Annotated in this window: 49 protein-coding genes and 1 tRNA gene (1 of these 50 running past the window's edge); 33 read left to right on the top strand and 17 right to left on the bottom strand. The window is 64.9% G+C overall.

Annotated features, from left to right (window positions below; all coding sequences use genetic code 11):
* Nucleotides 1-53 carry the beginning of a DUF3068 domain-containing protein gene (locus H290_RS29290; RefSeq protein WP_231373757.1) on the bottom strand. The gene continues 1,120 nt to the left of window position 1, outside the view, so only the first 53 of its 1,173 coding nucleotides appear in the window; its start codon is at nucleotides 51-53; its stop codon lies beyond the left edge, outside the window.
* A gap of 186 nt (nucleotides 54-239) precedes the next feature.
* Here H290_RS29290 and H290_RS0119625 point away from each other — a divergent pair.
* From H290_RS0119625 to H290_RS0119615, 3 genes are all read left to right on the top strand, one after another.
* A tRNA-Arg gene (locus H290_RS0119625) sits at nucleotides 240-315 on the top strand.
* 26 nt (nucleotides 316-341) lie between these two features.
* Nucleotides 342-1,160: a maleylpyruvate isomerase family mycothiol-dependent enzyme gene (locus tag H290_RS0119620; protein ID WP_020108536.1), complete on the top strand. Its 819-nt coding sequence runs from the start codon at nucleotides 342-344 to the stop codon at nucleotides 1,158-1,160.
* A gap of 29 nt (nucleotides 1,161-1,189) precedes the next feature.
* A complete protein-coding gene (locus H290_RS0119615) occupies nucleotides 1,190-2,479 on the top strand; it encodes a family 1 glycosylhydrolase (RefSeq protein WP_028463418.1) in 1,290 nt (429 codons plus the stop codon).
* Here the strand turns inward: H290_RS0119615 and H290_RS29285 are convergent.
* Nucleotides 2,376-3,392 carry a hypothetical protein gene (locus tag H290_RS29285; protein ID WP_196809591.1) on the bottom strand — a complete coding sequence of 339 codons (1,017 nt, stop codon included), beginning with the start codon at nucleotides 3,390-3,392 and terminating at the stop codon, nucleotides 2,376-2,378. The two genes, H290_RS0119615 and H290_RS29285, sit on opposite strands and share 104 nt — an antisense overlap.
* A gap of 183 nt (nucleotides 3,393-3,575) precedes the next feature.
* On the opposite strand from H290_RS29285, the gene H290_RS0119605 reads away from it, so the two are divergent.
* Both H290_RS0119605 and cobF read left to right on the top strand, forming a co-directional pair.
* Complete coding sequence (locus H290_RS0119605) at nucleotides 3,576-4,382, top strand: SDR family oxidoreductase (RefSeq protein WP_020108533.1); 807 nt, start codon at nucleotides 3,576-3,578, stop codon at nucleotides 4,380-4,382.
* A 2-nt stretch (nucleotides 4,383-4,384) separates the two neighbouring features.
* The gene (gene cobF, locus H290_RS0119600; protein WP_020108532.1) at nucleotides 4,385-5,164 is read left to right on the top strand and encodes a precorrin-6A synthase (deacetylating); all 780 of its coding nucleotides are present in this window, start codon (nucleotides 4,385-4,387) and stop codon (nucleotides 5,162-5,164) included.
* Between the two features lie 97 nt (nucleotides 5,165-5,261).
* On the opposite strand, the gene H290_RS0119595 is transcribed toward cobF, so the two are convergent.
* A complete protein-coding gene (locus tag H290_RS0119595) occupies nucleotides 5,262-6,035 on the bottom strand; it encodes a 3'(2'),5'-bisphosphate nucleotidase CysQ (RefSeq protein ID WP_051122130.1) in 774 nt (257 codons plus the stop codon).
* Between H290_RS0119595 and H290_RS0119590 the strand changes: the two genes are divergently transcribed.
* Genes H290_RS0119590 through H290_RS0119580 form a run of 3 tightly spaced genes read left to right on the top strand, consistent with a single transcriptional unit; the run spans nucleotide 6,034 to nucleotide 8,714 of the window.
* On the top strand, nucleotides 6,034-6,909 hold the full coding sequence (locus H290_RS0119590) for an Fpg/Nei family DNA glycosylase (RefSeq protein WP_028463416.1): 876 nt from the start codon (nucleotides 6,034-6,036) through the stop codon (nucleotides 6,907-6,909). The two genes, H290_RS0119595 and H290_RS0119590, sit on opposite strands and share 2 nt — an antisense overlap.
* Nucleotides 6,906-7,964, top strand: coding sequence for a Ca2+-dependent phosphoinositide-specific phospholipase C (locus H290_RS0119585; RefSeq protein ID WP_020108529.1), 1,059 nt, complete (start codon nucleotides 6,906-6,908; stop codon nucleotides 7,962-7,964). Before H290_RS0119590 ends, H290_RS0119585 begins: the two co-directional genes overlap by 4 nt.
* A 9-nt stretch (nucleotides 7,965-7,973) precedes the next feature.
* On the top strand, nucleotides 7,974-8,714 hold the full coding sequence (locus H290_RS0119580; protein ID WP_020108528.1) for an SDR family oxidoreductase: 741 nt from the start codon (nucleotides 7,974-7,976) through the stop codon (nucleotides 8,712-8,714).
* On the opposite strand, the gene H290_RS0119575 is transcribed toward H290_RS0119580, so the two are convergent.
* Nucleotides 8,695-10,050: a cytochrome P450 gene (locus H290_RS0119575; protein ID WP_028463415.1), complete on the bottom strand. Its 1,356-nt coding sequence runs from the start codon at nucleotides 10,048-10,050 to the stop codon at nucleotides 8,695-8,697. The two genes, H290_RS0119580 and H290_RS0119575, sit on opposite strands and share 20 nt — an antisense overlap.
* 129 nt (nucleotides 10,051-10,179) lie before the next feature.
* Between H290_RS0119575 and H290_RS0119565 the strand changes: the two genes are divergently transcribed.
* Entirely contained in the window at nucleotides 10,180-10,851 is a 672-nt protein-coding gene (locus H290_RS0119565) for a response regulator transcription factor (RefSeq protein WP_020108525.1), read from the top strand.
* Here the strand turns inward: H290_RS0119565 and H290_RS0119560 are convergent.
* Nucleotides 10,804-12,231: a cell wall metabolism sensor histidine kinase WalK gene (locus tag H290_RS0119560; RefSeq protein WP_196809590.1), complete on the bottom strand. Its 1,428-nt coding sequence runs from the start codon at nucleotides 12,229-12,231 to the stop codon at nucleotides 10,804-10,806. The genes H290_RS0119565 and H290_RS0119560 overlap by 48 nt on opposite strands.
* Before the next feature lie 167 nt (nucleotides 12,232-12,398).
* Here H290_RS0119560 and H290_RS29280 point away from each other — a divergent pair, with 167 nt between their 5' ends.
* Genes H290_RS29280 through H290_RS0119540 form a run of 4 tightly spaced genes read left to right on the top strand, consistent with a single transcriptional unit; the run spans nucleotide 12,399 to nucleotide 16,754 of the window.
* Nucleotides 12,399-14,078, top strand: a complete 1,680-nt coding sequence (locus H290_RS29280) for a thiamine pyrophosphate-binding protein (protein ID WP_020108523.1) — start codon at nucleotides 12,399-12,401, stop codon at nucleotides 14,076-14,078.
* Nucleotides 14,075-14,740 carry a hypothetical protein gene (locus H290_RS0119550; RefSeq protein WP_020108522.1) on the top strand — a complete coding sequence of 222 codons (666 nt, stop codon included), beginning with the start codon at nucleotides 14,075-14,077 and terminating at the stop codon, nucleotides 14,738-14,740. The genes H290_RS29280 and H290_RS0119550 overlap by 4 nt, the downstream gene beginning before the upstream one ends.
* Entirely contained in the window at nucleotides 14,737-15,753 is a 1,017-nt protein-coding gene (locus H290_RS0119545; protein WP_028463414.1) for a 3-oxoacyl-ACP synthase III family protein, read from the top strand. Before H290_RS0119550 ends, H290_RS0119545 begins: the two co-directional genes overlap by 4 nt.
* Nucleotides 15,750-16,754: a histidinol-phosphate transaminase gene (locus tag H290_RS0119540; RefSeq protein WP_020108520.1), complete on the top strand. Its 1,005-nt coding sequence runs from the start codon at nucleotides 15,750-15,752 to the stop codon at nucleotides 16,752-16,754. The genes H290_RS0119545 and H290_RS0119540 overlap by 4 nt, the downstream gene beginning before the upstream one ends.
* Before the next feature lie 57 nt (nucleotides 16,755-16,811).
* On the opposite strand, the gene H290_RS0119535 is transcribed toward H290_RS0119540, so the two are convergent.
* From H290_RS0119535 to pgi, 4 genes are all read right to left on the bottom strand, one after another.
* Nucleotides 16,812-17,474: a hypothetical protein gene (locus H290_RS0119535; protein ID WP_020108519.1), complete on the bottom strand. Its 663-nt coding sequence runs from the start codon at nucleotides 17,472-17,474 to the stop codon at nucleotides 16,812-16,814.
* Nucleotides 17,475-17,534: 60 nt separating this feature from the next.
* Complete coding sequence (locus H290_RS0119530) at nucleotides 17,535-18,521, bottom strand: mechanosensitive ion channel family protein (protein WP_020108518.1); 987 nt, start codon at nucleotides 18,519-18,521, stop codon at nucleotides 17,535-17,537.
* Between the two features lie 62 nt (nucleotides 18,522-18,583).
* Entirely contained in the window at nucleotides 18,584-19,849 is a 1,266-nt protein-coding gene (locus H290_RS0119525; RefSeq protein ID WP_155976945.1) for a hypothetical protein, read from the bottom strand.
* A gap of 95 nt (nucleotides 19,850-19,944) precedes the next feature.
* Nucleotides 19,945-21,627, bottom strand: coding sequence for a glucose-6-phosphate isomerase (pgi, locus tag H290_RS0119520; RefSeq protein ID WP_028463410.1), 1,683 nt, complete (start codon nucleotides 21,625-21,627; stop codon nucleotides 19,945-19,947).
* 125 nt (nucleotides 21,628-21,752) lie between these two features.
* Between pgi and H290_RS0119515 the strand changes: the two genes are divergently transcribed.
* Nucleotides 21,753-22,709, top strand: a complete 957-nt coding sequence (locus tag H290_RS0119515; protein ID WP_020108515.1) for a formylglycine-generating enzyme family protein — start codon at nucleotides 21,753-21,755, stop codon at nucleotides 22,707-22,709.
* Here H290_RS0119515 and H290_RS0119510 read toward each other — a convergent pair.
* The 3 genes from H290_RS0119510 to H290_RS0119495 all read right to left on the bottom strand — a co-directional run bounded on the left by H290_RS0119510 (nucleotide 22,691) and on the right by H290_RS0119495 (nucleotide 24,614).
* Entirely contained in the window at nucleotides 22,691-23,419 is a 729-nt protein-coding gene (locus tag H290_RS0119510; RefSeq protein WP_020108514.1) for a hypothetical protein, read from the bottom strand. The two genes, H290_RS0119515 and H290_RS0119510, sit on opposite strands and share 19 nt — an antisense overlap.
* A 178-nt stretch (nucleotides 23,420-23,597) precedes the next feature.
* Nucleotides 23,598-23,816, bottom strand: a complete 219-nt coding sequence (locus H290_RS29275; protein ID WP_020108512.1) for a hypothetical protein — start codon at nucleotides 23,814-23,816, stop codon at nucleotides 23,598-23,600.
* Between the two features lie 120 nt (nucleotides 23,817-23,936).
* The gene (locus H290_RS0119495) at nucleotides 23,937-24,614 is read right to left on the bottom strand and encodes a TetR/AcrR family transcriptional regulator (RefSeq protein WP_196809589.1); all 678 of its coding nucleotides are present in this window, start codon (nucleotides 24,612-24,614) and stop codon (nucleotides 23,937-23,939) included.
* 98 nt (nucleotides 24,615-24,712) lie between these two features.
* Between H290_RS0119495 and H290_RS0119490 the strand changes: the two genes are divergently transcribed.
* Nucleotides 24,713-26,215, top strand: coding sequence for an MFS transporter (locus tag H290_RS0119490; RefSeq protein WP_020108510.1), 1,503 nt, complete (start codon nucleotides 24,713-24,715; stop codon nucleotides 26,213-26,215).
* An 11-nt stretch (nucleotides 26,216-26,226) separates the two neighbouring features.
* Here the strand turns inward: H290_RS0119490 and H290_RS0119485 are convergent, their stop codons facing one another.
* Nucleotides 26,227-27,627: a sulfatase gene (locus tag H290_RS0119485; RefSeq protein ID WP_020108509.1), complete on the bottom strand. Its 1,401-nt coding sequence runs from the start codon at nucleotides 27,625-27,627 to the stop codon at nucleotides 26,227-26,229.
* Between the two features lie 145 nt (nucleotides 27,628-27,772).
* Nucleotides 27,773-28,078, bottom strand: coding sequence for a chorismate mutase (locus tag H290_RS0119480; protein WP_231373756.1), 306 nt, complete (start codon nucleotides 28,076-28,078; stop codon nucleotides 27,773-27,775).
* A gap of 40 nt (nucleotides 28,079-28,118) precedes the next feature.
* On the opposite strand from H290_RS0119480, the gene H290_RS0119475 reads away from it, so the two are divergent.
* Nucleotides 28,119-29,996 carry a hypothetical protein gene (locus H290_RS0119475; RefSeq protein WP_231373755.1) on the top strand — a complete coding sequence of 626 codons (1,878 nt, stop codon included), beginning with the start codon at nucleotides 28,119-28,121 and terminating at the stop codon, nucleotides 29,994-29,996.
* 17 nt (nucleotides 29,997-30,013) lie between these two features.
* Here H290_RS0119475 and H290_RS0119470 read toward each other — a convergent pair whose 3' ends face one another.
* Nucleotides 30,014-31,555: a hypothetical protein gene (locus tag H290_RS0119470; RefSeq protein WP_028463408.1), complete on the bottom strand. Its 1,542-nt coding sequence runs from the start codon at nucleotides 31,553-31,555 to the stop codon at nucleotides 30,014-30,016.
* A 101-nt stretch (nucleotides 31,556-31,656) separates the two neighbouring features.
* On the opposite strand from H290_RS0119470, the gene H290_RS0119465 reads away from it, so the two are divergent.
* Complete coding sequence (locus H290_RS0119465; protein ID WP_028463407.1) at nucleotides 31,657-34,209, top strand: UvrD-helicase domain-containing protein; 2,553 nt, start codon at nucleotides 31,657-31,659, stop codon at nucleotides 34,207-34,209.
* 78 nt (nucleotides 34,210-34,287) lie between these two features.
* Here H290_RS0119465 and H290_RS0119460 read toward each other — a convergent pair whose 3' ends face one another.
* A complete protein-coding gene (locus tag H290_RS0119460; protein WP_020108505.1) occupies nucleotides 34,288-35,415 on the bottom strand; it encodes a M23 family metallopeptidase in 1,128 nt (375 codons plus the stop codon).
* A 368-nt stretch (nucleotides 35,416-35,783) separates the two neighbouring features.
* Here H290_RS0119460 and sucC point away from each other — a divergent pair, with 368 nt between their 5' ends.
* From sucC to H290_RS0119430, 6 genes are all read left to right on the top strand, one after another.
* Complete coding sequence (sucC, locus tag H290_RS0119455; RefSeq protein WP_020108504.1) at nucleotides 35,784-36,947, top strand: ADP-forming succinate--CoA ligase subunit beta; 1,164 nt, start codon at nucleotides 35,784-35,786, stop codon at nucleotides 36,945-36,947.
* 13 nt (nucleotides 36,948-36,960) lie between these two features.
* The gene (gene sucD, locus H290_RS0119450; RefSeq protein ID WP_020108503.1) at nucleotides 36,961-37,851 is read left to right on the top strand and encodes a succinate--CoA ligase subunit alpha; all 891 of its coding nucleotides are present in this window, start codon (nucleotides 36,961-36,963) and stop codon (nucleotides 37,849-37,851) included.
* A gap of 147 nt (nucleotides 37,852-37,998) precedes the next feature.
* Nucleotides 37,999-38,352: a cupin domain-containing protein gene (locus tag H290_RS0119445; protein ID WP_020108502.1), complete on the top strand. Its 354-nt coding sequence runs from the start codon at nucleotides 37,999-38,001 to the stop codon at nucleotides 38,350-38,352.
* A gap of 137 nt (nucleotides 38,353-38,489) precedes the next feature.
* The gene (locus tag H290_RS29270) at nucleotides 38,490-39,224 is read left to right on the top strand and encodes a hypothetical protein (protein WP_020108501.1); all 735 of its coding nucleotides are present in this window, start codon (nucleotides 38,490-38,492) and stop codon (nucleotides 39,222-39,224) included.
* A complete protein-coding gene (locus H290_RS0119435; protein ID WP_020108500.1) occupies nucleotides 39,221-39,703 on the top strand; it encodes an RDD family protein in 483 nt (160 codons plus the stop codon). The genes H290_RS29270 and H290_RS0119435 overlap by 4 nt, the downstream gene beginning before the upstream one ends.
* Before the next feature lie 42 nt (nucleotides 39,704-39,745).
* A complete protein-coding gene (locus H290_RS0119430; RefSeq protein ID WP_028463405.1) occupies nucleotides 39,746-40,363 on the top strand; it encodes a TetR/AcrR family transcriptional regulator in 618 nt (205 codons plus the stop codon).
* 100 nt (nucleotides 40,364-40,463) lie between these two features.
* Here the strand turns inward: H290_RS0119430 and H290_RS0119425 are convergent, their stop codons facing one another.
* Nucleotides 40,464-44,021 (bottom strand): indolepyruvate ferredoxin oxidoreductase family protein, encoded by a 3,558-nt coding sequence (locus H290_RS0119425; protein WP_020108498.1) that lies wholly within the window; start codon nucleotides 44,019-44,021, stop codon nucleotides 40,464-40,466.
* A gap of 597 nt (nucleotides 44,022-44,618) precedes the next feature.
* Between H290_RS0119425 and H290_RS0119415 the strand changes: the two genes are divergently transcribed.
* The 10 genes from H290_RS0119415 to purH form a co-directional block, all read left to right on the top strand.
* Nucleotides 44,619-46,142: a carboxyl transferase domain-containing protein gene (locus H290_RS0119415; RefSeq protein WP_231373781.1), complete on the top strand. Its 1,524-nt coding sequence runs from the start codon at nucleotides 44,619-44,621 to the stop codon at nucleotides 46,140-46,142.
* 11 nt (nucleotides 46,143-46,153) lie between these two features.
* Nucleotides 46,154-48,169, top strand: a complete 2,016-nt coding sequence (locus tag H290_RS0119410) for an acetyl/propionyl/methylcrotonyl-CoA carboxylase subunit alpha (RefSeq protein WP_020108495.1) — start codon at nucleotides 46,154-46,156, stop codon at nucleotides 48,167-48,169.
* The gene (locus tag H290_RS0119405) at nucleotides 48,166-49,338 is read left to right on the top strand and encodes an acyl-CoA dehydrogenase family protein (protein WP_020108494.1); all 1,173 of its coding nucleotides are present in this window, start codon (nucleotides 48,166-48,168) and stop codon (nucleotides 49,336-49,338) included. The genes H290_RS0119410 and H290_RS0119405 overlap by 4 nt, the downstream gene beginning before the upstream one ends.
* Complete coding sequence (locus H290_RS0119400) at nucleotides 49,335-49,853, top strand: MaoC family dehydratase (RefSeq protein WP_020108493.1); 519 nt, start codon at nucleotides 49,335-49,337, stop codon at nucleotides 49,851-49,853. The genes H290_RS0119405 and H290_RS0119400 overlap by 4 nt, the downstream gene beginning before the upstream one ends.
* Nucleotides 49,850-50,719 carry a CoA ester lyase gene (locus H290_RS0119395; RefSeq protein WP_020108492.1) on the top strand — a complete coding sequence of 290 codons (870 nt, stop codon included), beginning with the start codon at nucleotides 49,850-49,852 and terminating at the stop codon, nucleotides 50,717-50,719. The genes H290_RS0119400 and H290_RS0119395 overlap by 4 nt, the downstream gene beginning before the upstream one ends.
* Before the next feature lie 26 nt (nucleotides 50,720-50,745).
* Nucleotides 50,746-52,398 (top strand): AMP-binding protein, encoded by a 1,653-nt coding sequence (locus H290_RS0119385; RefSeq protein ID WP_020108491.1) that lies wholly within the window; start codon nucleotides 50,746-50,748, stop codon nucleotides 52,396-52,398.
* A gap of 351 nt (nucleotides 52,399-52,749) precedes the next feature.
* Nucleotides 52,750-53,934 carry a DUF5336 domain-containing protein gene (locus H290_RS31515; protein ID WP_020108490.1) on the top strand — a complete coding sequence of 395 codons (1,185 nt, stop codon included), beginning with the start codon at nucleotides 52,750-52,752 and terminating at the stop codon, nucleotides 53,932-53,934.
* A gap of 164 nt (nucleotides 53,935-54,098) precedes the next feature.
* Nucleotides 54,099-55,610 (top strand): DUF6350 family protein, encoded by a 1,512-nt coding sequence (locus H290_RS29260; protein ID WP_155976944.1) that lies wholly within the window; start codon nucleotides 54,099-54,101, stop codon nucleotides 55,608-55,610.
* Between the two features lie 74 nt (nucleotides 55,611-55,684).
* A complete protein-coding gene (gene purN / locus H290_RS0119370; RefSeq protein WP_020108488.1) occupies nucleotides 55,685-56,293 on the top strand; it encodes a phosphoribosylglycinamide formyltransferase in 609 nt (202 codons plus the stop codon).
* The coding region (purH, locus tag H290_RS0119365) for a bifunctional phosphoribosylaminoimidazolecarboxamide formyltransferase/IMP cyclohydrolase (RefSeq protein ID WP_020108487.1) at nucleotides 56,290-57,671 on the top strand (1,382 nt) is incomplete at its 3' end. The genes purN and purH, both read left to right, overlap by 4 nt.

The raw sequence follows: 57,671 nt of genomic DNA, 5'->3' as shown, positions 1-57,671 counted from the left end.
GCAATTGCAGCGGTCAGCAGGGCGATCCCGAAGAAGATCAACGCCGGTGCCAAAAACTTTTTGATGTCATACCCCTCTCGAACGGCGACAAGCGAGTTCAAGTATTGCAGTACGCACCCCGAAAGTTGCCGATGGCCGCGGATTTCCGCAGATCGCGCGTCCGGCACCGCACGAACAGGGCTTCTTCCATGCCCATACCCGGGTACCGTCGTCACGCAGGTAGAGTCTTCACCCGAAGCGCCTTAGTAGCTCAGGGGATAGAGCAACCCTCTCCTAAAGGGTAGGTCGCAGGTTCGAATCCTGCCTAGGGCACCACAGGTACCGAAGTATCGTCATCGCGTATGAGCCGAACCATCTTGCCGAAGGAACCACTCGTCGAAGCGTTGTCGGCAGTGTGGGCAGCTGTCGAAACCCTGGCCGCATCGATCACCGACGAACAGTGGCGCAGCGCATCGATTCTCCCCGGATGGTCGGTGGGCGACGTCGTGGCCCATGTCATGACCACCGAGCGCATGCTGCTCGGTGACCCGCTGCCCGAGGTTGCGGCCGACGTCGATGCGTTCGACCACGTCTGCAACGACATCGGCGTGATGAACGAGCGTTGGCTCGAGTTCTACCGCACGCAGGATCGTGCGACGGTGCTCGCCGATTATCGTGACGTCATCGCGCGCCGCACGGCATCACTGGCGGCGATGACCCAGGAGGAGTGGGACGCAGACTCGTTCACACCGGCCGGCCCCGACACCTACGGCAGGTTCATGCGGATCCGGGTCTTCGACTGCTGGATGCACCAATTGGACCTCTGCGACACGCTCGGTGTGGAGATGACCACCGACCGGATCCCCATCGTCGCGGCGATGTACGAGATCTTCGAGAGCATGCCGTACGTGGTGGGGAAGAAGGCCGGAGCCCCGGACGGCAGCCGAGTCCGGTTCGTCGTCGAAGGTCCGGTTCCGCGGACATTGAACATCGCAGTCGACGGGCGCGCGGGAATTGTTCGCGAGCTCGACCGAGATCCAGATCTGACTCTGACATTCGATTACACTGAGTTCGCCCGTCTGGCCGGCGGTCGCGCCACCGGTTCCCAAGGGGCCGTGGGCATCTCCGGTGACCGGGTGCTGGGCGAGAAGGTCCTGGCCAACCTGGCCTTCGTGATGTGATCGGTTTCGGCAATCCTGGGCAGGTCAAGATGCGACGACTGTTGGCGGTGGTGCTCCCACTACTGGTGTGCGTGATCATGATTCCGGCGGCACCGGCCTCGGCGCAGGATCAGGGCCTGGGACCGGATTTCCTCTGGGGCGTCGGCTCCGCGGGCTTCCAGTCGGAGGGTTCCTCGCCGGACAGCAATTGGCGGCGGTACTCGAACAGTGACCGGGTCGACGACCCGGTGGGCACATCGGTCGACTTCCGGAACCGCTACGTCGAGGACATCAACAACGCCCGCGACATGGGCGTCAAGGTGTACCGGATCAGCGTGGAATGGGCCAGGATCCAGCCGGCGCCGGGCGTCTGGGACCAGCGTGAGCTCGAATACTACGACCGGGTGGTGCACCACATCCTGCTGGCGGGGATGCGTCCGATGATCACCCTGGATCACTGGGTGTATCCGGGCTGGGTCGCCGATCGCGGTGGCTGGAACAACCCCGACATGGCCGAGAGTTGGCTGATCAACGCGCGCAAGGTGGTTGACCGCTACGCCCGGTTCGATCCCATCTGGGTCACCGTCAACGAACCGATCGTCTACACCTATCTCAAGGAATTGGCGTTCGGTGGTGTCGCCGCCCCCAACGTTCCGTTGATGCTCGATCAGCTGGTGCGGGTGCATCGCAGCATCTACGACCACATCCATGCGCGTCAGCCGGGAGCCTGGGTGACGTCGAACTCGGCCTACCTGCCGACCGTCCAGCCGGCTCTCGATGCGATGTTCCTCGACCGGATCGCGGACAAGCAGGACTTCGTGGGCATCGATTACTACTACTCGGTGTCGGCAACGGATCTGAACACGTACAACGCTGCGACCGAAGAGTTTTGGAAGGCGACGTCGGCGGCCGACGGCCTCTATTACGCACTGCGCTATTACTCGCGGAAGTTCCCGGGCAAGCCGCTGTACATCGTCGAGAACGGGATGCCGACCGAGAACGGGAATCCTCGGCCCGACGGATATCAGCGGGAAGATCAGCTGCGCGATGCGGCGTACTGGCTCACTCGTGCGCGCGCCGACGGGATGAATGTCGTCGGCTACAACTACTGGTCCATCACCGACAACTACGAGTGGGGAAGCTACACACCCCGTTTTGGTCTCTATCGGGTGGACGTCATGACCGATCCGACGCTGACCCGTCAGGCCACACCGGCCGTCGCCGCCTACCGCGAGATCATTGCCGACGCAGGCGTTCCGGCGGGCTATCGGCCGACCCGTCCGGCGCAGTTCTGCTCTCTTGTGGATGCTCCAACGAGCTGCAGTCAGCCGGTACGGTGAACGGCTTCGAACCGAACCCGGTATCCGCTGCTCCGGTCAGGTTCTCCGCCGCCGAGCGCTCGGCTTCGGCGGACCCGAACATCGCAACGGCCACCGCGCCGAGCACGGCAAACGTGAAACCGGCCAGAGCCATCCACTGCATACCGGGCACCGTCGAGTCACCGAGCCACAGCACCCCGACGACCCCGGGTACCGCTGTTTCTCCGACAACAAGTGCCGCCGTCGACCCGTTCACCTCGCCCAGTTGCAGGGCCACGGTGTGCAGATAGAACCCCGCTGCTCCGGCGATCGCGATCACCCACGCGGCCGGATCGGCCAGCATGGTCGGCAGTGACAGCGGATCGATGCCGTCGAGAATCCGGACGCCGATCGCAACCGCCCCGAACAGCAGGCCCGCGGCGGCACCGGCGGTCACCGACCCCGCGCGGCCGATCCGGCGAACCGTGAACAGCGATCCGGCGACCAGCACCACGGTCACCGCCAGCAACGCCCAGTGCAGCGATTTCGGAGTCGTGTACGCGGTGTGCGGCTGCGACGCGGAACCCAGGAGCAACAGCGCCACCAGTACCGTGCCCATCGCGATGTAGTCGCGGGGGTGCAGTCTGATGCCCAGGAGCCGGATGCCGAGAAGCGCCGTGATGATGAGGTTGCCGGCAACGATCGTCTGCGACAGGAACAGCGGCAGCATTCGGGCCGCACCGGCTCCGGCGACGAACCCGAGGACGTCGAATATCGCACCCACGACAAAGACCCCGGTCATCGCGGTCGCGGCGGTTGACCGCCAGGACGGTGAACCGGCCGCGGTGGCCATCCGCTCATCGTCGGGATGGGCGCGGGCCACCTGCCGGGCGCCGAGCGCCTGCATCACCGACGACAGGCCGTAGCCCACTGCCGCGATGATTGCCAAGCTCACGCCGACCAACATGTCCAACACCCTTCTACCGCACTTGGTGTGTGCAACGCATCTAGGATGCTCAGGTATTTCCCAGGATCGCCACTCATTTTTCGGGGACCGACATTTCGTGGTCGATGAGAGCGGGTGATCGGCGGCTGGGGCTGGTGCGGTCCGTGGCATCGGGGGTCTTAGTGTTGAGCGATGAGTCACATCGCGTTGGTCACCGGCGCATCGAGTGGAATAGGCGCCGAAGTCGCCCGGCAATTGGTTGCCCGCGGGCTGACGGTACTGGGTACGAGCCGGCGGCCCGACGCCATTGCCAACCCGATTCCCGGCGTCACCTACCTCGAACTCGATCAGAATGACCCGGCCAGTATCGCTCGCTGCGCCGAGCACGCCGGAGCGATCGACATCCTGATCAACAATGCCGGCGAATCGCAGATGGGTCCGCTCGAGGACACTCCGATGGACGCCATCGAGAAGTTGTTCGCCACCAATGTCTTCGGCCCGATCGCCCTCACGAAGGCCGTGCTTCCCGGGATGCGGGAACGTCGGCACGGCACCGTCGTGATGGTCGGTTCGATGCTGTCGAGTTTCCCGCTGGCCTTCCGCTCGTCCTATGGCGCCACCAAGTCGGCGCTCAAGGCGTTCGCCGACGGCAGTCGCCGCGAGCTGGCGCCGTTCGGAATCGCGATCTGCACCGTGGAGCCGGGCACCATCGCGACCGGCATCGGAGACCGGCGGAGCTATTTCCTGGCCGACAACTCGCCCTACCGCGGCGACTACGACACGGTGGCCGCCGCCACCCGCCGCAACGAGGACGCGGGTCTGGCCGTCGCGCCGATGGCCGAGGTGATCGTCGAAGCGGCACTGGCGAAGGACCCGAAGCCGCTGTACGCCAAGGGCAACAAGGCCCCGATCGTCTTCGCCCTGCGCCGGCTCCTGCCGCGCCGCACGATCGGTGACATCACCGGTCGATTCCACGGACTCTCGAAAGCCAGGCCCTGACCATGCGCAAACTACTCGTCATCGGCATCGGACCGGGTGACCCACGCCAGATCACCATCGAGGCCATCGATGCGATGAAATCCGTCGACGCGTTCTTTGTCCTCGACAAGGCACCCGAGCGGGGCGCAGCGGTCAAGCAGTCCCTGGTGGGCCTGCGCAAGGAGATCTGCGACCGCTACCTCGACACCGACTACCGGTTCGTCGAAGTCCCGGATCCGCCCCGCGACCGCACGCCCGACGACTACGCCGCCGAGGTCCGTCGCTGGCACGACGCCCGGGCCGACCTGATCGAGCAGGCACTCGCCACCGAGCTGTCCGACGACGGCGTCGGGGGAATCCTGGTGTGGGGCGACCCGGCGCTGTACGACAGCACGCTCCGCATCATCGACACCATCGTCGCCCGCGGTCACCTCGAGCTGGAACACAGCGTGATCCCCGGCATCACGAGCTTTGCGTCGCTGACCGCCGCACATAAGATCCTGCTCAACCGCATCGGCGAACCCATCCACATCACCACCGGACGCCGGCTGGCCGACACCCCGAAAAGGGCCGCCGCGAATCAGGTCGTGATGCTCGATGCCGATTGCACCTTCCTGCAGACGGCATCGCCAGACGATCACATCTGGTGGGGCGCTTACCTCGGCACGCCCGACCAGCTGCTCATCGCCGGCACCGTCGGTGAGGTCGGTGAGCAGATCCGCGAGACCCGTAACGCGGCCCGCGAACGCCACGGCTGGATCATGGACATCTACCTGCTCAGATCCTGGCCCCCGCCCCGCTAGGCCCACCTCGCTAACCCGATGATGTGGCCTTTTGGCGAACAAAAGCCCAGGTGGGCACCGCCAAAAGGCCACATCATCGGGTGGTGGGGGCGTGGGGCTACGCGATCTCGGCGAGTGCGGAAAGGATCGGGTCGCGGAGTTCGGAGCGGCAGATCACGAAGTCGGGCATGAACGGGCTGCGCCGGTTGTATTCGAGATCGGATCCGTCGATGCGGCTGCAGTGGAGTCCGGCAGCCTGGGCCACACCGACCGGTGCGCAGTTGTCCCATTCGTACTGTCCACCGGCATGGACGTAGGCATCGGCGTCACCGCGGACGACGGCCATGGCCTTGGCGCCCGCAGAACCGATCGGGACCATGTCGAGGCCGAGTCGCTGTGAGACGTGGCCCGATTCGTAGGAGGCCCAACCGCGGGATGCGACCATCCGGCCGGTCAGTTCGCCGCCGACCGCTGGCACGGTGTCGGTGGTGTAGATCTCTCCGATGGCCGGTAGCGAGACCGCACAATCGGCAGGCCGGCCGCCGATCGTCAGGGCGATATGGACCGCCCAGTCGTTGCGTCCGGCAGCGAATTCGCGGGTGCCGTCGAGCGGGTCGATGATCCAGACCCGGTCGGAGGTCAGCCGGCGACCGTTGTCGGTGGCCTCTTCCGAGAGCACCGCATCGGTCGGACGATGCTGGGCCAAGACTGCACCGATCCACGCCTGAGCCATCGCATCGCCGACGTCGCCGAGCAGATATCCGCTGAGCAAATGCTGATACCGGATGTCCACCAAGATTTTCCCGGCGCCTTCGGCCAACATTCTGGCCAACTCGGCATCGGTCACCGAACCACTGGAGCGCATCTGGTTACTAGAACATACTGGGCTCATGCCTGAGTTACCTGAGGTGCAGGCCATCGCCGATTTTGTTGACGGCCGGGCTGCCGGACTCCCCATCCGACGTGTCGACGTGGCGTCTCTGGCGGTGCTCAAAACCGCCGATCCGCCATATACCGCGCTGGCCGGGCGCACCATCGAATCGGTGACCAGGATCGGGAAATACCTGGTCATGACCACCGCGGGTGACGACCCTGGCCCGATCCACCTGATCATCCACCTCTCGCGGGCCGGATGGTTGCGCTGGTCGGACAATCTGTCACCCGCCCCGCCGCGCCCCGGCGGTAAAGGTCCGATCGCGTTGCGTGTCCATTGCGGACTGCCCGGTGAGGGATTCGACGTCACCGAGGCCGGAACCCAGAAACGGCTCGCCGTGTGGATCGTTCGCGACCCGTCCGAGGTGGAACGGATCAAGACGCTGGGCCCGGATGTGTTGTCGCTGAGCCGAGACGAACTGGCCGAATTGCTGAAAACGTCGGGGTCCCGGATCAAGACGGTGCTCACCGATCAGCGGATCCTGTCCGGGGTGGGCAACGCCTACAGCGACGAGATCCTGCACACCGCCAAACTGTCGCCCTTTGCGACGTCGAAGACGATGACGCACGAGCAGGTCGATGCCCTGTACTCGGCGATCGGTGAGGTCCTGCGCGATGCCATCGGGCGGCTCGAGGGCCAGCAGGTGGCGCGGCTGAAGGGGGAGAAGCGATCTGGGTTGCGTGTTCATGCCCGCACCGGACTGCCGTGCCCGGTCTGTGGTGACACCGTCCGTGAGGTTTCGTTCACCGACCGGTCCTTCCAGTACTGCCCGAACTGCCAGACCGGTGGCAAGGTCCTGGCCGACCGACGGATGTCGAGATTGCTCAAGTGACCCAGGATCCGCTTCCGGCGGGCTTGCAGCTCAACCAGATCCAGTTCATGGCCACCCACAACTCGTCGCATCAGCTGATGACACCCGACGAGCGATTCGGGTGGCTGATGGGTTCGAACCTGGATTCGTACCGCTACGAACATCTTCCGCTCGACCGGCAGCTGACCGACCAGCACGTGCGTGGGATCGAGCTCGACGTCTATCCCGATCCCGAGGGCGGTCGGTACGCCTGGCCGCTGGCGCGCAGGTGGCGCGGCCGCGGACCCCGGCCCGAACCACTCTGGGGCCGACCCGGATTCAAGGTGATGCATGCACCGGACGCCGACTACCGAACCAGTTGTCCGACGTTGACGGGTGCGCTGCAGACCGTGAAACGCTGGTCGAGGGAGCATCCCGGCCATGTGCCGGTGGTGATCCAACTCGAACTGAAGGCGTCGTGGCCCTGGGCTCTGGTGCTGCGGGGTGCCCGGGTACCGCGATGGTCGCCGGCGGTGCTCGATGCCCTCGACGCCGAGATCCGGTCGGTGTTCGACGACGAGTCGGCCTTGCTGACACCGGACCGGATCCGGGGCAGTGCACCGACCCTGGAGCAGGCGGTGCTCGGTCCGGGCTGGCCGCAGGTGGACGACGTCCGCGGCACGGTGCTGTTCTTCCTCGACTACGGCGACCAGGATTACATCCGCGACAATTACCGCGCCGGCCGGCCGAGCCTGGAAGGTCGGGTGGCATTCACGACTCCACCTCCCGGACAACCGGATTCGGCCTTCATCATGCACAACGATCCCCGCGGTCAGGGTTTCCTCCGGATTCGTGAGCTGGTGAACCGGGGGTACCTGGTCCGGACCCGCTCCGATGATCCGGTGTCGACGGCGAAGGCGGACGAACATCGTCGACCGAGGATGGCGCTGGCCTCGGGTGCCCACATGATCAGCACTGACTTCCCGGTTCCGGGCCTGGCGTTTCGGTGGGGCGACGGCGCATTCGTGTCCTGTTTGCCCGGCGGGTCGGCCGTCCGGGCGAATCCGGTGACCGCTGCAGGTGGCGCGAGAGGGTAGGTTCCAGCCATGAGTCGCAACAAGATCTTGATCACCGGCGCCAGCTCGGGTCTGGGCGAGGGTATGGCCAAAACCTATGCGGCACAAGGACGTGCGCTGGCGCTGTGTGCCCGGCGGATCGAGCGGCTCGACGAGCTGAAGGCAGAGCTCGGCGCACAGGCATCGCAGATCGCCACCGCAGCGCTCGATGTGACCGACGTCGACACCGTGCCGGTCGTATTCGGTGCGCTCCGTGACGAACTCGGCGGGCTCGACCGGGTGATCGTCAACGCCGGGCTGGGCAAGGGCGCGCCGATCGGGACCGGGAAGGCACACGCCAATCTCGACACGGTGCGGACCAATCTGGTCGGCGCGCTGGCCCAGGTCGAGGCGGCGATGGAGATCTTCCGGGCCCAGAACTCCGGACATCTGGTGCTGATCAGCTCGATGAGCGCGGTGCGTGGGCTCCCGAAGGCCCAGGCCGCGTATTCGGCGTCCAAAGCCGGGCTGTCAGCGTTGGGCGAGGGTCTGCAGGCGGAATTGGCCGGTTCGCCCATCAAGGTCAGCGTGATCCTGCCCGGCTACATCTCCACCGACATCAATGCCGGTGTGAAGACGAAGATGATGACCGAACGCGACGCCGGCGTGGCAGCTCTGATCGCCGCGATCGAATCCGAACGCAACCGGGTGGTGGTGCCGCGCTGGCCCTGGACCGCGATCGACCTGGCGCTGCGCCATCTACCGGCATCGATCACGCGCAGGATGGTCTGAAGCTCCGCCTGCGTACGGTCGCCGGGAAGCCGGTGTTCACGGTCAGCGAGCCGTCTTCGGCAGGCATCGAAAAGTCTTGTGGCACCGACCACTCGTACTCGCGAAGCATGCGATGCAAGACCGTGAGAACTTCCATCCGGGCAAAGTTCATACCCATGCACTTGTGAACACCGCCGCCGAACGGCATCCAGGCCATCCGGTGTCTGCCGGCATCGTGTTCAGAGGTTCGGAACCGGTCCGGATCAAAATGGGTGGGGTCGGGCCAGACGTCATCAATGCGATGGTTTGCTCCGACGAGGACCACCACAAACGTGCCCTCCGGAATGTGGAAGCCGCACAGTTCGGTGTCTTTTACGGCTGCGCGCGGCAACACCGGGACCGGTGGCCGTAGCCGGATCGCCTCTTTCATGACCAGCTCCGCCAGTGGCATCGATGTCAGGTCCTCGTAGGTGATCGTCTCCGGCAGTGCCTGCACCTCGGACCGGACACGGTCCTGCCACTCGGCGCTCTTCGCGAGCTCGAACGCAGTGGCGGTGAGCGCGATCGTTGCGGTGTCGTGGGCTGCGAAGATCATGAAGATCATGTGATCGATCACCGCGGCGTCACTCAGACGCTGACCGTCCACCTCGGCGCGGCACAATTCGGACATCAGATCGTTCCCGTCTCCGGACCGCCTCACCGCAACCAGATCGCCGAAGAACACTTCGAGCTGTCGCCGGGACCGCAGGCCACGGCTCCACCGGAGCCCCGGAACGGGGAATCGGATCAGTGCACCGCCCGCTTCGATCAGATCGACACAGGCGCGGTTGATCTCGGCGGCCTCGACGTGGTCGAGCTCCACACCGGCAAACACTTCCAAAGCGATGTCCAACGTGAGGTCCTTGAACACCGTTCGCAGGTCGACGGCCGGGCCAACCGGAAGTGCTCGGATCGACTCGCGGATCCTTGCCTCCAGCGCCCGGTGGTAGGAAGCGAGCCGGTCCGGTGTGAACGCTTGCTGCATGATCCGACGATCCCGGTGGTGCTCTTCGAAGTCCATCAGGAGAACTCCCCGCTGGAAGAATCTGCCCAATGCGAATTCGTAGACCGGCTCCGTCGAAAACGCTTTGTCGCGATTGAGTGTCAGTTCCTCGGCTGCTGCCGGACCCTGTGCCACCACGACATTGCGGCCCAGAGCACTCGTCAGCGCGATGTCGCCGTACCCACGTCGTAGCGACACGGCAAGATCGGCCGGCCGGCGGATAAGTTTCAACGTTGAGATCAGCGGTAGGTGTCGCGGGCCGCGCACGGAACGTAGTCCGGCGTCGGGTGGCGGCGTGGACAAGACTCGGCTCATGGTTTCTCCTTCGTTGAGCGGGTACCCGTGGTTGGTCGACGCGAATCAATTGGTGTTCGATGTAGGCGGGTCCGGGGACTGGCCCAAGTACGCTGGAACCGCGGTGGTCAGCCCGGAGGAGGCTCGGTAGTGCGTGTTCTCGTGGTCGAGGATGACGTTCGCGCGGCCGAGACGGTCCGGCGAATGCTGGTCAGCGACGGCTGGAGTGTTGTCATCGCTCGCGATGGTGCCGAGGGACTGTGGCAGGCCACCGAGCACGACTTCGACGTGATCGTCCTCGACATCATGCTTCCGAAACTCAACGGCTATCAGGTCATCAAGGGGTTGCGGGGCAAACACGTGTGGACTCCGGTCCTCATGCTCTCGGCGAAGGACGGCGAGTACGACCAGGCCGAGGCGCTCGACTACGGAGCCGACGACTACCTGGTCAAACCATTTTCAGTTGTTGTCCTCAAGGCGCGGTTGCGGGCATTGCTGCGTCGCGGCGTCCGCGAGAGACCGGCGGTCCTGTCGGCGGGGTCGCTCACCCTCAACCCATCCGACCACGGTGTGCGTCGCGACGATGCCCCGATCAAGCTGACCCCCCGCGAATACTCGGTTCTCGAGTTCCTGATGCGCAACAAGGGGCGGGTGGTCACCAAAACCGAGATCATGCAGGCGATCTGGGACGAAAATTACGACGGTGACGTCAACATCGTTGAGGTGTACATCCGTTATCTCCGAAAACGGATCGATATCCCGTTCGGCGCCAACTCAATTCAGACGATCCGGGGCGCCGGTTATTGCCTTGCCGAGGACTAGTGGCGCGGGCCGGTCGTCGCGGCGGGCGGGTTCGGTGGACGTCGGCACGGTGGTCTCGGTTTTGATGGTCATGGTGAAGCGGGCACCACCACCGGGGGCGTCGGTGACCGTGATCGACCCGCCGTGAGCGCGCGCGATCTCCATCGCAATCGGCAGCCCGAGCCCCGAACCCACCTGATGGCGGCCACGATCGGGGTCGTGCCGGTAGAACCGGTCGAAGATCTTCTCCCGAACATCCTCCGCGACTCCGGGCCCGTCGTCCATGACCTCGATGGTCGCGGTGGACAGATTCGTGTTCATCTTCAGGGTGATCGTCGACGCCGCGTAGTGGGCGGCGTTGTCCGTGAGATTGCGGATGGCGCGTAGCAATTTGTCCGAATCGCCGATCACCCGGATGGGTCTGACGTCGGCGATGACCTTGGCCAATCCCAGCGAGCGGAGGCGCTGAATCTCGGCACCGACGATGTCGTCGAGGTCAACTTCGTCCACGGTCAGCGGGATCCCGCGTTCGTCGGCGCGGGCGAGCAGCAACAGATCGGCGACCATGCTGTTCATTCGCAGAGCCTCGGGCAACAGAATGGTTCGCACGGTCTCGACGTCGATCGCTGAATCGGTGTCGTCGGCGAGATCGAGGATGCCGACCAGGGTGGTCAGTGGCGACCGCAATTCATGCGAGGCATCCCCGACGAACTCGAGTTGGCTGTTGCGGCTCTGCTCGAGGCGATCGAGCATGGTGTTCATGGTGACCGCCAGTGTGGTCACCTCGTCGTCGGTGGACGGGACCGGGACTCGTCGACTCAAATCGGAGCTTGTGATTGCCGAAACCTGTTTGGTGATGCGGGTGACCGGTGCGAGGGCACGTCCGACAAAGAAGTAGATCGCCGCTCCCGCGATCAGGATCACCACCGGAAATTCGATGGCCAGGATCGCTGCGGTGCCGAGTAGTCCCGACAGATACGCCTGCGTGGAGACAACGGCGATGACGTTGTAGCCGATGCCGTCGTATTGCGCACCGGTGACCTGCCCGCAGTAGGTCCCGGATCGCCCGGCGATCTCGATTTTGTCGACCTGCTGGGTGTTCCACCATCCGGGTGTGACGGACGAGATCGGCTCCTGGGTGGCGCCCGGACTGCTCGCCACCACGACACCGTTGTTGTCGATGATCTGGATGATGTCGATACCGGTTGTGGGGGAGAGCAGTTCCGGATCGACGCTGGGCAGGCCGCCTTGGTCGATCTGATGCGCGATGTCATACGACCGCGTACCGGTGGACTTGTACATCTCGCGATCCTGATACCGATGCAACATGAACAGCATGATCACGGCGCCCACGATCATCGCGATCGCAACAACGCAGGTCGCCACGATCGTGGAGCGCATCCGCACTCCCTGATTCCGGCGGAACATCGCACGGAATCCACACGTTCTGGCCATTTGCCGGCCTCCGAACCGTTGCTGAGGGCTTCTCAAGGATATGTCTGCTGTTCGGTAGATACCAGTGGGTGCTTTCAGCAGGCTTTCAGGCGGGCGAGCGCAGGGTTGGCTACATGACAAATCCCAAGGTTGCGGGGGCAACGGTTGCCGACGTGATCATCCGGCGGCTCAGCGCACTCGGTGTTGACCGGATATTCGGGGTACACGGTGCGAACATTGAAGACCTGTACGCGGCGGCTCTCGCCGGTTCGGGTGTGAAACCTGTTGTGGCAAAGCATGAGTTCTCCGCCGGAACGATGGCCGACGGAGCTGCGCGCATCACCGGGAGACCGGCCGCAGTGATGACGACCTCCGGCGGAGGGGCCATGAATGTGGTTGCGGCACTGGCCGAATCCTACGACAGCAGGGTCCCGGTGCTGGCCCTGATCGGTTCGGCACCCTCTGCATTGGAGGGTCATGGGGGGTTTCAGGACATGCTCGATCCGCCGGACACCATCGACGCCCGGAAAATATTCTCTGCGGTCACCGGGTTGTGCATGAAAATCGATGCACCGCAGCAGATTTATGCCGCACTCGACGCCGCCGAAAGAATGCTCGCGACCAATCGTCCGGTCGCACTGATCATCCCGAAAGACATCCAGACCGCCGCAGTCGCCGACAGAACCAGGCTTCGATGCGTTCGGGACGTCCGTGTGACGTCGATGGCAGAGCTGGAAGAAGTGGCCGCGATGATGTCCGACGCGCGCGGCGCAGTGACGGTCCTGGCGGGTGAGGAAGCATCCCGGCAACAGGTCGGCGCTGACCTGGCCGAGCTGGTCACGGCGGCCGATGGGGTACTCGCCGCGACGCCCGGTGGCCGCGATCTGCTCGGTGCCGGTGTGCCGACGGTGGGCCTGACCGGCGTGATGGGACATCCTTCGGCAGCAACCGCGGTGGCGGCGTCGGCGGTCCTGCTGGTGGTCGGCAGCCGGTTGAGTCTGACCGACCGGGCGGGACTGGACACCAGCGACACCATCGTCATCCACATAGGCGCCGAATCACCGACCATCGACGTCGACACCCACGTCGGGGTCACAGATCTGCGCTGGGCGATTCAGGTGATCACCAAGAACATCGACACAGAGCGCAGCGCGGCGAGGCGCCTGGTGCCCGGTATCGAAGCGTTGCCCACCCCGGCACGTCTGTACCCCGGGGGCGCCGGGTTGCTGACATCGATCCAGGTCATCCAGACCGTCGGTGATCGGATACCCGAGGGCACCAACATCTTTGCCGATGCCGGCAACGTGGGTGCGGCAGCCATCCATCACCTCCCTGTTGGTCGCGACGGACGATTTGTTGTCGCGTTGGGGATGGGCGGCATGGGATATGCCTTCGGCGCGGCGATCGGTGCCGCGCTGGTCACCGGTCAAAGATCGGTGGTACTGGCCGGGGACGGGGCATTTCTCATGCACGGCATGGAGATCCACACCGCCATCGAGCACCGACTGCCGGTGACCGTGGTCCTGTTCAACAACAACGCACACGGCATGTGTGTGACCCGCGAACAGCTCTTCTTCCCGGGGACCCCGAGTGTAAACCGGTTCCGGCCCACCGATTTCGAGGCCGGATTGTCGGCGATGTTCCCCGGACTGACCGTCAGCGGCGCCCGCTCACGGACCGATCTCGTCACCGCCACCGACCACGCATTCTCCGGAGATGGTCCACATTGTCTTGTGGTGCAGACCGATCCGGATGAGCTTCCGCCTTTTGGCCCTTTTCTTTCCGCCCACAGATCAATCGAGGAGAACAGATGACCGTCACCCTGCCCGCGTTGGAAGACCTCGGACATGTTGCCGACGACCTCCCGGGTCTCGTTCGAATAGAGACCCACGATCGGAAGAAGGCGACGCCGATCATCCTCGACATGCTGAGATCGGTGTATCCACACGATCAGGTGTTCGGTGAGTTCTGCCCGGTCCAGGCCTATGTCGACGCACCGCCCCGCGAGCTGTTCAACTGGTTGTCCGACACCAGATCTCTGGAGGAATGGACCTACAGTCTGCGTGGATTCACACCCACCGACGAATCGGGTCTGTGGGTCGCCAAGGATCGCCTCGGCGACAACACCAAGTGCTTCACCCGCACGGTGTCCAACGCCGACGCCATGACCGTCGACTACCACTGTGCCTGGGACCAGGGTGAACACCTGTGGATGATCTACCTGATGCGGGTGGTCGACGCGCAGGTGGTGCTGAACAAGCCGGGGTCGGTGGTGTTGTGGAACAACTGCAAACACCCGTTTTACGACAACAACGCCTACCCCGAGACCGCACCACCGGAGCGTCCGGTGTGGGTGGGCGACTTCTGGGAGATGTTCTCCGCCGGCCACCAGCTCGAGATGGACAACCTCAAGGCCATCGCCGAATACCGCCACCACCATGACCTGCCGATCAAACCAGAATGGATGAGCCGATGAATGCGCCGACGATCTCCCTGGTCGATGTGGCCAGTTACCTGCCCGCGAACCGGGTGCCGGCGTCCTATTTCGCCCAGTTCGCCGAATCCGATGACCTGGCAGACAATCTCATGTTCCGTGCGCCCGCGTACCGCCATCACGCGGATCCGGATGAGACATCGGCCGAAATGATCCAACGCGCGATGTCCGGCATCCTGGACCGGCACGGCTCCGACGTTCTCGATGACGTCGACATCCTCATCACACACAGTCAGCTACCGGAACTGCCGGTGGTCGGTTGCGGCGGTGAGGTTGCGCACCGGCTCGGCATCAAACCGGAATGGGTGATCGACGTCCACAACGGCGGATGCGCATCATTCATCCACATGATGAAGATGGCGCAGCAGCTGATGATCGCCTCCGGAGCCCGAAAAGCGTTGATAGCCAACGCCCAGAACAGCGCCGGGCAGGTATTTGTCCAAGATCAGGTGCGAGGTAAGCCGCAGGCCGCGATACCCGGTGACGGATCGAGCGTGGGGCTGCTCGAAATGAGTGATGTTTCACCGATCCTGGCCACCACATGCCGGTCATACGGCGAGTTCGCCGGAGACATGACCTCGGTGGCATACCCGCAACGCAAATACTGGGAGGCCGGGACGGGGCAGGTTCACGTCGGATTCACCGAGGCCAAGATCTCGAAGGTGCTGGCGCGCGGCAATCGGCTGGTTCCGGAGGTCGCCTACGACGTCGCCGACAAGATCGGCGTCGCCGCCCGCGACATCGACTGGTTCATCACCAATCAGCCCAACCGGATCTTCCTGCGCAACTGGCGCGATGCCATGGAACTGCCGCCGGAGCGCCATCCGGACACCTTCGAGGAATGCGGCAACCTGTTCGGCGTCGGTGTACCCCTGACCCTGGACACCGCGATCACCGACGGGCGGATCGGGGCCGGAGACATCGTGCTGATGGCAGCGTTCGCGCATGCCGGTGACTATGCGGGAGCCGCCGCGATCCGATGGGGCGGGCGATGACTGTGCTGATCCCGCTGAACCTCAACGAAAGTCCCTATCCGCCGCTCCCCAGCGTGGCCGCGGCCCTGCACGAGTGGGTTCGGAACGCCAACCGGTACCCGGAGTTCGTCCCCGACACACTGCGTGGTCGCGTTGCGGACCATCTCGGTGTGCCCGGTGACTGGGTCAGTGTCGGTGCCGGTGCCACCGGATTGGCTTATCAAGTGTTGCAGGCATTTTGCCCGCCGGGTGGCCGGATGCTCACCGCGGTACCAACCTTCGACGGCTATCCGATCCTGGCGGACCTGGCCGGTGTGCAGGTGGACGCGGTGCCCCTGCGCGCCGATGGTGGCACGGACCTCGTTGCCATGGCTGCTGCGATCCGGGCCGAGACCCGGGTGGTGGTGCTCTGTTCGCCGCACAATCCCACCGGGTCGGTCATCAGTGAGCCCGAGCTGCACCGGTTTCTGGCCCGGGTACCGCGTGATGTGGTGGTGATCCTCGATCAGGCCTACTTCGAGTTCGCCGACTACACGCCTGATCTGCACCTACTACTGTTGCACCACCCGAATGTCGTGGCGCTGCGGACGTTTTCGAAGGCGCACGGACTTGCCGCGCTTCGGGTCGGCTACGCCGTCGGTGCCGTGCAACTGATCTCGAAGGTGCGTCGTTTCGAGGTACCGTTTGCGGTCGGGTCCGCCGCCTCCCTCGCCGTCCCTGCGGCATTGGCGGCCACCGATGCGCTCCGGCAACGGGTTCGGACCGTCCGCGATGAACGGATCCGATTGCAGGCGAATCTCGCCGACATCGGGATCACGAGCCTGCCCAGCCAGGCCAACCATGTGTTCGTGCCGACCGAGCGGCCCCAGCAACTCGCCGGCGACCTCGTCGCGGGTGGTGTCGCGGCGAAGGTCTGCGCGACGCCCGGTGCGCTGCGAGGCGTGCGGATCACCGTCGGTGACACGGCCGCCACGGACTCTGTGATCGCCGCGTTGATCGAGGATCAGTCGGTCAGTGCGTGACGGCCGGGGGATGATATGGGCACGCTCGGCGGTGGGTTCGGCACGGTCGGCGGGGGATCAGCTGGTGGGAACCACGGATCCTGATGGCGTGAGAGGGGTTCCGTCGGACCAGACCACCGGTGCGGACTTGTAGTCGAATTCGTCGGAACCGGTGTCGGCCCAGTAGATCACCCGGGTCAGGTCTGTACCGGGATCAGCCAGGGCCACCAGGCAGGTGGCGTACGACTGACCTTTGGCCAGTGTTTCCGGTGCCGGGGATGCTTGGCACTTCGCGAAGTTCTCGGGAGGTAGCACCGTCAGCGCCGCGGTGGTGCCGTCCGCGCTCCCGGAAAAGCCCATGGTGGACAGGACGTTGCGCTGTTTGTCGACGACCTGGGTGATGGTCAGGCGGATGTAGAACGGGCTACCGCCCTGGGTGAACGATTCAGGGAGGTCGCCGTCGGCCGCCGGTTCGATACCGGTGACGGTGAACCCGGCGAGCTGCTCGTCGGGCCGAAATGCATCGGACGGCAGGAATGCGGTGTCGGACCAGAGCAGGTCGGTGCCCGGTGCGGTCCGGTCGATCGGACCCGCCGGGAGCGTGACGACGGCCGAGATCGGCACGGTGACGCTCGGGCTCGCGGCCGTCACGGTACCGGCCGTATCCTGCGAACACCCGGCGACACCGACGAGCAGGGACCCGACGAAAACCACTGCGACCAGCGTGTTGCGAACAGTCATCTGGTGATCGTATGTGGCCGATCGCTGCGGGGCAGTAGAAGTGCGCCGAGTCCGCTGGGATCATTCGCCGATCGTCTGCGCCCCGCCGCCGATCATCGTCGAGGGACCGAACTCTCGGCCGCTCGGGTAGGGCAGGCGAATGTTGTTGGCCTCGTACGCTGCCAGAATCTCCTTCCGGATCCGGCGCTGTAGCGACCACTGGGCGTTGGGCCGGGTCTTGAGCAGGATCCGGAGAGTGACCATGTCGGCCGAGACGTCCTGCACACCCAGCATTTCCGGGGATCCGAGGACGTCGCCGGCGACGGAATCGTCGGCCGCCACCTGTTGTGCAGCTTCCAGGGCGACTTCCTGCGCCCGTTCGAGATCGACGTTGTGTGCGACCGGGATCTCGATGCGGGCCACGGCATAATCCTGGCTCATGTTGCCGACGCGGGTGATCTCACCGTTGCGGACGTACCAGAGGGTTCCGTCGATGTCACGAATGGTGGTGACTCGCAGGCCAACTGACTCGACCTCGCCGATCGCCTCACCGAGGTCGACGACGTCACCGACGCCGTATTGGTCCTCGAGCAGCATGAACACGCCAGAGACGAAGTCTTTCACCAGGTTCTGGGCACCGAAACCGATGGCCAGTCCGACCAGTCCGGCCGAGGCCACGAACGGCGCGATGTTCACCTCGAGAACGCTGAGGCACGTCAACGAGACCCAGACGAGGATCAGGATCGAGACCGACGACTTGAGCACCGAGCCGATGGTCTCGGCACGTTGCTGCCGGCGTTCGACAGCCTTCGGATCGCGCAGGGACTTGGGTGTCCGGTCGCGCAGGTGCTTCAGCAGTGCCGGTTGTGCGCGCCTGCCGTCCGCACCCGGCGGCGGTCGCCGAGTGGCACGATCGATCGCGCGGTGCAGAGTCCATCGGCCGATCAATCCGGCAGCGATGTAGGTCACAATCCGGATCGGATTCTCGATGAGCCAAAGACTGTTGGTCTCAGTCCATTCGAATGCGCTGGTGGAACTCGCCAGAGTGCTCAGAGTTTGGGCAGTCATGATCCCGACCGTACGTACTTTGTGTCATCTGTCCACCGCCGTGCCGGAAAGGCAGAGGTCGGCTACCAATACGTTGCTGACAGTTCCCAATGACCGAGAGCTTTGTTGATGAGTTCATGTAGGTCTTCACCAGTTGCAACCGCTGGATCGGGGATCGCGAGGGTGATGGTCATCACCCCGGCCGACTCCGCGGCCCAGCCTGCGACACTGGTGCGCGTCGCGCTCGTATCCCGCGCGGAAAGCCGCGGATGCACGGAGCGGGCAGCGATCGCGTGCCCCCGATGACCGGCGAGAATCGACAGGAAGCCGTCGAGTTCGCCGAGGTTGGAGGCCAACCCGTCTCGCGAGCCGGGGTCCGGGACAAGGGCATTCGCGGCGCGGTGCCCGATGACCTGCAGGAGTTCTGCGGGCATGCCGGCCGGTGGTCCCAAACCGGAGCCGTCACCGGCGGCGGCAAAACCGGCGCGGGCACGTTGCCGCAGCAACGGCAGGTCGTGGCATTCGTCGATCGAGCCGATGGCGATCGCGGCGGCGGTCAGCGAGTTCGCCTCGTCCCCGCCGCGGGCCACCGGCAGCGCGAGTTCGACGGGCCCGGAACCGCGAATCTGCAAGACCAGTTCACCGATCAGCGCCGTGAACAGGGTGTTCGCCGTGCCGCGGTGCTCGGCGGCAGCATGTTTCCAGGCGCCGGCATCGACGGAGAAGATCGCGGTCGGTTCCCGCCACCGGGGCGAGCCGGAGGATTTGACGGGTCCGGTCTCGGAACGCTGTGCCGCAGCGAACAGTTCGGCGCGATGCGCTCGATCGCGGCAACCCTTCCAGAGGCTGCGGGCGACACCACCGACTACGATCCGAAGTTGCGAGGAAGCATCCCGGATGTCGTCGGCGAGCGAGGGCGGGCCGGCGGGGGATACCTCGGAAGTCGTTGCCACCGCACTCGTTTCGCTTGCGGCCAACCCCGCGGCCGTCACCAGCGCGCGGGCGTCGGCAACCACATGCGAGCAGACCAGGGAGACCACACTGCCGCCCGCTTCGAGCCGGGCCAGCGACAGTTCCCACACGGGACCGGCGTCGATGTCGAGGTTGCGCTCGCCGCATGTGTCGGCCCAGGCAGTGATGGTTCCGGGTGCGAGCGGTTCTGGTTCGACGTGAATCGGCGCCACCGCGGCATCGGAGGCAAAGGCGTTGCGGGCCGGCCAGATCCGCCGACGGACCACCCGCCGGGTCAGCGGGCCGAGCGTCAACGCGCGATGAGCCGATTCGAGATCGGCGGCGGTGAGGGTGTCGTCGAACCGCCAGAGCCCCTGCATGGAGAGGGGAAGGCCCATGCCCTGATGAGTCCTCCAGAAGATGTCATCTGATACACCGAGTCGCTCGGTGGTACCGATCGGCCTTCCCCTCTGCTTCATACCTTCGGTTCCGCCTATGCGTCGCGGCCGCGGTGAGTCCGATACCAGCGCAGCAGTGAATCGGTCGACGAATCATCCTGAGCCTGCGGTGAATCGGATTCGGTGATCACCTTCAACAGCTCAGAGGCCTGGGTCTTTCCGAGTTCGACACCCCACTGGTCGAAGCTGTTGATATTCCAGATGGCGCCCTCGACGAACACCTGATGCTCGTACAGCGCGATCAACTGCCCGACCACCGACGGTGTCAGCTTGGGCGCCAGGATCGACGTCGACGGACGGTTGCCCGGCATCACCTTGTGCGCGACCACATGTGGGTCGACACCCTCCGCGGAGACCTCGTCCGCGGTCTTGCCGAATGCCAGCACCTTGGTCTGCGCGAAGAAGTTGCTCATCAACAGGTCGTGCATGCTGCCGGTGCCATCTGCTGTGGGGAGATCATCGGTCGGCTCGGCGAATCCGATGAAGTCGGCCGGGACCATCCGGGTGCCCTGGTGCAGCAGCTGGTAGAAGGCGTGCTGGCCATTGGTTCCGGGCTCACCCCAGAAGATCTCACCGGTATCGGCCGTGACGTGGTGGCCCTCGATGTCGACGGATTTACCGTTTGACTCCATCGTCAACTGCTGCAGGTAGGCGGGGAACCGCGACAGGTCGTTCGAATACGGCAAGACCGCCCGTGCGGCGGTGTCCCAGAAGTTCGAGTACCACAACCCGATCAGGGCGAGCACCACCGGAGCGTTCTGATGCAGTGGGGCGGTGAGGAAGTGGTGATCAACAATGTTGAACCCGTGAAGGAACTCGCCGAAGGCTTCTTTGCCGATCGCAGCCATCACGGACAGCCCGATGGCCGAGTCGACGGAGTACCGGCCACCCACCCAGTCCCAGAAGCCGAACATGTTGGCGGTGTCGATCCCGAACTCGGAGACCTTTTCTGCGTTGGTGCTCACCGCGACAAAGTGTTTGGCGACGGCGTCGGGTCCGGCGCCCAACTCGTCGAGCAGCCAGGACCTCGCAGCCGATGCGTTGGTGAGCGTCTCGAGAGTGGTGAACGTCTTCGACGCGATGATGAACAGCGTCGTCTCGGCGTCGAGCCCGTCGAGGGCGGCCACCAGGTCGGCAGGGTCGACGTTCGAGACGAACTCGCAGCGGATGTCGGTGTCGACGTAGTGACGGAGCGCCTTGTAGACCATCACCGGACCGAGGTCGGAGCCGCCGATGCCGATGTTCACCACGGTCTTGATGGATTTGCCGGTGTGGCCCTTCCATTCACCCGACCGCAGCTTGTCGGTGAACTCGCCCATCGCGTCGAGGACCACATGGACATCGGCCACGACGTCTTGACCGTCGACCTTCAGCGTCGCGTCGCGGGGGAGTCGCAGTGCGGTGTGCAGGACGGCACGGTCCTCGGAGGTGTTGATGTGCTCACCCCAGAACATCGCGTCGCGTTTTTCGGTGACACTGGTCTGGCGGGCGAGATCCAGAAGCAGATCGAGTGTTTCACGCAGCACCCGATGCTTGGAGTAATCGATGTGGAGGTCGCCGACGTCGATCGTGAGATCGGTCCCTCGGTTCGGGTCGACGGCGAAGACCTCCCGCAGATGCATCGCGTACACATGTGGCTGATGCGCAGACAGTTCTTGCCAGGCATGCGACCCGGTCAGATCGAACTTTCGGTGTGGCTCAGTCGGAACGCTTGTCATCGTGGACAGCCCCTTCATCGGTGTTGCGAATACTCGTACTTCACTGCCGTACCTCGACCATCAGCCTAGTCAGACCGTGCTCCTCACTCACGCCGACTCGGCACACCGGGCTAGCATCGAGACCCATGTCATGCTGCACGCCCGCCGCCGGATCCGGTGACGATTTCGCGGTGCCGGCGATCGAGACCACGGGTCACCACCGGGTACCTCAGGTGACGATTCCGGCAGGCAGCTTCGTGATGGGGGACCACAGCGGCGACGGATTCGCAGCCGATGGCGAACTGCCGTTGCACGAGGTGTCGATGAGTGCGTTCAGCATGGATGTCCACCCTGTCACCACCAACGATTTCGCGCAGTTCGTGGCCGCCACCGGGTATCGGACCGTTGCCGAGCAACAGGGATTTTCGGCGGTGTTCCACCTGCTGGTCGCGGATTCCGGCGACGTGATCGAGCAGTACCCGGACGCGCCCTGGTGGCTCGCTGTGACGGGCGCCGATTGGAAGCAACCCTTCGGGCGGACATCGACCACCGACGGCCTGGGTGATCATCCCGCGGTGCACATCAGCTGGATGGATGCGCAGGCCTATTGCGAGTGGTCGGGCCGCAGCCTGCCCACCGAGGCGCAGTGGGAGTACGCGGCCCGGGGTGGCCTGGCCGGCGCGCGATATCCCTGGGGTGATGAATTGACCGCCGCCGACGGTAGCTGGTTGTGCAACATCTGGCAGGGCGAGTTCCCGGCGCACAACACCGCCGAGGACGGATACCTCGGGACGGCTCCGGTTCGCAGCTATGTGCCCAACGGGTACGGACTGTGGCAGATGGCGGGCAACGTCTGGGAATGGTGTGCCGACCGGTTCGACCCCCGGTACTACCGAGGTGCCGAACCTCGGGATCCACAGGGACCGGAGCGCGGCCGGGCGCGGGTGCTGCGGGGCGGTTCGTACCTGTGCCACGACTCGTACTGCAACCGCTATCGGAATTCGGCCCGATCGCACAACACGCCGGTGTCATCGATGGGCAATGCAGGTTTCCGCACGGTGGGCGTGCCCGGGGACGGACGTGGTCAGGCCGCCGAGACGTGATCAGACGTCGGCCAGGTGCCGACGGTGGTGGTCGCGTGGCGAGGACCGTCGAGTCGCGCGCCCCGGACGTGATCACGGAGCCAGTCGGACGCGATGTCGGGATGCAGGTGGGCGAACACCGCCGCGGTGTAGGCCAGGTCGGCGGTGTCCGCGACGACGCTCACGCAATCGAAGGTCGTGGTTGTCGGTGGATCGATGATTGCGGACAGGTCGGCCGAGGTCACCCGGGCCGTGGCGCCACCGGGGGATGCGGTCACCGATCCCGCTTGGACCGTCACGCCGCAGCTGAGGGTATCTGCGAGGAGTCGGCTGGTGCGGTCGGTGAGGAATGCGCGCGCGGTGGGCATCAATTCGAGTCGGATGTCGGACGGAACAGTCACGGTTCCACGTCCGAGCTGTACGCGATGCCAGGGCGGGATGGGTGACTCGGCGTCGCCGCAGTGCACCACTGACGAGGCGTCGTCGGTGAGATCGGCAAAGTAGAGGGCATCGATGATCAGCTGATCGAGCAGCGAGGAGACCAGCACGGGCTGGCCGCCGGCCAGATCAACGGCTTCGATCTCGGCGCAGTCGTGGTCCCGGTTGACGGTGGCATCGAGTCGGGAGGCGACGGCACGGATGTGTTCGACCGCGAGGTCAAGCAGTGCTGGGTCGTCGACCGTCACGATGATGTCGGTCGCGAGTCCTTTGATGGTGGCGGTAGCCGTCATGGGGGTACACCTCATTGTGTCCAGATCGTCTGCAGATGACATTCATTGTCGTCTCCGAACCTGGCAGGTGCCTGTGAGGAGTCGATGAGCACCCTGACGAAATTCCGGCACAACGCCAGATCGCCGGCCACTGCGAGGTGACCGGCGATCGGGTGGGAAGGACGTGGCGGCGCAGGGATCAGGCGGCGACCACCACGTCGTAGTAGCCGTCGTAGTCGGTGTCGGAGGCGTACTCGTCGACGTAACCGTCGTAGTCGTAGTCGATCTCGGCCTCGTCGGCGATTCCGTCGCCGTTGGTGTCCCATTCGCAGACGTCGATGTAGCCGTCGTCGTTGGTGTCGGTGACGATCGTGTCGACGATGCCGTCGTAGTCGGTGTCGAAGTACTGGGTTTCCATCGTGGTCTCTTTTCTCCGGGCCGATTGTGTTCGGTCGCAGCTCGTTTGCTGCAGTCGGAGATAAGAGAGCCGGGCGAGCGGGTTTGTTCCCGGGCCTGTCGACATTGCTTGTGGTGCCTGTCAGTTCCGGTCGGGCAGGAGGGCGGCGCAGACGGTCACCCGGATCCAGTCCTCGAATTCGTCGTAGGTGAAGCCGGCCGTGCCGACCAGCTGCTGATGTGTGTGCGGGCTCGCGATCACCCAGACCGTGTCGGCAGCCGCCTCGGGGGTCAGGCCGGGCCGGAGGTGCGCCGGGTCGATGGTGGCGAGGAGGTTGCGGATGCTCATCCGCCGGACCTCCATCAGCGACTGCCAGTCGCTCGCGGCCTCGGGGTCGATCGCGGCAGCCTGCGCATAGGTCCTGAATCCGACTGCGGCGCGCTGCGCGAGGAGCCGGAACTGGTGGGTCGCATGCGCGATCAGGTCGCGGGGGTCGGCGGCGACCGGATCGAAGGTCCCCAAGATCGCCAGCGGCATGTCGTCGGGGTTGACCGATCCGGGATTGTTGCCGATCACCTGCGACTCCATCATCCCGCGCAGCAGACCGCGTTTGCTGCCCCACGACGAGTAGAGGCTCTGCACGGATACGTCCGCGCGTTCGGCGATCTTCGTGACAGTTGCAGCGGCGTAACCACTTTCGGCAAACACCTCGATCGCCGCAGCCAGCACCCGCCGGCGTGTCTCGGCCCGGGTGACGGCGCCCGCCTCCCGCTGCCGGTTGGTTCTCCGGCTTTTTGACCCTGTTTCGCTCTTGCTCACACACCCAGTATATGCCATGCTTTGGAAAGACGTTCTAAATCATTGGAACACAACTCCAAAACCTCTATCCGGCATTCATCCCTGGAAGACCCGAAGCCATGACAACCACACACCTCTCCACGTCGAAGCCGATCAACACGCGCGCCATCATGATCGTGGTGTGCATCGCCCTGGCGGCCGTTGTCGCTGCCATGTCGTCGCTCAACGTCGCCCTCCCGGATATCGCCCGGGCGACCCACGCCAGTTCGACACAGCTGGCCTGGATCGTCGACGCGTATTCGCTGATCTTCGCGTCGTTCCTCCTGTTGGCCGGTGCGATCGGAGACCGCTACGGCAGGCGCAAAACCCTGATTGCCGGACTGGCGATCTTCGGCATCGGATCGGTGGTCGCGATGACCGCCACCTCGGCCGAAGAGCTGATCCTCCTGCGCGGAATCCTGGGGTTGGGTGCGGCGCTGGTCATGCCGGCGACGTTGTCGACGATCACCGGGACCTTCCCAGCCGACAAGCGAACCCAGGCAGTCGGTGTGTGGGCCGGTGTGGCCGGTGGCAGCGCGATCCTGGGTCTGTTGTCTTCCGGTGTGCTGCTCGAGTTCTTTTCGTGGCGTTCGGTTTTCGGTCTCAACGTGGCACTGGCAGCGACTGCCCTCATCGCGGCGTGGCGCATCGTGCCCGAGTCCGCCGACCCTGATGCGCCCCGACTCGACATCGGTGGGGCGGTGTTGTCGATCGCCGGACTCGTGGTCCTCGTGTACTCGATCATCGAAGCTCCCGAGGCGGGCTGGGCATCGGCGCGCACCCTCATCGGCATCGCCGGTGGCCTGGTGATCCTGGCCCTGTTCATCCGTTTCGAACTACGCAGCAAGGCCCCGATGCTCGATCCACGGATCTTCGCTCACCGCGGCCTGAGCGCCGGCAGTCTGTCGATCTTCATGCAGTTCTTCGCATTCTTCGGATTCATCTTTGTGGTGTTGCAGTACCTGCAGCTGGTGCGCGGTGGCTCGGCGCTGATGTCGGCGATCCAGATGCTCCCGATGGCCGCGGTGATGATGCCGTCGGCGCGCCTGTCACCGACACTGGTCGAGAAGTTCGGAACCCGGCGGGTGTGTGTCACCGGGCTCGTGCTGGTCGCCGCGGGATTGCTCGTCCTGTCGCAACTCGATGTCGGGACATCGTACTGGTTGATGCTTGCCGGACTCGTCCCGCTGGGAATCGGGATGGGAACCGCCATGACCCCCGCGACAAGTGCGATCACCGGCGCACTTCCGGCATCGCAGCAGGGCGTGGCCTCGGCGATGAACGACCTGTCCAGGGAAGTCGGTGGAGCGCTCGGCATCGCTGTGCTCGGCAGCTTGCTGACGCAGGGCTATCGCAACAATCTCGAGCTGCCCGGTCTACCTGCCGAGGTGGTGGGCAGGGCCAGGGAATCGTTCGCCGGCGCGACCCACGCCGGCGGTCAGATCGCCGCCCATGCCGACACCGCCTTTGTCAGTGGCCTGCAGATGGCGCTGGTCGCGGGTTCGGTGGCGGTGCTCATCGCAGCTGTGGCAGTGGGACTGCTGTTGCCGCGCGGTGAGCGGATCGCTGTCGACGACCAGTGATCGCCTGAACCTCAGTGATGCTCGCTGGTGGTCGAATCGATGCGAAGCTCGCGCTCGCTGGCCCGGGTTCGCCGGGACGGCAGCGACCGGTCCGCGTGCTCCTCGTCGACCTTGTCGAGTTGTTGGCGGTGACGGATCATGAACTCCAGTGCAATCCTGTTGCCGTCGGCCTCCGCCGGCAACACATCACCAGTGTCGGAGCGCCATCGGTTCAGCCGCTCTCGCAGATCGGCGACCACGTCGGACAGATCGGGGTCGTCGATCAGGTTGTTCAGCTCGAGCGGATCCGACCACAGGTCGTACAGCTCCTGCGCCGCCCGCGGCAGATCCTCGGATCCGTCCAGCGCGCGGGCCGACGGACTGTCCCGGATGTCCAGCGGCAGACTCAGCGCCGGGCGGTCGGCGTAGTTCTCGATATAGCTGTACCTGGCGGTACGAATCGCCCGGATCGGATCGAAGTTGTCGTGGAAGTTCTTTTCGGTGAAGACCTCGTCGCGCACCGCTTCGGACGTGGCCCGGGTGATCGTCTCGGCGTGTGAGAAGCCTTCCACCACATCGGGAATCTCGATACCCAGCAGATCCAGCACGGTCGGGGTGAGGTCGACGCCGCTGAAGAGGTCGTCGTAGACGAACGGCGTGATGTTGCGGTCGGTGGGTGGCCGCACGATCAGCGCGACCCCGGTGCCCTCGGAATACAGGGTTGACTTGGCGCGGGGAAAGGCCAGGCCGTGGTCGGTGACGAAAACAACCCATGTGGTGCGGTCGAGGCCGAGTTCGGCGAGGGTGTCGAGCAGTCGTCCGACCGCGGCATCGGCCTTGGTGATGGAGCCGAGCAACCCGGCCAGGTCCTCCCGCACGGGGCGGACGTTCGGCAGAAATGCCGGGACGACAACCTTTTTCGGGTCGGCGTGTACGTACTCGTCGGCCGGATACGGGCGGTGTGTCTCGAAGAAGCCGGCCGTCAGCAGGAAAGGCTGCTTGCGGCGCGCCGGGTCGGAGTCGAGTTCACGCAGCCAATCCTGTGAGCGTTCGACGACATAGTCACATTCCGAATCGGAGATGTCGAAGTCGTCGAAGCCCAGACGACCCGGGTCGCTCGACTCGTGCTGCATGCCGAAAAGCGCGCTGTACCAGCCGTTTTTGCCGAGCACCTGGGGGAGGGTCAGAACGTCGTCGTGGTATTCGAAGCCGTGGTGTGCCAGACCGGTCAACCCGTTCGAGTGCGGATAGCGGCCGGTGAACAGCGAACCGCGGGCCGGGGAGCACAGCGGTGCGGTGGCGTGGGCATTACTGAATCGGATCCCGTCTGCCGCCAGGGCATCCATCGTCGGGCTCTCGACGCCACCGGCGCCGTAACAGGCGAGGTGGCGGCCCAGGTCGTGCCAATGGATCAGCAGAACATTCTCGGCCATTCACCACTCCTGTGTCGGGTCCGGGTCTTCTCGTGCGATCGGCGTACACCCGAGTCGACCAATCCTGTCGGCAACGCATCCGCCGGGCCACATTTAGGTTCATCGTGAGCCGAATGCTGCGGCGACCAGTCGAAGCAGGGTCGGGCTAGCGACCGAGCGGTCCTCGGCCAAGACGCAGCAGCAACATGGCGAGTGTGTGGCCTTCTTGGCCGAGCTCACTGAAACGGTCGAGGACCTTCATCTCACGGCTGTGCACCAGCCGGGTTCCACCGGACGCCATGCGGGCCTGCCCGATCCGCTTGGACACCGCGGTCCGGCGCTTGATGGCGGCCAGGATTATCGCGTCGACACGGTCGATCTCGCGGCGGAGGTCGTCGATATCCTCGGGGAGATCGCCCACGTCAGACCCTAGTTCGAGGGCCGACAGATCAATCGGCTGGTCAGCAGTCACGGGCCCAAGTGTGCCACGCACGGTGGTGACACTGGTAAGAGTGGTCGTTGTGCATCCGCCCGCAACGACCCTCGGCTCAATTGGTCGAGCTCCACCCGCGTACTCCCGTCCGGCCCCACCGGCCGGTGTGGCGTCGCGGGGGCGGACGGCAGTGTGGATCGCGGCGGCACTGATCCTCCTGCAACTCGTCGTTCGGACCGCGCTGGTCACCGGTGCCAACTTCTACTGGGATGACCTCGTCCTCATCGGCCGTGCCTCCGAGTTGTCGACGTTCTCGTGGGAATACCTCATGTTCGGTCACGACGGTCACCTGATGCCCGGTGCGTTCCTGGTCGTGGGTGTCAGCACCGACCTCGCGCCGCTGAACTGGGCGGTCCCGGCTGTCACCCTTGTGGTGGGTCAGTTGCTCGCAGCGGTGGCCGTGCTCCGGATGCTGATCGTCATCGCCGGGCGAATGCGCCCGGCACTGCTGATTCCGCTGGCGTTCTACCTCTTCACACCGCTGACCGTGCCCGCGTTCACCTGGTGGTCGGCCGGGCTCAACACATTGCCGATGCAGATCGCGATGGCGGTTGTCGTGGCCGAGGCCGTGCAGTTGTGTCGCGGCGGGGTGATGAACCGCCGGCTGGTCATCGGCCGCGCGCTGGTCGCGTTCGTCATCGGTCTGGCGTTCTTCGAGAAGTCGCTCCTGATCGTGCCGGTGGCGATGGCCGCGGCCGCGATCTGGTGCCTGATGTCGGGCCGCGGCACCACCATCGGCCAGGCAGCGCGGACGGCCTGGATGTCGGCGCGCGAGTTGTGGATCGGGTTGTGCTCGATTACAGCGGTGTGGCTGGCTTTGTACCTGGCCGTCGTGCCGGTCGATACCGAGGATCACTCTGTTGGACAGACGTTGCAGATCGCATGGCGTTCGGTCAGCGCCGGGCTGATCCCGGGACTGCTCGGCGGGCCGTGGGACTGGGAACGTTGGTTGCCGAGCCCACCGTTCGGATCCGAGGGCTGGCAGGTGAAGGCCATCGGATGGCTGCTGGTGCTGGGAGCTGCCGGCTACACCCTGTACACGCGCCGACATGTCGGCTGGGTTCTCGCCGCCGTGGCCGGGTATGTGTTCGTGCTGCAGATACCGATCATCTGGAACCGGACCGGCGCGCACACCACCGTCCAACTGGCCCAGACACTGCGCTACCTGCCGGACAGTGCGCTGGTCATCACCCTCGCGATGGCGCTGATCCTGGTGGCGCCGACCAGCGGGCGCCGAATCGGGCACAGCCATCTGCGGTGGGTCCGCCCGGCCGCGGTGGTGGCGGTTGTGGCGTTCATCGTCAGCTCGCTGATCGCCACACAGCAATTCTCCAAAGAATGGCGGACCGACCCCACCGGTGAGTACCTCACCAACGCGCGGGCATCCCTGGCGGAGAGCCGGGATACGCCGATGTTCGACCATCAGCTTCCGATCGAAGTCCTGCTGCCGCTGGTCAAGCCCTACAACACGGTGAGCAAGGTCTTCGGCAGCCTGTCCGACCGACCGGAGTTCGACGCGCCGACAGACAAGCTGCAGGTACTCGACGACTCCGGCCGGCTGGTGCCTGCGGCCATCACACCGGTTCGCATCACCGGAGCCGGTCTCGGTGACTGCGGCAATCCGGAGGTCACCGGTCCCACCGATCTCGAACTCGACGGACCGCTGATCGTCTGGTCATGGAAGGTTGCGCTGCCGTACTGCGCCACCACCGACGGCGAGATCGAGGTCGGTCTCGCCGACGGCGACCCGGTGACCGCGCCGGTCAAAGCCGGGCTGAACGCCGTCTATATCCAGCTGCACGGCGGTGGGACCCAGCTCCGGGTCCGTCCACTGACGCCGGGACTAGGACTCCACGTCGGGCAGAGCAGAGTCGGTGAACTCGTGCGGGTGCCGTGATCGGTATCCGTCGGGACTCACACCGCGGGGACGGTGACCACCTCGACGCCGCTGACCCCGGCGTCCTCGAGCGTTTTCACCGTTGCGGCGGCGGCATCGGACTCGGCGAACACCCACCGGACCGGCGAGTTCCCGGCGGCGCCGGTCTGGGCCTTGGCGGCCGCGATCATGATGTCCGTGCCGTCCCAGCTACTGCTCAGCGAGCCATCGCTGCCGATGTTCTCCGAGTAGCCGGGGCCGAAGGCTGCCAGCAGCGTGCCGTCCGCCGCCCGACCGTCGAACGTCTGCCCCCCGACCACGTACGTGTACGTGGAGTTGATTCCGGTGACCTGCAGGTTGTAGTCGCGGCTCCCGGCACTGCCCTTGAATCCGGCCGGCGTCCAGACTCCGGTGGGTTCGGCGGTGGAGACATGTTCGTTGGCGGCGAGAGCTCGTGTCAGTACCCCCGGATCCTGATCGAGGTAGGCGGTGAACACATATGAGACGTCACCTTTGAGGGTGCCGTCCTCATTGGGGACATTGAACGCGCACCGGGTGTCACCGCGACCATTCAGCGGGATGACCACGGTGTGGGTGCAGGTGCCGCCGACCGGTCGATCGTTGAGGGTGAGGGTCATGTCACCGACGATGGTGATCGATCCGGGGGCGCTCGTCCCGGGGGTGGTGGCGACATAGGTGACGATGTACTCGCAGACCGGAGGACTGCAGGGCGCCGGGGCCACCGAGAGGCGGAATCCGCTCTCGTCGAAGTTGGGGTTCAGATACGGCGCCGGGATATGGGCGAGGGTCGCGGCCTGCTCATCGATCGCGTCGTAGATCCCGGCGATCTCGCCCGGCTCCAGGGACTCGACGGTCAAGTCGACGTCGATCACCGCGCCGCCGGGCTGATCCAGCGGCCCGACAACGGTCGCGAGGGTGTCGGTGCCGTCGACAACGGTGGAACGCAGGGTGCCACCGGCAACGAGGGTGCCGTCGTCCTCTTCGACGATGTCGGGAAGTGCTGCCGGTGTGAATCGCTCGTCGGGGGTTCCGATCAGGCCGGTGGCCGGTCCCTTCGCGGCCATGTCCAGCGATGAGTTGTCGTTGCCGAGAGCCAGCCCGAGTGCGGGTGGGGCCAAGAGCAGACCGAGATCGGGGAAGGTTGCCGGGTCTAGCGCGGCCCATCCACCGGCGACCGCCTCGTAGTTCATCTTGGGATTTTCCAGCTGGGCCTTCCAGAAGCCGGCCGAACCCATGGCATACGTCTGCCGATTCACGCCGATGATGTCGGCGGACTCTCCGCCGATCTTGATCGTGCCCCGTAGGTCGCCGCTCGCGGTCACCTCGACCCCATCGAGGTTGATCTTGTCGGAGCCGGAGGTGACGGTGCCCGAATAGGTGGCGCCGCGCTGGTTCGCGAACTCCAGCGCGACTGCGGTGAGCTGCTTCTGGGCCAGAATCGACGGGGGCGCCACGGCGGTTCCGTCGGCGCTGCGCGGGATGAACATGGCCACGATGACCGCGATCAGCGCGACGACGGCGACACCGAGTGCGATCTTCGGAATTACTGTGCTCTTCAACGTGATGCCCCCACCCTCGAGTGGCGATGATGTTACCCAACGCGCGCGAGCAACCGGTGAAGTCGTGAGGTGTCGGTGCGAGCGGGTAACTTTGGAAGACGATGAAAAGCGCTGCTCCCCACCCGTCGCTGCCGGGCATGGCCACTGGAAACCTGCATGACGACACCCGCACCGAGTCCCGGCGTGCCCAAGAACTGCTCGACGGCCTCAATCAACAACAGCGGGCCGCGGTTCTGCACGCCGGTTCGCCGCTGCTGATCGTTGCCGGTGCCGGTTCGGGCAAGACCGCAGTGCTGACCAGGCGGATCGCCTATCTGCTCGCCGAGCGCGATGTCAGTCCGGGTCAGATCCTGGCGATCACGTTCACCAACAAGGCGGCCGCAGAAATGCGGGAGCGGGTGGTCGACCTGGTGGGCCCGCGCGGGCATCGCATGTGGGTCAGTACGTTCCACTCGACCTGCGTCCGCATCCTGCGGGCTCAGGCAACTCTGCTCAGCGGGATGAACTCGAACTTCTCGATCTACGACGCCGACGACTCACGCCGGTTGCTGGGCATGATCGTGCGCGATCTGGATCTGGATCCGAAGAAGTTCAGTCCTCGTGGTGTGGGTATCTCCATCTCCAACTTCAAGAACGAACTCGTCGACCCCGATGCGGCGATGACCGCAGCCGAAGAGGCCGGCGAGCCCGCCGGCAAGACGATCGCGCAGATCTACCGGCAGTACCAGCAGCGGCTGCGCTCGGCCAACGCCTTCGACTTCGACGACCTGATCGGCGAGACCGTGGGTTTGCTGCAGGCCTTCCCCGAGGTCGCGGAGTATTACCGTCGGCGCTTCCGGCATGTCCTGGTGGACGAGTACCAGGACACCAACCACGCACAGTACGTCCTCGTCCGGGAGTTGGTCGGCACCGGCGCCGTCGGCAACGTGACCCCGGCAGAGCTGTGTGTGGTCGGTGACGCAGACCAGTCGATCTACGCCTTCCGCGGTGCGACGATCCGCAACATCGAAGAGTTCGAGAGAGACTTCCCGAACACCGAAACCATTCTCCTGGAACAGAATTACCGGTCCACCCAGACGATTCTGTCGGCCGCCAACGCGGTGATCTCGCGCAACGCCGGGCGTCGTGAGAAGAAATTGTGGACGGACTCCGGCGACGGCGAACTCATCGTCGGCTACGTTGCCGACAACGAGCACGACGAGGCGCAGTTCATCGCCCGTGAAATCGACGCCCTCTCCGATTCCGGCGACTTCACGTACTCACAGATCGCCGCGTTCTACCGCACCAACACCGCCTCGCGGGCGCTGGAAGAGGTGTTCATCCGCCTCGGCATCCCGTACAAAGTTGTCGGCGGGGTCCGCTTCTACGAGCGCAAGGAGGTTCGCGACGTCGTCGCGTACCTGCGGACGGTGGCCAATCCGGACGACACGGTGAGTTTGCGCCGCATCCTGAACACACCACGCCGGGGGATCGGCGACCGCGCCGAAGCCTGCGTTGCAGTGCACTCGGAGAACACCGGCACCAGCTTCTATCAGGCGCTGATCGACGGTTCTGAGGGCAAGGTCCCGCTGTTGGGAACCCGTGCGGTCAAACAGATCTCGGCCTTCGTCGAACTCATCGAAGGCTTGCGCACAGATTTCTTGTCGAGCTTTGGTGAAGCCGGATCCGATGCCGCCGACATCGCCGAGATGGACGCCGGAAATGAGGCCGGCGACATCGGTGAGCTGGTGGATGCGATAGTCGAACGCACCGGATACCGCTACGAACTCGAGGGTTCCTCGGATCCGCAAGACGGCGCCCGCCTCGACAACATCAACGAATTGATCTCGGTGGCACGGGAATTCAGTGCCGAAGCCGCAGAGGCCGTGGCCACCCAGATTCCGGAGATTCAGATCGACGATGCCGGAGACGGTGTTTCGGTGCAGCCCGAGGATCCCGATCTCGAACCTGATCCGGGTGAGCCCGAACCCGGTTCGCTGGCAGCGTTTTTGGAGCGAGTGGCGTTGGTGGCAGATGCCGACCAGGTGCCCGACGACGAAGACGGTGTCGTCACGCTGATGACCCTCCACACGGCCAAGGGTCTGGAGTTCCCGGTGGTCTTCGTGACCGGCTGGGAGGACGGGCAGTTCCCGCACATGCGTGCGCTCGGTGATCCGGCCGAGCTGTCGGAGGAGCGCCGGTTGGCCTATGTGGGCATCACGCGGGCCCGCAATCGGTTGTATCTGAGTCGGGCGATGGTTCGGTCGGCGTGGGGTACGCCGATGCAGAATCCGGAATCGCGCTTCCTGCAAGAGATTCCGCAACATCTCATCGACTGGCGGCGTACTGAACCGAAGCGCGGTATGGGCCGCGGTCTGAGCGATGGCACCCGCGACTACGGCGACAACGGCCGCGGTTTCGGGGGCGAGCGCTTCGGTGGTGGTTCGTTCGGATCCGGTTCGCGACGTAAAGAGTCGTTCGGCTCGCCGACCCGTGGTCGCAACAACCAGGTCCACGTCGAGGTGGGCGATCGAGTGACCCATGCCAAATACGGGATGGGCAAAGTGGTGGCAAAGGAAGGCGCAGGACCCACAGAACGGGTCAAGTTCGACTTCGGGAGCGCCGGCCAGATCACGTTGATGTCGCTGGGCGGGCTACCGGTCGAAAAGCTTTAGCGCAGGGCTTCCCGGCGGGACGAACGTGCTGCGATGCCTGCGCTGGCCTGGAAGCCAGGTGGCTGCCGGCGGTTTGGGTCAGCTGGCGTAGTTGGAGAGCTGTACGCCATGCGTGGCGAGCCACGGCGCCGGGTCGATCTTCGTGGTGCCGTTCTTCCAGACCTCCAAGTGGAGGTGGGGACCGGTGGAGAAGCCTTCATTACCGACCAGCGCGATGACGTCACCTGCGGTGACCGTCTGGCCTTTTTGAACGAGTACTCCGCTGGATGACATATGGCCGTACATGGTGACGGTGCCGTCGGGAGCCTGGATCTGGACCCAGTTTCCGAATCCGGATGCCGGTCCGGCCTCGATCACCACACCGTCGGTGACGGCGTGGATGGGCGTGCCCAGCGGCGCCGCCATGTCGATACCACCGTGGAATGCTCCCCACCGGTTGGCGTACAGGGAGGTGAACTGGTAAGCACCGAGCGGGATCGGGGAGACGATCGTGGGCCGGCGTGCGGCGTCGTCCGCGGCCTGCTTCTCCTCGGCGATGTGCTGACCGGTCGAGAGCTGGGCCGTGAAGGTGTCCATGTTGGCCGGTGCCGGTGCAGCGGCCACTCCGGCAGCTGGTGCGTCGATGCTTCCGGGGTAGGCCACCGGGGCCGGCGCGGCTGTCTGCGCGGACTCGGACTGCTGGGCAAACGATCCTGTTGCGGCTGCCACCGCGGCTCCGGCGGCGACCGCGAGAAGTGCGGCACGGCCCTTCAGTGCCTGTGGCGGTGCGGCGATGCGATGTTTACCGCCACCGCGCTGCGGGGAACGCTGTTTCCGTGGAGACCACTCGGGAGCATCGTCTGCAGGGGCGAAGTCGTCGAACTCGGCGCCGTGGACATCAAAGGGATGTTCGTGGACGATCTCGTCGAACTCGATTTCCGCGACAACGATGTCCTGCGTGATCTCGGCGGGCCGGGGCTGGTCGTAGGCGTCACGGTCGAAGCGGCGGGTACCGGTGGATCGGCGGTCGGCGGGGCTCTCGGCGACGGACTGGTTACGCCACTGACTCAGTGGGCCGTCTGCGTACTCCTCGAGACCGAAGTCGTCGATCGGGATGATGTTGGTGATCTCGTTGTCACGAAAGGCGTCAGGGCGCTGCTCGTTCAGAGTTCCGGCCGAAGCGCGCGAACCTGCGCTGCCTCCGGTAATCGTTCCGCGAGCGTCCAACGTGTGAGCCTTCCTAGCGTGTACAGAAGCAGTTCGAGGTAGTTCCACCGAACTGCACGGACAATTTGCTGTGACAAATCCGTTACCTTCTGACTCAGCGACGGTAACGAAATGATTGCGACGCCCGCAACCGCAAGTGGATATAAGGCCCCGAATGTGAGCTGTATCACCTAATTGCGTACGCTTTGTCCGGATGCCGCACCGCTGGTCGCGGGCAACTAATGGCAACTGATCGCCGTCTGCACAAACAGCGAGTGATCTGGGGCACAAAGCGGTGGTAGCAGTGGCAGGCGTCGTTTCTGGCGGCGTTACAGTCGTCGTGGTTCGCAGGCACCAACTGCGGACAAACCTACGAGATGGTGAGCTGAATGGATCTCTTCGAATACCAGGCGAAGGAACTCTTCGCCAAGCACGAGGTGCCGACCTCGGCAGGACGTGTTACCGACACGGTTGCCGGCGCACGTGAAATTGCCGAAGAAATCGGCAAGCCCGTGATGGTCAAGGCCCAGGTGAAAGTCGGCGGTCGCGGCAAAGCGGGTGGCGTGAAGTACTCCGCCGATGTCGATGCCGCAGTGGCGAACGCAGAGGCCATCCTCGGCCTCGACATCAAGGGCCATGTTGTCAAGAAACTGCTGGTCGCAGAGGCGAGTGACATCGCCGAGGAGTACTACATCTCCTTCCTGCTCGACCGCACCAACCGTACTTACCTGGCCATGTGCTCGGTCGAGGGTGGCGTCGAGATCGAGGTCACCGCCGAAGAGAACCCCGACGCACTGGCCAAGATCCCCGTGGACGCCGTCAAGGGTGTCGACCTCGCGTTTGCTCGTGAGATCGCCGAAGCCGGCAAGCTGCCCGCCGAGGTGCTCGACGCCGCGGCCGTCACGATCCAGAAGCTGTGGGAAGTCTTCATCAACGAAGACGCCATCCTGGTCGAGGTCAACCCCCTCGTGCGTACGCCCACCGATGAGATCCTCGCCCTCGACGGCAAGGTCACTCTCGATGAGAACGCTGCCTTCCGTCAGCCCGGCCACGAGGCCTTCGAGGATCGCGACGCAACCGACCCGCTCGAGCTCAAGGCCAAGGAAAACGACCTCAACTACGTCAAGCTCGACGGTGAGGTCGGAATCATCGGCAACGGTGCCGGGCTGGTCATGTCGACCCTCGACGTCGTCGCCTACGCAGGCGAGAAGCACAACGGCGTCAAGCCTGCCAACTTCCTCGACATCGGTGGCGGCGCCTCGGCTGCCGTGATGGCTGCCGGTCTGGACGTCATCCTCAACGATGCTCAGGTCAAGAGCGTGTTCGTCAACGTCTTCGGTGGCATCACCGCGTGTGACGCCGTTGCCAACGGCATCGTCGGCGCACTGAAGACCCTGGGCGACGAAGCCAACAAGCCACTCGTCGTGCGTCTGGACGGAAACAACGTCGAAGAGGGTCGTCGCATCCTCGCAGAGGCCAACCACCCGCTGGTGACGGTCGTCGGAACCATGGATGAGGCCGCCGACAAGGCCGCCGAACTGGCGAGCAAGTAGGAGCTGTAGATCAATGTCGATTTTTCTGAACAAAGATTCCAAGGTCATCGTCCAGGGCATCACCGGTGGCGAGGGAACCAAGCACACCGCTCTGATGCTCAAGGCCGGTACCCAGGTCGTCGGTGGCGTCAACGCACGTAAGGCCGGCACCACCGTCAGCCATGACGGCGGCGTGGAGCTGCCCGTGTTCGGCACCGTTGCCGAGGCCATCGAGAAGACCGGCGCCGACGTGTCGATCGCATTCGTGCCGCCGAAGTTCGCCAAGGACGCGATCATCGAGGCCATCGACGCCGAGATCCCGCTCCTGGTTGTCATCACCGAGGGAATCCCGGTGCAGGACAGCGCGTACGCGTGGGCCTACAACGTGTCCAAGGGCAACAAGACCCGCATCATCGGACCGAACTGCCCCGGCATCATCACCCCCGGTGAGTCGCTGGTCGGCATCACTCCGGCCAACATCGCCGGTTCGGGCCCGATCGGCCTCGTGTCGAAGTCGGGCACGCTGACCTACCAGATGATGTTCGAGCTGCGTGAGATCGGCTTCTCGACCGCCATCGGCATCGGCGGCGACCCGGTCATCGGAACCACCCACATCGACGCCATCGAGGCGTTCGAGAAGGATCCCGACACCAAGATCATCGTCATGATCGGTGAGATCGGTGGAGACGCCGAAGAGCGCGCCGCCGACTACATCAAGGCCAACGTGACGAAGCCGGTCGTCGGTTACGTCGCAGGCTTCACCGCTCCCGAGGGCAAGACCATGGGCCACGCCGGCGCCATCGTGTCGGGCAGTCTGGGCACCGCGCAGGCCAAGAAGGATGCACTCGAGGCTGCAGGCGTGAAGGTCGGCAAGACGCCGTCCGAGACCGCTGCTCTGGCTCGCGAGCTCTACAAGAATCTGTAATCAGCTCACCTGAGTTGCTTTCGCCGATGGCGTCGAACCCGCTTGCGGGTCGGCGTCATCGGTCGTTTGAGGACTTGGCCGACCTACGAGGTGTCGGGCCAAGTAGTGTTCAGAATTACTGTCAAGAACCGTGCGGAAGGCTGACCGATGACCGATGTCCAGGCGGAAGAACCAACGGAGCCAGCGGAATTCACGGTGATCACCGGCCTCGACGAGGTTATCGACTCCGGAACCGACCGGCCGAAGATCGACGTGGTGGCCAAGGTTGCCGGAGCAAACGTGGTGCACCTGTCGCTTCGGTCCGGGCAGGTGATCGATGACCATCGATCGGCGACACCCATCCTGGTGATCGGCCAGCGTGGCCTGATCGAGTTCACGGTGAACGGTGAGCGCGTGGAACTCTCGCCGGGTACGGCGGTCACTGTCGCTGCGAGTGTCCTGCACAAGCTGGTCGCGGTAGAGGATTCGGCTGCCACCTTGCTGATTCTCAAAAATGCGTAGTGGTCCCGGTCCGTCGGCCGAAGATCTGCCACCGCGTCCGATTCTGTCGCCAGAACTTCGCGGTCGAGTATCGTTCAAATGAGCGGTAGGGGATACGAGACACCGGCTTTCAGAGCGGCGAAGAGAGTGGTAGGCCAATGGTCACTGGTGCGGCGTTGACGTCGAGCGTGGTTCGCCGCGCACGCGGCATCTACGGTGTCGCGGTCCGTATTCCTGTTGCCGGCCCGCTGATCGAGCGCGGAGCCACCGAGGTGACAGCACTGGGTGAGCAGGCCCTCGACACCGCGATCGAACTGACGCGGGCCGCTCTCAAGGTCGTCATCGGCGAAGTGATCACCGCGCTGGTCGAGGAGGTCGATCTGACCGATCTGGTCCTGAATCATGTCGACCTGGACAAGGTCGCCACCGGGATCGATCTGGACGGAATCGCCGCGCGCATCGACATTGACGCCATCCTGGGTCGGGTCGACATCGACGGCGTGATCGAGACCGTGGACCTGAATCGTGCGGTGGGCGGTGTCGACATCGATGCGATTGCGGCACGGATCGACATCGACGCCATACTCGGTCGCGTCGACCTGATCGGTCTGGCCAACGAGGTCATCGACGGTGTCGACCTGGAGGCGATCGTCCGCTCATCCACGACCACACTCACCAACGGTGTCCTCGACGACGTCCGCCTGCAGGGCGCTCACGCCGACGACGTGGTCGCCGGTGTCTTCGGAAAACTCTTGGGCCGCAAGCCGACTCCGCACAATGGTGTACCGGTGATCAATGGTGTGGTCGAAGCGCCGTCGACCACCACTGTTACCAAAGTGGTCGTCGATGTCCACCGGCGCGAGTCCGACGATCCCCCGGCAGGTCGACCATGACAGGTGCGACACCTACGCCGCATCACATCAACGAGCCGCATCACACGAGCAAGGACGCACTCGACACCCGGACGGCGGGCATTGTGAGCCGAAGTGTTGCGGCTGCGCTCGACGTGGTGGTGGTGATTTTGATCCTGGGCTCGATGTATCTCTTTTTCTTTTTGATCGGATTACTGTTCAGCCCCGGATCGTTCAGTGCTCCGAACCCGAACATCGCGTTGTCCGCTGTCGCGTCGTTTTCGGTCAGCGTGATCTATCTGACCACGTGCTGGGCGGTATCGGGCCGGACGGTGGGCTCAGTGGCGATGGGGCTCGAAGTGGTCAGTCGCGACGGACGTCGGCTGGGTCCCCTGCGGGCGCTGTTGCGGGCGCTGTTTTACGCCTTCTTCCCGATCGGCCTGGCCTGGGTTGCCGTCGACAGGCGTCGCCGGTCGGTCCAGGACATGGTGCTGCGTTCCCGGGTCATTTACGCCTGGTGAGGGTGCAGCGGTTCGGGTGGACCTCGGTATTCTCGACAGACGATGACATCTGCAACTGAGGGCTCCCCGTCGCCGGCACCGGTGACCCGTCGTGGTCTCGCGAAGGCCGCGCGCCGGCGTGAACTGCTGGCCGCCGCAGCTCGGCTGATGGCCGAACGGGGTTTCGCCGGTGTGCGACTGGAAGACATCGGGGCAGCGGTCGGGGTCAGTGGTCCGGCGATGTATCGACACTTCTCCGGCAAGGACGCCGTTCTGGCCGAAATGCTCATCACCATCTCGCAACGCCTGCAGTCCGGCGGCGAAGCGGTGGTCGCCGGGTCGACCGACGACCTCGACGCGCTGGATCGGCTGATCGAGTTCCATGTCGACTTCGCCACCACCGAACCGGAGTTGATTCGCGTCCAGGACCGCGACCTCTCGTCACTGACCCCGGAGGCCAGTCGTGAAGTCCGCAGACTGCAGCGTCAATACGTCGAATTGTGGACGGACGTACTGGTCCGGGTGGACTCGTCGATCCCCAGGCAAGAAGGCCGAACGCGGGTCCACGCGGCCTTTGGCCTGATCAACTCGTCGCCACGGTTGCCTGACCTCGAGATCGCCCGCCAGCAGAAGTTGTTGGCACAGATGGCGCGGGCCGCGCTGACCGCCGCCCGCACCTGACCCCCACCCCGCCCGCAAACGCTCCGCTTGTACGAAGACGCTCCGCGAATATGTGGAGCGTCTTCGTATTTCTGGAGCGTTTGCGGAGGGCAGGTGTAGGTCAGATGCCGAGGGCGGCGGTCTGGTCGGTGACTGCCTCTCGGTATCGGGCCACGTTGGCCATCTTGATGCCCTCGTACCCGCGAACCATGTCGGGCAACTCGGCGACGGAAACGAGGCTGTGCCGGTGGTCCGGGGTGACGGTCCCGTTCGCCAGGCCGGTCAGCGCACGCTCGATGACGTCACGGTATTCACCGATGAGTGCTCGCTCGGTGGTGCGGACCTCGTTGCGGGCAAAGGGGTCGAACCGGGTGCCGCGCAGCCGTTTTCCCTTGGCCAGCGCGGCGAGTGCCGGTGCTGCCCGACGGCCGAGTGCAATCTTGTTCTTCATGCCCATGGCCCGCAGGGTCGGTGGATGCAGTCGGACGGCCACCTTGGCGTCATCACCGAACTGATCGGCGACCTCGGCAGCGAACGCGGCGTCGCGGGTGAGCCGGGCGACCTCGTACTCATCCTTGTAGGCCATGAGCTTGAACAGGTTGCGTGCCACCGCATCGGTCAGTTCGTCCATGCCGCTGCGCTGCGCGACGTGGGTGACGAATGCGACGTATTCGGTTGCGTAGGCGATGTTCTGGTACGCGATCAGCTCGTCGACCCGGTGCTGAACAGTCTGCAGGACGGCTGGGCGCAGAGTGGTCAACTCGGCGGTCAACCGCACCGCGTCGGCGCTCGGCTGCCAAGGAACCGGTGACGGGTGGGCCGCGGCGATGGCTGCGGTCACCTCGGCACGATTGGCAACCACCTGACGTCCACGACGGAATGCCTGCAGGTTGCGTTCTACCGCAACCCCGTTCAGCTCGACGGCACGTTCGATCGACGCGGCCGAGATGGGCATCGCCCCGGATTGATAGGCGGCACCCACCATGAGCATGTTCGCGTACTGCTCGTCGCCGAACAGGTCGAGGGTCAAGGCACCGGGGTCGAGGTAGATGGCGCGCGCCACCGAATGATTGATCGAGTCCGCGATCGCGGTGTTGTCGGGATAGGAGACCGACGTGTCGATGACCATGGCTCCGGTCGGGATCTTGGTGGTGGACACGACCGCGGTGGTCTTGTCGGGGGAGGCGACCTTGAGGTTCGCGGGATCGACCCCCACCAGTCCGTCGCACGACAGATACATGTCGCAGTCGCCGGTGGCGACCTTGGCGGCCTGCTCCACCACACCCGCACTGACCTTGACGTCGCTGACCACGGCGCCGCCCTTCTGGGCCAGTCCGGTCATGTCGACGGTCCGGGCAACGTGGCCGTCGAGGACGGCGGCCGTGGCGATCACCTGGGAAACCGTCACCACCCCGGTGCCACCGATACCGGTGACCCGCAACGTGAATCCGTCGTCGATGGACTTGGTTGCGAACGGATCGGGCAGGGTGTCGTTGCCGATGTCGGCCACGGTGTGGCGGACCTTTTCCTTGTCGGACGGGACCACGGTGACAAAGGAGGGGCAGTCACCCTTCAGGCACGAGAAGTCGAGGTTGCAGGAACTCTGATCGATCCGGGTCTTGCGGCCGAACTCGGTGTCGACCGGATGCACCGACAGACAGTTCGACTTCTCGCCGCAGTCGCCGCAGCCCTCGCAGATGCGCTCGTTGATCATCACGCGCTGCTTCGGTGTTTTCGCCTTGCCGCGCTTGCGCTTACGGCGCGTCTCGGCGGCACAGGCCTGATCATGGATGAGCACGGTGACGCCGGCGGTCGCGGCCAGTTCTTGCTGGGCGGCCATCATCTCGTCGCGTGGGCGCACCTCGATGCCGGCCGGCAAGTGCAGTGCCCGGGTGCGGATCGGATCATCGGAGGTGACGATGATGCGCTTGACCCGTTCGGCCTGCAGCAGGGTCACGATCTGCGGCAGGGTCATCTGGCCCACCGGGTCCTGGCCACCGGTCATGGCGACGGTGCCGTTGAACAGCAGCTTGTAGGTGATGTTTGCGCCGGAGGCGACGGCCGCACGCAGAGCCAGTGACCCTGAGTGCATGAACGTACCGTCACCGATGTTTTGCACGAAGTGCTGTTCCGAGACAAACGGAGTCATGCCGATCCACTGCGCGCCTTCGCCGCCCATCTGGGTCACTCCGGCGATCTCGCCGACCTGGCCCGGATCCATCAGAAGAACCATTGCGTGACAGCCGATTCCGGCGCCGACGAGTGTTCCTTCGGCAACCTTGGTGGAGCTGTTGTGGGGGCAGCCGGAGCAGAAGTAGGGGCTGCGGACCGCGAGGGGGATCTCGATGCGTCCCCGGCTGCGACCCTTGGTGTCGAGCCAGTTCTGTGCTGCCGGGATCTCGTGATGGCGGGCGAGCCGGCCGGCGAGTCCGCGCGTGACGGAGTCGATGTCGAGTTCACCGAAGCGGGAGAACAGGGTTGAACCGTCCTCATGCGTCTTGCCGACGATGGCGGGGACGTCGGGGCGGCGGAAGAGGATGTCGCGCATCATCGTTTCGATGAAATCGCGCTTCTCCTCGACCACGATCACCTCATCGAGGCCCTTGATGAACTCGTCCATGATCTCGCGTTCGAACGGGTAGACCATACCCATCTTCAGGATCCGGATGCCCAGGCGTGGCAGGTCGGCATCGGTGATGCCGATGAGCCGCAACGCTTCCCGGACGTCCATGTAGGTCTTTCCGGCGGCGACGATCCCGATGCGGTCGTCCGCGGTGCGTTGCACGATCCGGTTGAGCCGGTTGATTCGGGCGTACTCGGTCGCGCGGGGCAACCGGATGGTCAGCTGATTCTGCTCGAGCTCCATCAGGTTGGCGCCCAGCAGTTTTCCGCTCGGCACGTGGGGACTGGTGCCGAGGTCGCCGTAGACCGGCAGGATGCGGTCGGGGTGGACATCGGCGGTCGAGGCGCCGTCGGCGACGTGTGCGGAGATCTTGAACGATGTCCACAGCCCGGAGACCCGCGACATGATGGCGGCGTGGACGCCGAGATCGAGGATGTCCTGGGAATCGGCGGGGTAGAGGATGGGCATGTAGAGGTCGGCCAGCGCCATCTCGGATGCACACGGGATCGTGGAACTCTTGGCCCCGGGGTCGTCGCCGACGAGTGCCACGGCGCCGCCGGCCGAATGGGTTCCGATGATGTTGGCGTGGCGCAGTGCGTCGGTCGCGCGGTCGAGTCCGGGTGCCTTGCCGTACCAGTAGCCGACCACGCCGTCGCGGGTGACGCCGTTGGGACCCGGGGCGAGCGTGCCGACCTGGGCTGCGACCTGCGAACCCATCACCGACGTTGCGGCGAGGTCCTCGTTGAGGCCGGGGCGGTGGACGATGTCGAACGGGTCGAGGTACTTCGCGCGGCGGGCGATCTCGAGGTCGTATCCGGCCAGCGGTGAACCCTCGTATCCGGAGATGAAGGAGGAGGTGTTGAGGTTCTGGCGGCGGTCGAGGCGGGCGCGGTCACGGACCATGCGGACCAGCGCCTGGATGCCGGTGAGGTAGACGGTCCCGGTCTCCCGGGTATAGCGGTCATCGAGCGAAAAAGATTCAACACTGGCGGCATTGCCGCCCAGTGGATCGCGATCGTGATCGCCTTCGTTGGGGTGGTGCTGGACGAGGGTCATGGCTGTTTACCTGGCTCTCTATTCGGTTTGTATCCGCCCCGGGGGTGTTGGGGAGAAGACGTGCATTTCGGTAAGCCCGATCGTACTGCACCCCTGTGACTCCGCCCACATCCACCGAGCGTGCCCATCGCGCCGTCGAGCGTGCCCATCCGACCGTCGACCGTGCCCATCCGACCGGCGACCGTGCCCATCCGACCGCCGACCGGGCCGAACGCGCCGCGTCTGAGACGGGTCGGTAGATCGCGGACGCAACATCGGCCCGGTCGGCGCCGACCAGGCACGTTCGGTGGTCTGATCGGCACGGTCGGCGGTGACAAAGGCCCGCTCGGTGGTTGGTTGGGCCCACTCGGCGGTAACGAGGGCCCGCTCGGCGGTAGTTGGGGCCCGCTCGGCGGCGCGATGGGCCCGCTCGACGGGTTGGGGTGGTGTATGTGGGCAATCGCTGAACCGCCGGCCGGATCGGCGTGACAATTGGTCCGTGATGCGCGTAACGTCTCAACTCAGTTAATCGCTCCTAACTGAAAGGGGTGGGCATTGACGTCCACAACCGCAGTCGCAGGCCAGTGGCGGCAGGCGCACGAAGAGAATGTCGCCGAACTGAGAAAACGGCTCAGTCGCGTCGCCCTTGGTGGCGGTGACAAGGCCCGCGAGCGTCACCTGTCCCGGGGAAAGTTGCTGCCCCGAGAACGCATCGACACCCTTCTCGATGCCGGAAGCCCCTTCCTCGAAATTGCACCGCTGGCGGCGGAGGACATGTACGGCGGCAAGGCTCCGGCGTCCGGTCTGATCGCCGGCATCGGCCGCGTCGCCGGCCGTGAATGCCTGATCATCGCCAATGACGCCACCGTGTCGGGCGGCACCTATTACCCCGTGACGGTCAAGAAGCACCTCCGGGCGCAGGAGATCGCGGCCGCGAACCGACTGCCGTGCATCTACCTCGTCGACTCCGGTGGCGCGATGCTGCTCGAGCAGGACGAGGTGTTCCCGGACCGCGACCACTTCGGCCGGATCTTCTACAACCAGGCCAACATGAGCGCCGCGGGGATCGCGCAGATCTCGGCAGTCCTCGGGTCGTCGACCGCCGGTGGTGCGTATGTGCCGGCGATGAGCGACGAAACGGTGATCGTGCGTGATCAGGGCACCATCTTCCTGGCCGGACCGCCGCTGGTGAAAGCGGCCACCGGAGAAGACGTCTCTGCCGAAGACCTCGGTGGCGGCCTCATGCACTCGACGGTGTCCGGTGTGACCGACCACCTCGCCGTCAACGACGAAGACGCCCTCGAGCGTGTTCGTCGCATCGTGTCGACTCTCGGTCCGCAGGAAGCCCCGCAGTGGGACGTCCAGCCGATCAGGGAACCGAAGGCCGCGCAGACGGACCTCTACGACATCGTCCCGACCGACGCCCGCACCCCGTACGACGTGCGCGCTGTCATCGAAACGGTCGTCGACGGCGGCGAATACAACGAGTTCAAGTCCGGCTACGGCACCACGCTGGTGACCGCGTTTGCCCACATCCATGGGCATCCGGTGGGAATCATCGCCAACAATGGTGTGCTGTTCAGCGAAAGTGCCCTCAAGGGAGCACATTTCATCGAGCTGTGCGACAAGCGCAAGATCCCGCTCGTGTTCCTGCAGAACATCACCGGCTTCATGGTCGGACGTGAATACGAGCAGGGTGGCATCGCCAAGAACGGCGCCAAGATGGTCACCGCCGTGGCGTGCGCCCGCGTGCCCAAGTTCACCGTGATCATCGGTGGCTCGTTCGGTGCCGGCAACTACTCGATGTGCGGCCGGGCGTACTCGCCGCGATTCCTGTGGATGTGGCCCAACGCCCGGATCTCGGTCATGGGTGGCCCGCAGGCCGCCGACACCCTGGGAACGGTGCGCCGCAACCAGATCGAACGCGGTGGCGACCAATGGGATCCCGCGGACGAAGAGGCGTTCAAGGCCCCGATCCGGGAACAGTTCGAAAAGCAGTCCGGGGCCTACTACTCGACGGCTCGCCTGTGGGACGACGGCGTCATCGACCCGGCCGATACCCGCACCGTGCTCGGGCTGGCATTGGCTTCCGCACGCCGTGCGCCGTTGGCGCCGGTGTCCTACGGCGTCTTCCGGATGTGAGAGGCACCATCATGGCTACCAACACAATCAAAACAGTTCTCATCGCGAACCGCGGGGAGATCGCCTGCCGGGTCATCCGCACCCTTCGGGCTCAGGGAATCCGCAGCGTTGCAGTGTATTCCGATGCCGACGCCGATTCTTTGCATGTCCGGCTCGCCGACGAGGCAGTGCATATCGGACCTGCGGCGGCCACCGCGAGCTACCTCGACATCGCCAAGGTGATCGACGCGGCCAAGCGGGTCGGTGCCGACGCGGTCCACCCGGGCTACGGATTCCTGTCGGAGAACGCGGCATTCGCCCGTGCCCTGCAGGAGGCGTCGATCCTGTTCCTCGGCCCGCCGACCCAGGCGATCGAGGTCATGGGTGACAAGATCGCCGCTCGCGCAGCGGTGTCCGAGCGGGACGTGCCGGTTGTCCCGGGCATCTCCCGTCCGGGACTCACCGACGACGAATTGATCGCGGCGGCAACCGATATCGGATTCCCGGTACTGATCAAGCCGAGCGCCGGCGGTGGCGGCAAGGGCATGCACCGGGTGGAAGACCCGGCCAAGCTCGCTGCCGCACTGAGCACCGCCCGCCGTGAGGCCGGTGCCGCGTTCGGCGACGACACACTGTTCTTGGAGCGGTTCGTCGACACCCCGCGCCACATCGAGGTGCAGGTTCTCGCCGACACCCACGGCAACGTCGTGCATCTCGGGGAACGTGAATGTTCCCTGCAGCGACGGCATCAGAAGGTCATCGAAGAGGCCCCGTCGGCTCTGCTCGATGCCGCGACCCGGGCGCGGATCGGTGCGGCGGCCTGTGATGCCGCCCGCTCGGTGGGCTACACCGGTGCCGGAACCGTCGAGTTCATCGTCTCCGCCAAACGCCCCGACGAGTTCTTCTTCATGGAGATGAACACCCGTCTGCAGGTGGAACATCCGGTCACCGAGCTCGTCACGGGTGTCGATCTCGTCGAGTGGCAACTCCGGGTGGCGGCCGGTGAAAAACTCGACTTCGGTCAGGACGACGTGACCATGACCGGTCACGCCATCGAGGCGCGCGTCTACGCGGAGGATCCGGCTGCCGGATTCCTGCCGACCGGCGGTGAACTGCTGCTGGTCGACGAGCCGAGTGGCCCCGGCATCCGGGTCGACTCCGGCATCGTCACCGGTGGCGTGGTCGGCAGCGACTACGACCCCATGCTGGCGAAGGTCATCGTCCACGGCGAAGACCGGGCCGACGCCATCGAACGGCTGCGTGCGGCACTGGCGCAGACCCATGTCCTCGGGCTTCGCACCAACATCGACTTCTGCCGATTCGTGCTCGACGAGCCCCGGGTCCGCGAGGGCGACCTCGACACCGAACTGCTCGATCGTCTCATCGTCGACTACACCCCACCGGCGGTGCCGCCGGAGGCCTTGGCGCTGGTCGGTCTGCACCGGACCCGGCGGGCCCGCCATGCCGGTACCCCCTGGACGTCGGAAGTGGGCTGGCGCATCGGTGGACCGGCGGCCACGCACACCCGTCTGAAGGTCGGCGACGAGCGGATCACGGTGTCGGTGACCGGATCCGAGAACGACGCCACAGTGGTCGTCGGAGACTGGACTGCATCGGCATCGCTGAACGGCGAGCGGTTCACGGTGGATGGGGCCGGCGCGCGCTGGCTCATCGCCGAATCCAATCCCGAGGCCGAACTCGGTCACGAGCACCACCAGGAATATTGGATCAGTGGACCCGACGGGATCTGGGAAGTCGCCACCGCGCACATCCTGAAGTCGTCGGATGCTGACGAAGCCCTCAGCGAGATCACCAGCCCGATGCCGGGAACCGTTGTGGCGGTGCTCAATCCCGGCGGCGAAGCGGTTGAGGCCGGCGCCCCGGTGCTGGTGGTCGAAGCGATGAAGATGGAACACACCCTGACTGCTCCCCGCGCCGGTGATCTCACCGTCACGGTGAAGGTCGGCGACAAAGTCAAAGCCGGGCAATCGCTCGCGATAGTCGTCGATCAGGCAGCCAAAGACCTCTCGGAAGGAACACCCGCATGACCGTCACTGACGACTTGACCGCCGAATACGACGAACTCCGCAAAACCGTTGCCGATTTCGCGCAGCAGGTGGTTGCGCCGGTATCTGCCAAACATGATGCCGAGCACAGCTTTCCGTACGACGTCGTCCGGCAGATGGGCGAGATGGGCCTGTTCGGCCTGCCGTTCCCCGAGGAGTACGGCGGCATGGGCGGCGACTACTTCGCCCTCGCTTTGGCGCTCGAAGAACTCGGCAAGGTCGATCAGTCGGTGGCCATCACCCTCGAGGCCGGCGTCGGCCTCGGCGCGATGCCGATCTACCGGTTCGGCAACGAAGAGCAGAAGCAGACGTGGCTGCCGGATCTGACCGCCGGAAAGAAACTGGCCGGATTCGGGCTCACCGAACCCGGCGCCGGTTCTGATGCCGGGGCCACGGCCACCACCGCCAAGCAAGACGGCGATCAGTGGGTGATCAACGGGTCCAAGCAGTTCATCACCAACTCCGGCACCGACATCACCTCGCTGGTCACGGTCACCGCTGTCACCGGTGCGCGTTCGGCGGGCGCCGATGGTCGTCCCCGCAAGGAGATCTCGACCATCATCGTGCCCAGCGGCACACCGGGATTCACCGCCGAACCGGCGTACAACAAAGTCGGCTGGAATGCGTCCGACACCCATCCGCTGAGCTTCGACGACGCCCGCGTGCCCGAGGAAAACCTGCTCGGTGAACGAGGCCGGGGCTATGCCAACTTCCTGTCGATCCTCGACGAGGGCCGGATCGCGATCGCCGCGCTGGCAACCGGTGTCGCCCAGGGTTGTGTGGACGAGAGCGTGAAGTACGCCAAGGAGCGGCAGTCGTTCGGTCGCCCGATCGGCGACTACCAGTCGGTGTCGTTCTCGATCGCACGGATGGAGGCGAGGGCCCACACTGCCCGCACCGCCTACTACCACGCCGCGTCGAAGATGCTGGCCGGCAAGCCTTTCAAGAAGGAAGCCGCGATCGCCAAGCTCGTCTCCAGCGAGGCCGCAATGGACAACGCGCGCATGGCAACTCAGATTCACGGTGGCTACGGCTTCATGAACGAGTACCCGGTGGCACGTCATTACCGTGACTCGAAGATCCTCGAGATCGGCGAGGGCACCACCGAGGTCCAGCTGATGCTCATCGCACGAGAGTTGGGTTTCGCATGAGCACCACACCGGGCAGTGACATGAGCACCACCTCCGGTGGGGAGCCGAAGCGCGTCACCCAGCGTGGCCTGTATTTCGAAGAGTTCGAGATCGAGACCGTGTACGAACACCGTCCGGGCCGGACGGTCACCGAGGCCGACAACGTCGTCTTCACGACGCTCACGATGAACACCCAGGCCCTGCACCTCGACGCCGCATTTGCCGCCGAGCAGCCGGGTTTTGGCGGCGAACGTCTGGTCAACTCGATGTTCACGTTGTCGACCATCGTGGGACTGTCGGTGAGTCAGCTGACCCAGGGCACCCTGGTGGCCAACCTCGGTTTCTCGGAGATCGCCTTCCCGAAGCCGCTCTTTCACGGTGACACCCTCTACGCCGAAACCGTCTGCACGGGAAAACGGGAAAGCAAATCCAGGCCCGGTGAAGGCGTGGTCTCATTGCGTCATATAGGAAAGAATCAGCACGGTGATGTGGTTGCGATTGCGCAACGCTCGACACTGGTTCGGAAGAAGCCGTGACAACCGAGGTAGAACGCACAGGAGGAAAATCGGTGTCGAACTGGAGTCCACCGGGACCGGCGATCTTGTTCGTTCCGGCCGACCGGCCGGAGCGATATGCCAAGGCGGCCGAGCGCGCCGACGCCGTGATCATCGATCTCGAGGACGCGGTCCGTCCCGAAGCCCGCGACGCTGCGCGTGAGGCGTTGATCAACAACCCGATCGACCCCAACATCACGATGGTCCGGATCAATCCGGCCGGCACCGGGGATCACCTGAAGGACCTCAAGGCACTGGCGCAGACCGACTACCGCGTGGTGATGCTGGCGAAGGCCGAAAGCGCGGAGCAGTTGCTGCCGGTCGGGTATCAGGTGGTCGCGTTGGTGGAAACCCCACTTGGGGCCACGAAGGCAGATCAGATCGCGGCCGCGCCCAACTGCATCGGACTGATGTGGGGTGCCGAGGATCTCGTCGCCGCGATGGGTGGCCGGTCCAGCCGGTTCACCGCCGGTGAGGAGAACACCGGGCGGTACCGCGATGTGGCCCGGCAGGTCCGTGGCATGGTCCGTCTGGCCTGTGCCGGCCATGGGCGCTTTGCCATCGACTCGGTGCACATCGACATCGCCGACACCGAGGGTCTGCGGTTCGAGGCGCTCGATGCGGTGAACCTGGGATACGAGGCAACAGCGTGTATCCATCCTTCCCAGGTCGACATCGTGCGGGCGGCGTACAGCCCCACCGACGACGAGATCAGCTGGGCCCGTGAGGTCCTCGACGCCGCTGCGGCCAACGTCGGTGGTGTGTTCCGGGTGAAGGGCCAGATGATCGATTCGCCGTTGCTCGGACAGGCAGAAGCCATCATGCGAAGGGCTCCGCAAGCAGATTGACCGGTGCGACCAGTGAGGAGACAACGATGTCTGACCGCTCGTCTACAAGGGGTGCCGAAAGCGCACCGCTGTCGTACGCCAAAGGCGAACAAGATCCGCCGCTGCTGACGCTCACCATCGGCGAATCGCTCCGTGACACCGCGGAGCGATTCGCTGACTGCGACGCTCTCGTCGACGTCCCGACGGGGCGCCGGTGGACGTACGGAGAGTTCCGCAAACAGGTTCGTGCGCTTGCCGCCGGACTCTCCCGTAGTGGCCTCGGGCCCGGTGATCGTCTGGGGCTCTGGGCGCCGAACTGTGCCGAATGGGTGCTGACGCAGTACGCCACCGCAGAACTCGGAATCATCCTGGTGAACCTCAACCCCGCCTACCGGCAGACCGAGATCGAGTTCGCCCTGACACAGTCCGGTACGCGCACCGTCATCGCCGCCCGCGAGTTCCGCGGTGCCGACTACGCGGGCATGCTGTCGGTGGCTCTCGGCAAATGCGATGCCCTGCAATCCGTGGTGCTGCTCGACAGCCCCGCCTGGGACGAGTTGTGTGCGACGCCAACCGAAGCCGAGCTCACCGCGCTGGACCGGGCCGCCGAGTCGCTCACCCCGGACGACGCGATCAACATCCAATACACGTCCGGGACCACGGGAAACCCCAAGGGCGCCACGCTGTCTCACCGGAACATCCTCAACAACGGCTATCTGGTCGGGGAGTTGTGCCGCTACACCGAAGCGGACCGGATCTGCGTCCCGGTGCCGTTCTACCACTGCTTCGGCATGGTGATGGGCAATCTCGCAGCGACCACTCATGGTGCCGCGATTGTCATCCCGGCACCCGGATTCGACCCGGCGCTCTCACTGAAAGCCGTTGCGGCCGAGAAGTGCACAAGTCTCTACGGTGTTCCGACGATGTTCATCGCCGAATTGGCGCTGGCAGATTTCGACAGCTACGACCTCAGCACACTCCGCACCGGCATCATGGCCGGGTCGCCGTGTCCGGCCGAAGTGATGCGCCAGGTCATCGACAAGATGCACATGGCCGAGGTGTCGATTTGCTATGGCATGACCGAGACCGCGCCGGTGTCGACCCAGACGCGGACTGACGACACGTTTGAACGGCGGGTCGGTACGGTCGGTCGGGTCGGTCCCAACCTGGAGATCAAGATCGTCGATCCGGCCACCGGTGACATCGTCGCCCGTGGTGAGACCGGTGAGTTCTGCACTCGCGGTTACAGCGTGATGGTGGGCTACTGGAATCAGCCCGACAAGACCGCCGAAGCGCTCGACCCCGATGGGTGGATGCACACCGGCGATCTCGCGGTCATGGACGTGCACGGATACGTGCAGATCACCGGCCGCATCAAAGACATGGTGATCCGCGGGGGAGAGAACATCTATCCGCGCGAGATCGAAGAGTTCCTCTACACACACCCGGACATCCTCGATGCCCAGGTCATCGGCGTACCCGACGAGAAGTATGGCGAAGAACTGATGGCGTGGATCCAATTGCGCGATGGTGCAGGCACTTTCACCGTTGACGACCTCAAGGCGTTTGCCGATGGCAAGATCGCCCGCCACAAGATCCCCAAATACGTGCATGTGGTCGACGAATTCCCGATGACCGTGACCGGCAAGGTTCGCAAGGTTCAGATGCGGCAACAGGCATTGGAGATCCTTGATATCTGACGGAATCGACCCGAACTCGGCGTAGGCCAAAATCATTTTTGTGCAACGGCATTCAAACCCAGGCGATATCCACCGAGCCTGCGTCGGATATGTGTTCAGCGTCGGGAAACGCTACCAATCTGCGGTCGTGGGCGAGTTCCGACCAGTTTGATCGGTATCGCCAGAAGCTGTTTCACCCCGGCATACACTGAAATCAGCCTTGATCGGCATCAAGACCAGCGAGTTCGGTACTCCGTCGGGACCGGCCGTAGTTCGTAGATACGACAACCCGGCCAAATCGCCCGTTGTGGGTGCAGGCACATGTACTAGCGTGGTTCGCGACACCCAAGTCCTCTAACGCAGGAGTGGAAAATGAGCTATCAACCCGGGGGGTCCGGCTACGGCTCGCAGCAGCCGTACCAGGGCTCCCAGTACCCCGGTGCGGGACAACCCGAAGCCGGAGGCCAGCAATACGGCCAGGGATACGGCCAGCAGCCCGGTGGCCAGCAGGGCTACGGTCAGCAGCCCGGCGGGCAACAGGGTTACGGCCAGCAGCCCGGTGGCCAGCAGGGCTACGGTCAGCAGCCCGGTGGCCAGCAGGGTTACGGCCAGCAGCCGGCCCAGGGATACGGCCAGCAAGGATATGGGCAGCAGGGTTACGGCGGTTACGGCCAGCAGGGCTACGCACAGCCCACTCCGCGTCGTGGTCTGCCCGCTGCACTCGGGACGTACCTGGTCTACGCGCTCGGCGCTCTCGGTCTGATCAACTTCTTCCTCGGCTTTGCGCCGGCCGTCGATGACGATGACGCACCACAACTATTCGTGTGGTTACCGGCGGTCGCGCTGATTGTGCTGGCCATCGCGGGATTGACGGCAGCGGCCACCTTGCTGCCCAAGCAGACCGCGAAACCCGCAGGCGCGGTCGCCGCCGCATCCGTTGTCGCGGCACTGTATCTGTTGATCTACTTGGTCCTCGGCGATATTTCCGAGTCCGGCGCAGGCATCGGATTGATCCTGCTGACTGTTTTCGCGTTCATCCAGGCTGCCGTCGCGGTGGTGTGGTTGCTCGTCGAGGTCGGGATCATCAAGACCGCCGCAACCGCGGATGCCGGTGCGTCGACCGCATCCGCAGCCACGTCGACCGGATCGCAGCCGGCCGCCGCGGAATCGACCCCGAGCTACGGCCAGGGCGGCTCATACGGTCAGGGCAGTGGCTATGCCGCAGGTTACGGCCAGGGCGCGCAGAGCACCGGTAGTCATCAGGCCGCGCCCTCAGCACCGGGCAATCCCTATGCTCAGACCAGTTATGGCCAGAGCGCCCCGGCCGCACCGGACTCGGTGGGACTGAACAAGCCGGGCAGCTCCGAGGCGACGACGGCGGTGCCGTCCGCGGGCCCGTCGGCACCTTCCACCGCACCGCAGCCGAGCAGTCCGTCGGCGCAGCCGGGTGCCCATCCGGGGGCGACCTCGTATCAGGCACCGGGAGCGGCAGGCTCCGAAGAACACCCCGGTCAGGGCAGCGATCAGACGACGCAGTTCAAGACGCCGGAACGGTAAAGAATGTGCTGAATACCGTGCGGTAACAATTCCCGCACATAAATGCACCGGGCAGTTGTGGCCAATCGCCGCAGCTGTCCGGTGTTTTGTTTCATAACGACGGAGTTGTTTATCCTCGGCGCGCCTGACCATGCGATTGCGGAGCAAATGACACTCTGGGACGGGTGGCCAGCTCTACAGCGGAAAACCTCGCCGCGCGTCTGCGCGAGATACGCCGCTCGCGCCGTGCCGATGAGGTGGGTGCCGCGGATTCGGCAAGGGCGTTGGTCCGGCTTGCCTTCGGAACCACCGCGGCGACCCTGGCAATCCTGACCCTTCTTGCCATCGTGACACTGCTGACCGTCGGGGATGGCCTCGGCAGTCTGCCCGTGGCGGTGGCGTCGATGTGGTTGGGGATTCACCAGGTACCGATGACCGTGGGCGATGTGACCGTCGGCGTGATGCCGCTGGCCCCCACCTTCTTGATGATCTTTGCGGTGGGAAGGTCCACGGCCCGGGCGACCGATGTCGACCGCCCACATTCGGAAGTTGCCTCTGTGGTGCTCGCCGCCGTGGGTGGACCACTGCTCGCCACCGTTCTGTCGCTGGCAGTTGTGATGGATGCGTCGACGGTGATGACCGTGCAGAGCCCGGATGCGCTGTTGGCCTTTTCCTGCACGTTCGCGGTCCAGGCCGTCGGTGCGGTGGGCGGTGTCGCCTACAAGTGGTGGTCGACGATCGTGGTGCGGACCGGCGTGGCCGACTGGGTGATCAAGGGACTGCGCTGTGGCCTGATCGCGGTGGTCGGGATGTTCACGCTGGGAGCGCTGGTTGTCGCATTCCGGCTGATCATCAACTGGTCGCTGGCCGGTGAACTGCTCGCTTCCGGCAACGGTGTGGTCGGTGCGCTGGGCCTGTTCCTGCTGTCCGTGCTGTACCTGCCCAATGTGGTGATCGGTTCGGCAGCTGCGATGGTCGGCGCTCCGGTACAGGTGGGCGGTGCGACCGTCGACCTGTTCGGTTCCAGTGGTGGACGCGTGCCGCCGCTGCCGATCCTGGCGGTGCTCCCCGACGGGGATGGTGGACGGTGGGGGCTGGTCCTGCTGGCCGGTGCCGTGATCGTGTCGTTCTTCGTGGCCCACCTGTGTGCCGACCTGTCGTTGTTGCGCAACATCCGCATGGTGGTGGTCGCCGCGGGTGTGACATCGGTACTGCTGGTCGCGTTCTCGGCGGTCTCGGGTGGATCGCTCGGTGTCCTCGGTGAGGTCGGCGTCAATCTGCCGGTGGTCGGGGTCTTTGCGTTCGGCTGGATCGCCGTCGCCGGAGCCTTGATGGCGGTGATCCACAGCGCGCTCCCGTCGACCCGGCGGGCTCGGATGCAGGCCATGAACTTGATCTACGACGACTACGCCGACGAAGAGTTCGATCGTTTCGACGACGTGGACGACGACACGGATGACGTCGCGGACGCCGTGCCCGCAGAACCCGAGTTCGAATATCGCGAGCCGGCCGAGATCCCGATCCTCGATCGCGACGCCGGCGTCGAAACCGAGATCGCCACGTCCGTCGATGGTTGGGATATCGATGATTGGGCCACCGAGACCGACTGGGACGATTCCGACTCCGCAGCGATCGAGTCAGTGGGCGGCGAGGAACTGGTCTCGACCGATGAGTTCGGTACCCGGCGACGCCGCTGAAACAGTGGCGATTAGGCTCTGAACGTTAGATTTTCAGTTCCGACCAGAGTTCGAGGAGTTCCACACTGGACGCCATGCCGTCAGCCACCCCGGTGTCCGTTGTGATCCTCGCGTCGGGCGCGGGTTCGCTGGCATCGGCACTGCTCGACGCTGCCGAGGATGACAACTATCCGGGCAATGTTGTCGCGATGGTGACCGATCGGGAGTGTGCCGCCGAGCAGTCGGCGCGCCGGCGCGGCGTGGAGACCGCGATCGTCCCGATGGTGAGTGATCGCGGCGAATGGGATCGCACGCTCGCCGACACCGTCGCCGCCTACAAACCCGATCTCGTGGTCTCTGCGGGATTCATGAAGATCCTCGGCTCCGAGTTCCTCACCCGTTTCGGTGGCCGCATCATCAATGCCCATCCCGCGTTGCTTCCGTCGTTCCCCGGCGCGCATGCGGTGGCCGATGCACTGGCGCACGGCGTCAAGGTGACCGGCTCGACCATTCATCTGGTCGACGAGGGGGTCGACACCGGGCCGATTCTCGCGCAGGCGCCGGTCGCGGTGCAGTCCGGCGACGACGAAATCACGTTGCATGAGCGAATCAAGATGGTCGAACGTGTGCTGCTTGTTGCGGTGGTGCGTTCGATTGCCACCAAAGGTGTTGTCATCGAAGGACGAAAGGCCCACATCCCGTGAGTAATGACCTGCAGCGCAAGCCCTTCCGCCGGGCATTGGTCAGCGTGTACGACAAATCCGGGTTGGCCGAGCTGGCCAAGGGTTTGCACGCCGGAGGCATCGAGATCGTCTCGACCGGTTCCACGGCCAAGAAGATCGCCGAGGCCGGTGTTCCGGTCATCGAGGTCTCCGAAGTGACCGGTTTCCCCGAGTGCCTCGAAGGTCGCGTCAAGACCCTGCACCCGATGGTGCATGCCGGGATCCTGGCCGACACCCGCAAAGACGCGCACGTCGAGAAGCTCGCGGAACTCGGCATCGCCGCGTTCGAACTGGTCATCGTGAACCTCTACCCGTTCACCGACACGGTCGCCTCGGGTGCGGGCCCTGACGAGTGTGTCGAACAGATCGACATCGGCGGACCGTCGATGGTGCGCGGTGCTGCCAAGAACCATCCGTCCGTCGGTGTGGTGGTCGACCCCACCGACTACACCGACGTCCTGACCGCCGTCGAGGCCGGTGGATTCACCCTGGCCGAGCGGAAGTCGCTGGCCGCGAAGGCATTCCGCCACACCGCCGACTACGACATCGCGGTTGCGTCGTGGATGGGGTCGGTGGTCGCACCCGACCCGGACAGCGAGTTCCCCTCCTGGGCGGCCCACAGCTGGGAGCGCTCTTCGGTGCTCCGCTACGGCGAGAACCCGCATCAGCCGGCTGCGCTGTACGTCGACATCTACGGGGCGCCGGGCCTGGCACAGGCGGAGCAGCTGCACGGCAAGGAGATGAGCTACAACAACTTCACCGACGCCGACGCCGCATGGCGCGCCGCCTATGACTTCACCGATGCCGCGGTCGCGATCATCAAGCACGCCAACCCCTGTGGCATCGCAACGTCGGAGAACGTCGCCGAGGCCCATCGCAAGGCCCACGCCTGCGATCCGGTCAGTGCCTACGGCGGCGTGATCGCCGCGAACCGGCCGGTGAGCCTGGAGATGGCCGAGCAGGTTGCCGAGATCTTCACCGAGGTCATCGTCGCCCCGGGATTCGAAGACGGCGCGCTCTCGGTGCTGACCCGCAAGAAGAACATTCGTGTGCTGCTCGCGCAGCCGCCGCGCCGCGGCAGCGTCGAACTGAAGCCGGTAACCGGTGGAATGCTGGTTCAGCACCGCGACATCCTCGACGCCGAGGGCGATTCGCCGGCGAACTGGCAGCTCGCAGCCGGTGAAGCCGCCGATGCCGCCACCCTCGCCGACCTCGAGTTCGCCTGGCGGGCCTGCCGCTCGGTGAAGTCCAATGCGATCCTGCTGGCATCGGATCAGGCGTCGGTCGGCGTCGGAATGGGACAGGTCAACCGCGTCGACTCCGCGCATCTCGCGGTGACGCGCGCCGGTGACCGGGCGCG

Origin of the sequence: Nocardia sp. 348MFTsu5.1 (assembly GCF_000383535.1) — a bacterium.
In the GTDB taxonomy this organism is placed as follows: domain Bacteria; phylum Actinomycetota; class Actinomycetes; order Mycobacteriales; family Mycobacteriaceae; genus Williamsia; species Williamsia faeni.
The sequence above is the reverse complement of the archived record's forward strand: the minus strand, read 5'-3'. Positions and strand labels throughout refer to the sequence as shown.

What these genes read in the sequence shown, in the direction of transcription:
- H290_RS0119405 (WP_020108494.1), top strand. Translation starts at nt 48,166, where the DNA reads ATGACCGTCACTGACGACTTGACCGCCGAATACGACGAACTCCGCAAA.
- H290_RS0119385 (WP_020108491.1), top strand. Translation starts at nt 50,746, where the DNA reads ATGTCTGACCGCTCGTCTACAAGGGGTGCCGAAAGCGCACCGCTGTCG.
- H290_RS0119430 (WP_028463405.1), top strand. Translation starts at nt 39,746, where the DNA reads ATGACATCTGCAACTGAGGGCTCCCCGTCGCCGGCACCGGTGACCCGT.
- H290_RS0119485 (WP_020108509.1), bottom strand. Translation starts at nt 27,627, where the DNA reads ATGGCCGAGAATGTTCTGCTGATCCATTGGCACGACCTGGGCCGCCAC.
- H290_RS0119525 (WP_155976945.1), bottom strand. Translation starts at nt 19,849, where the DNA reads ATGGGCCTTCCCCTCTCCATGCAGGGGCTCTGGCGGTTCGACGACACC.
- H290_RS0119490 (WP_020108510.1), top strand. Translation starts at nt 24,713, where the DNA reads ATGACAACCACACACCTCTCCACGTCGAAGCCGATCAACACGCGCGCC.
- H290_RS0119595 (WP_051122130.1), bottom strand. Translation starts at nt 6,035, where the DNA reads ATGAGCCCAGTATGTTCTAGTAACCAGATGCGCTCCAGTGGTTCGGTG.
- H290_RS0119410 (WP_020108495.1), top strand. Translation starts at nt 46,154, where the DNA reads ATGGCTACCAACACAATCAAAACAGTTCTCATCGCGAACCGCGGGGAG.
- H290_RS29275 (WP_020108512.1), bottom strand. Translation starts at nt 23,816, where the DNA reads ATGGAAACCCAGTACTTCGACACCGACTACGACGGCATCGTCGACACG.
- H290_RS0119575 (WP_028463415.1), bottom strand. Translation starts at nt 10,050, where the DNA reads ATGAGCCGAGTCTTGTCCACGCCGCCACCCGACGCCGGACTACGTTCC.
- H290_RS0119535 (WP_020108519.1), bottom strand. Translation starts at nt 17,474, where the DNA reads ATGACTGTTCGCAACACGCTGGTCGCAGTGGTTTTCGTCGGGTCCCTG.
- H290_RS0119620 (WP_020108536.1), top strand. Translation starts at nt 342, where the DNA reads ATGAGCCGAACCATCTTGCCGAAGGAACCACTCGTCGAAGCGTTGTCG.
- H290_RS0119425 (WP_020108498.1), bottom strand. Translation starts at nt 44,021, where the DNA reads ATGACCCTCGTCCAGCACCACCCCAACGAAGGCGATCACGATCGCGAT.
- sucD (WP_020108503.1), top strand. Translation starts at nt 36,961, where the DNA reads ATGTCGATTTTTCTGAACAAAGATTCCAAGGTCATCGTCCAGGGCATC.
- H290_RS0119590 (WP_028463416.1), top strand. Translation starts at nt 6,034, where the DNA reads ATGCCTGAGTTACCTGAGGTGCAGGCCATCGCCGATTTTGTTGACGGC.
- H290_RS29270 (WP_020108501.1), top strand. Translation starts at nt 38,490, where the DNA reads ATGGTCACTGGTGCGGCGTTGACGTCGAGCGTGGTTCGCCGCGCACGC.
- H290_RS0119465 (WP_028463407.1), top strand. Translation starts at nt 31,657, where the DNA reads ATGAAAAGCGCTGCTCCCCACCCGTCGCTGCCGGGCATGGCCACTGGA.
- H290_RS31515 (WP_020108490.1), top strand. Translation starts at nt 52,750, where the DNA reads ATGAGCTATCAACCCGGGGGGTCCGGCTACGGCTCGCAGCAGCCGTAC.
- H290_RS0119515 (WP_020108515.1), top strand. Translation starts at nt 21,753, where the DNA reads ATGTCATGCTGCACGCCCGCCGCCGGATCCGGTGACGATTTCGCGGTG.
- H290_RS0119435 (WP_020108500.1), top strand. Translation starts at nt 39,221, where the DNA reads ATGACAGGTGCGACACCTACGCCGCATCACATCAACGAGCCGCATCAC.
- H290_RS0119445 (WP_020108502.1), top strand. Translation starts at nt 37,999, where the DNA reads ATGACCGATGTCCAGGCGGAAGAACCAACGGAGCCAGCGGAATTCACG.
- H290_RS0119545 (WP_028463414.1), top strand. Translation starts at nt 14,737, where the DNA reads ATGAATGCGCCGACGATCTCCCTGGTCGATGTGGCCAGTTACCTGCCC.
- H290_RS0119550 (WP_020108522.1), top strand. Translation starts at nt 14,075, where the DNA reads ATGACCGTCACCCTGCCCGCGTTGGAAGACCTCGGACATGTTGCCGAC.
- H290_RS0119400 (WP_020108493.1), top strand. Translation starts at nt 49,335, where the DNA reads ATGAGCACCACACCGGGCAGTGACATGAGCACCACCTCCGGTGGGGAG.
- purN (WP_020108488.1), top strand. Translation starts at nt 55,685, where the DNA reads ATGCCGTCAGCCACCCCGGTGTCCGTTGTGATCCTCGCGTCGGGCGCG.
- H290_RS0119530 (WP_020108518.1), bottom strand. Translation starts at nt 18,521, where the DNA reads ATGACTGCCCAAACTCTGAGCACTCTGGCGAGTTCCACCAGCGCATTC.
- H290_RS29280 (WP_020108523.1), top strand. Translation starts at nt 12,399, where the DNA reads ATGACAAATCCCAAGGTTGCGGGGGCAACGGTTGCCGACGTGATCATC.
- H290_RS0119605 (WP_020108533.1), top strand. Translation starts at nt 3,576, where the DNA reads ATGAGTCACATCGCGTTGGTCACCGGCGCATCGAGTGGAATAGGCGCC.
- cobF (WP_020108532.1), top strand. Translation starts at nt 4,385, where the DNA reads ATGCGCAAACTACTCGTCATCGGCATCGGACCGGGTGACCCACGCCAG.
- pgi (WP_028463410.1), bottom strand. Translation starts at nt 21,627, where the DNA reads ATGACAAGCGTTCCGACTGAGCCACACCGAAAGTTCGATCTGACCGGG.
- sucC (WP_020108504.1), top strand. Translation starts at nt 35,784, where the DNA reads ATGGATCTCTTCGAATACCAGGCGAAGGAACTCTTCGCCAAGCACGAG.
- H290_RS0119615 (WP_028463418.1), top strand. Translation starts at nt 1,190, where the DNA reads ATGCGACGACTGTTGGCGGTGGTGCTCCCACTACTGGTGTGCGTGATC.
- H290_RS0119540 (WP_020108520.1), top strand. Translation starts at nt 15,750, where the DNA reads ATGACTGTGCTGATCCCGCTGAACCTCAACGAAAGTCCCTATCCGCCG.
- H290_RS0119560 (WP_196809590.1), bottom strand. Translation starts at nt 12,231, where the DNA reads ATGCGCTCCACGATCGTGGCGACCTGCGTTGTTGCGATCGCGATGATC.
- H290_RS0119580 (WP_020108528.1), top strand. Translation starts at nt 7,974, where the DNA reads ATGAGTCGCAACAAGATCTTGATCACCGGCGCCAGCTCGGGTCTGGGC.
- H290_RS0119510 (WP_020108514.1), bottom strand. Translation starts at nt 23,419, where the DNA reads ATGACGGCTACCGCCACCATCAAAGGACTCGCGACCGACATCATCGTG.